Consider the following 55,563-nt stretch of genomic DNA (forward strand, 5'->3'; position numbering starts at 1 on the left):
CACCCGGCAAAATCAACCATCTTGCCGCCCAACTCAACGTGAAGCCCATACAACGGCGTGCGTCTAATCTCGGTCATCTTGGATACCTTTTCGTATCTTTCGGTTTCGAACGCATTCCCGTCAGTCTGCCTCAAGTAGTCAGTATTGCAACGATTCCGGTCAACTTGCGAACCGGCGCGCCACCTGTGGGGCAAGTCTGTATGCGGGCGTATGCATCCATCGCGTTCCTATAGGAAACTTTTTTCCGTTAGGCAACATTTGTCATTTGGCCTCTGCAAGGGTTTGCCGATCAAGGCTTCTAACGCAACGATAACACCAGGCAAGCCGACTGCAATGGCCTGAAAAAACGGTATTTTGCCTGCACCTTATCGCGCCTGTCCATCAAATGACTGCACTGCGAGATCCAGCACCCTCAGCCCGGCGACAAGATCGCTTTCGGCGGTATCTTCGGCAAAATCGTGGCTGACACCGTTGATTGAGGGCACGAACAGCATCGCAACGGGCATCAGGCGCGACACGTTTGTGGCATCGTGCAACGCGCCCGACGGCATCCTGCGCCATTTGCCGGGGGCCACCTGTTCGGCCCCATGTTCCAGCGCCGCGCGCAGCGTCTGATCCATCGTGACGGGTTCCAACCCGAGCAAAGGGCCGTAGGTCAGCACCATGTCCTGTTCGCTGGCTATTTCCTGCGCTGTGGTACGGATGATCTCCTCCATCCGCGACAGCCGATCCGGATCGCCATCGCGCCACTGCATCGAGAACCGCGCCCGACCCGGCACGATGGACGACGCATTGGGGTGAAGATCGACCCGCCCGATGGTCCAGACGGTTTGTGGTGTCACCACGTTGCGAACCCGTTCGTTGAGGCGCGTGTTGAACAGTGACAACGCCTGAAACGCATCCCGGCGCAAATGCATCGGTGTGGTGCCCGCGTGATTCTGCTGCCCTTCGAAAGTGACCGACATGTCCCGGATGCCGACGATATCGGTCACGACGCCGATCTGCTCGTTCGCTGCGTCCAGAGAGGGGCCCTGTTCGATATGCATCTCGACAAAGCCGCTGAACCGCGCGGGATCGACAAAACCCTGCGACAGATCCGCCATGGAAGATCGGGCCTCGCCAAAGCTGACGCCGGCACCGTCGGTCAACACATCGGCCTTGTCCAGAGGCAGACCGCCGGACCAGACCGCCGAGCCTGTGGTCACACCGAACCGGCCTTCTTCGTCCTGAAAACTGACGACCGAGATCGGCTGGTCGCTGGACCGCGCGATCTCGAGCGCGGCGATCACGCCGAGCGCGCCATCCAGCCAGCCGCCTTCGGGCTGGCTGTCGGAATGCGACCCCATGAGCAGAGAGCGGCCGGGCGCCAACCCGAACAGGTTGCCGACCGGGTCGAAATGCGGTGTCAGACCCGTGTCGGCCATACGGTCCGCCAGCCATTGGCGCGCCGCGATATCCGCTTTGGAATAGGCCGGGCGGATGACCCCTTTGCCCACACCTGAGGCACCGAATTCACGCAGCTTGTGCAGATCATCCAGAAAACGCGTGTGGTCGACGGCCATGAATCCCTCCGGGCGCAGTTGGTCAGGGCGACCATAGCCAGAAACCGGACAGCTGCGAATGTTTTTCCGGTGAGATCAAGAAACCCCTCTGGTCCCGGCAGGGAACCTGCCCTAAGACTTCGGCGCAAGAGGGAGCGACATGTCACATATCACATTGGTGCGGCACGGGCAGGCAAACACGACGGCGCGCGACGAAGCAAGCTATGACAAGCTGAGCGATCTGGGCCATCAACAGGCTCGCTGGCTGGGCGCGCATCTGCGTGACACCCGCAGCCACTATACACGCGTCTATTGTGGCACCCTGACCCGCCATACCGAGACGGTCACCAGCATGGGATTAACCGATCCTGTCTGCGACGCACGGCTGAACGAGATCGAGTATTTCACCCTTGCACAGCTGTTCGAAGAACAGCACGGCGTCGAAATCCCGACCGATCGCGAGGGATTTGTCGAACACCTGCCCAAAACCTTCGCGGCCTGGGCCAGCGGAAAGATCGAGAACGCGCCGGAATCCTTCGATGCGTTCGAAGCCCGCGTCCGCGATGCATTGCACGAGATCGGGACCGAGGGCGGACCGGCCATCGTCGTGACCTCGGGCGGGTTGATCTCGATGGTGGTGCGGCAGGCGATGGGGTTGGACATCCCGTCGATGGCGCGGGTGGCCCTTGCCATCATGAACACGTCGATGCATCGTCTGCACCCGATTGGCGCACAGCTGAGCCCGGTCCTGTTCAATGCGGTGCCGCATCTGGAAGCACCCGACCGGCAGTTCGCGCAAACCCACCTCTAACCAGATCGGAGATCCCTGATGCAGCTTTATTATGCACCCCGAACCATCTCGGTCGCTGTTGCGATTGCTCTGGAAGAGGCCGGGCTGGACTATGAAGCAATCAAGCTGGACTTTGCCGATGGGGAACAGACAAAACCGGCCTACAAGCAGATCAATCCCAAGGGGCGCGTTCCGGCGCTGGTAGTCGATGGCGGCATCCTGACCGAGACCGGCGCGTTGCTGGAATATATTGCGGCCAAGGCACCCGAGGCCGAATTGGTGCCAGCTGATCCGGTCATGGCCGCCCGCATGCGCGAGGTGATGTTCTATCTGGCCTCGACCATGCATGTGAACCACGCCCACAAGCTGCGCGGGCATCGCTGGGCCGACAAGAAGTCCAGCTGGAAAGACATGACGGACAAGGTCGCGCAAACGATGACGGCATCTTGCGACTATATCTCGTCAAACGGGTTGCGCGGGCCGTTTGTTCTGGGGGACGCGTTCTCTCTGGCCGATGCCTATCTTTATGTGGTTTGCAGCTGGCTGGAAGGCGACGGCGTCGATGTCTCGGCCTTCCCCAAAATTCTCGCCTTCCGCAAGGCGATGGAGGCACGGCCTTCGGTTCAGGCGGTGCGCGCTGCCGGGATGCTCTGACAAAAGGAAATAAGATGACACATCTCTGGGTCAGGGCGGAACAGCGCCCGAACGAGGAACGGGTGGGGCTGACACCCGAAGGGGCCGCGGCACTGATCGCAGCCGGCATCCGCGTGACGGTCGAGGAAAGCCATGTCCGCGCCATTCCGATTGATGGTTACAAGGACGCTGGCTGTGCAATCGCGGCTGAGAATTCGTGGCCCGAGGCCCCGCGGGATGCGATCATCTTTGGCCTCAAAGAATTGCCCGAAGATGGCACCCCACTGCCCCATCGCCACATCATGTTCGGCCACGCCTATAAGGGTCAGCATTCGGGTCGCGCGCTGCTGGAGCGGTTCAAGGCAGGGGGCGGTACGCTTTATGATCTGGAATACCTGGTGAGCGAAGACAGCCGCCGGGTTGCCGCCTTTGGCTATTGGGCTGGTTATGCAGGCGCTGCGGTAACGCTCAAGACATGGGCGGCGCAACAACGGGGCGAGGAATGCCCGCCGGTTGGGGTGTATGCAGGCAAAGACGTTCTGAACGCCGAATTGCTGGCCGAGTTGGACGCGACCAGAGCCCCACGCCCCCGCGCCATCGTCATCGGTGCACTGGGTCGCGTGGGTACGGGGGCCGCAGACCTGTGCGACGCGATGGGCGTCGACGTCACCAAATGGGACATGGCGGAAACCGCAAGCGGCGGGCCGTTTCCCGAAATTCTGGACCACGACCTGTTCCTGAACTGCATCTTCGCGCGCCCCGGAACCCCGGTCTTTGTTCCGCGTGAGGCGTTGACTGCCCCGCGCAACCTGACCGCCATCGGCGATGTCGCCTGCGACCCGGACAGTGATTACAACCCGGTGCCGGTCTATGACCGTGCAACCACATGGGACGCGCCTGCTTTGCGCGTGGCAACCGATCCGGTGATGGACGTGATGGCCATCGATAACCTGCCGTCGATGCTGCCGGTCGAAAGTTCGGAAGATTATGCGGCACAGCTTTTGCCGTCGCTTCTGACCCTGACCCATCTGGACAGCGGCGTCTGGGGTCGGGCAGAAGCGATTTACAAAACACATATCGAAGGGATCTGAGCGATGACGATTCACTGGTGTGGCACCGGCCTGTCGGCCATCCCCGGCCTGCGCCGTCTGATCGAAGGTGGCCACAAGGTCACCGTCTGGAACCGGACGATCGAAAAAGCCAAGGCCGAGGTCGGAGACCTAACCGACGACATACGGGCGTTCGACATCGACGCTCTGGGTGATGTGCTTGGAAAGGGCGACGTGATCGTGTCCATGTTGCCGGGCGACTGGCACGTACCACTGGCGGAACTGGCGATTGCCAAGCAGGCCAATTTCGTGTCGTCGTCTTACATCGCGCCCGAAATGCGCGCACTGGACGACAAGGCGCGCGAGGCCGGTGTGGCGCTGGTCAACGAAGTTGGTCTGGATCCGGGCATCGACCACCTGATGGCGCATGCGCTGGTCGATGACTATCGCGCCTCGGATGTGTTCGATCCGCAAAACCACCTGAGCTTTATTTCGTATTGCGGTGGCATTCCCAAAATCCCGAACCCGTTCCGCTACAAGTTCAGCTGGTCGCCGTTGGGTGTGCTCAAGGCGCTTCGGTCGCCTTCAAAGTCGATCCGAGACTATGCCCCGCTGGACGTTGCCCGCCCGTGGGATGCGATCAGCAGCTATATCGCGCCGCTGCCAACGCCGGAAAGTTTCGAGGTCTATCCCAACCGCGACTCGATCCCGTTCAAGGCGCAGTACCAGTTCGAGGATCACTGGCCCGTCAGGGAATTTGTCCGCGGCACCCTGCGCCTGAACGGCTGGGCGGATGCGTGGTCAGACGTGTTCCGTGAAATCGAAACCCTGTCGGGCCCGGAAGGGGATGCGCGTCTGAAAGAGATGTCCGACCAGTTCTGGAGCGAAAACGCCTATGATGAGGGTGAGCCCGACCGCGTTGTGCTGTGTGTTGGATTGAAAGCCGAGAAAGACGGCGTCCCTGTCTGGCACAAGACCTATGTCATGGACGCCTGGGGCGACGAGCGCGGTACAGCGATGGCGCGCCTGGTTTCGATCCCGGTTTCACTTGCCGTCGAGGCCGTTATGAACCGCGCCATCCCGGCAGGTGTTCACGCAGCCCCAAGCGACCCAAAACTGGTACAAGGCTGGATGGCCGAGGTCGACCGGCTGGCCCAGCACTTGCAGATCGTGGATCATACGGCCTGATCGCACCCAAAAAGCCATTCCAGAGTTTCTGGAATGGCTTTTTTGAACAACATGATCGAGTGGGATCACAGGTTTTTCAAACAGCGGGTGCGGAACAACCGATGTTGCCCTGCTCGCCACTTACTTGGGCCAGTTAACCGCGGGCAGGATTTGCCCGACGCAATCGCCAAAGCCGATCTGGAAGCCTTCGCCCTTGGCCGCACCGCGCAGGGTCAGGGTGTCTCCGTCTTCGATGAAAGTCCGGGTTTCGCCGGTATCGAGCGTGAAGGGCTCGCGACCAGCCCAGCTCATCTCCATCAGAGAACCGTATTCCGTCTTGGTTGGGCCTGAGATCGTGCCAGACCCCAGAAGGTCGCCCACATTCATCGCACAGCCGCCGATGGCGTGGTGGCAGAGCTGTTCGGCGGCCGAGTAATACATGCGGGAGTAGTTGGTTTCGCCAACGACGCTCGCCTTCTCGGCTCCATCAGGCTGCATCAGCACCTGAAGCTCAATGTCGTAAAGGCCGTCCTTTGAGCCGTCGAGGTAGGGCAGAAGCTTTTTTTCGCGTTCGGGCGTTGGCGCACGGAACGTTTCCAATGCGGCGGCGGTCACGATCCAGGGGCTGATCGAGGTGCCAAACGCCTTGCCCTGAAACGGTCCAAGCGGCTGGTATTCCCAGCCTTGGATGTCACGCGCGGACCAGTCGTTCAGCAGCACATAGCCGAAGATCATGTCGTCGGCTTCATCCACGGTGATCGGCTGGCCAAACTCGGACGGCTTGCCAACAATGGCGCCCATTTCCAGCTCGATATCCAGACGCATCGAGGGGCCAAAGCTGGGCATCTCGGCGTCGGGCGCTTTAAGCTGACCGTTCGGGCGGTGAATCGGCGTACCTGAGATCACAACCGAGGACGCGCGACCATTATAACCGATCGGAATGTGCAGCCAGTTGGCCGGCAGATCGGGCGAGCCGCGCAGGATCGCGCCCATGTTCGCGGCGTGCTGACGACCGGCATAAAAGTCGGTGTATTCGGACACAAGGAACGGCATGTGCAGCTCGGCATCGGCTTGGGCGACCAACAGAGGCTCAACAGTGTCACGTTCGGTCGAGGCCTCGCCCAGCAGCTGTTCCAGACGGGCGCGCAGGGCGGCCCATGCGTCCGATCCCTGCTCCATCAATTCATTCCAGAAGGGCACGTCGAAAACGGGTTCATCACCAATCTCGATCAGGCCAGCTTCTTCGGCTGCGTGCATATCGAGGATCATATCCCCGATGGCCACGCCACAGCGCGGTGCGCTGTCTGAGGTCGAAAACACACCATAAGGCAGGTTGTTCAGGGGAAAGGGGGTCTCGGCAGAGTTCGCGCTGTCCACCCATGACTTTTTCAGTTGGCTCATGTGATCCTCACTCGGCATCCGGCTGTACCTCGGGTCGCGCATCGGCGAAGGCGGACAGGGCCAGACAGGTTTCTTCGATTTCGGTCAGACGCGCAGAGGGCGTCATGTCCACACCCCAGCGATGCCCGTTGTAAAGCTGCGATACAAGGCAGATATCCGCAAGCGATGGCATGTCGCCAAAGGAAAAGCGGGTGCCTTGTGGCAGCATAGCCTGAAACGCGGTCAGACCTTCGTTCATCCAGTGGACCATCCAGTCCACACTTTCCGCTTTGCTGTGCCCCATCCCGTCCAAATGTTGAACAACGCGCAGGTTGTTCACCGGATGGATGTCCAGCGCAATCACATGCGCCGCCGCCATCACCTTGGCCCGCGCAATCGGGTCGTCCGGCAGAAGCGCCGGGTCGGGATAGGCGCGGTCAAGATAATCAAGGATAGCCAGAGATTGGGTCAACTTGGTGCCATCCTCAAGCTCTAACACAGGGACGCCCTTGCCGGGGTTCATCGCTTGATAGGCTGCGCTTCTTTGCTCGCCTTTCACCAGATTGACCGGGCAGCTTTCGAACGGCACACCCTTCAGGTTTAATGCGATACGCACCCGATAGGATGTGGTAGATCTCCAATAGGTATATAACTTAAGACCCATCATTTCTTACCTGGTGTCCCGTCGAACTTCTTCTCAAGGCTGTCCCAGCAGTCGATGTAATTGTCCTGCAGCGGGGCTTCGTTCGCGGCGAAGGCTGTCAGGTGCTGCGGGAAGCGGGTCTCGAACATGAAGGACATGGTGTTGTCCAGCTTTTCAGGCCCAAGGTTCGAGTTCGAGGCACCCTCGAACGCGTCGCGGTCTGGCCCGTGCGGCAAGATCATATTGTGCAGGCTGACGCCGCCGGGGATAAAGCCCTGCGGCTTGGCGTCATACTGGCCGTAAATGTTGCCCATTAGTTCGGACATGATGTTCTTGTGATACTACGGTGGGCGGAAGGTGTTCTCGGCCACTATCCAACGTTCACGGGACAGAACGAAGTCGATATTCACGGTGCCGGGCTGGCCCGAGGGCGCCGTCAGCACAGTGAAGATCGAGGGATCCGGATAGTCAAACAGGATCGCACCAACCGGACAATATGTCGTCAGACCGTACTTATACGGCGCGAAGTCCGCCTACATCGAGCCAGGGTCACCCTGGGAAAACGGATATTGCGAAAGCTTCAACGGGCGGATGCGGGATGAACTTCTCAACGGCGAGGTATTCTACAGCCTGCGCGAAGCGCAAATCCTGATCGAAGAGTGGAGGAAACACTACAACACAAAAAGGCCCCACAGTGCATTGGGCTACAAACCACCAGCTCCTGAAGCCATCATTCCGATGGATCAGAGGCCGATCATGCACTAACAATCAAAATGGACCAGTCAGATGAGGCTGCTCAAGAGGGTGAGCGCCCACCGGGGACTGTCGAAACATCTTTAGCTGCACTTACTCTTAGCAAATCCTGCGGTGGGTTGCCTCTCGTGGATGCTTTTACGGCTTTTCATTGGTTGCAAGGGAACAAAGGACGGCCGCGGATCGTAGAGGACCTTCCTCTCTATCGGTTTGCGGTCGTTGAACCAATTGGCATCAACGCTTCACAGATAGACAGGGATTTTCAAGATTGCCTGATCCAAGAGATCGAACGCGTTGTTTTGTGGACCAAACAACTCGGCTAAAATACAAGAGCGTTCATTGACGTTCAGACTTCTTCGGATACACCGGCATTGCGGGACTGTTGCATGCGTTGATGGGTCCCGCTTTTGCCGCAGACTAGGATATGCCTCTCGTCCACGCGCCAATCGACACTGGCGCGCCGCACGTGTTTCTGGGTCTGCGTTGTGTGCTCCGGCGCAAACTTGGGGCAACGAAGACCAAAATCCAAGGCACTTGCGCGCAGACAGAGGTTAAATCAAGCAAACACCCTCAAGTGTGAGAATGATTGGACACTCAAAAAGGCAGCACGCTTCTATGAGTGGGCAACCATTGTCCGAATGACTTCAAGCCAGTTGCGCCTCTTCACAAAACCACCGCGCGGACCGGATCACAACGCAATACCCAGCCCGCAACATGCGGATTGGCCGTTCAGCCTTCGATAAAGGAGGAGTCTTTCAACAAAATGGGCTCAAAGCAGCCCTTCTTCCCGCAACAATTCCAGCATATCCGCCTCGGGTCTTGGGCCGATATGGCTGATGACCTCGCGGGCGCAGACGTTGCCGATCCTGGCGCAGGTCTCGTAATCGCGCCCTGTGGCCATTCCATACAGGAACCCCGCGGCGAACTGGTCACCGGCACCGGTTGCGTCTACCGGCACGATCCTCTTGACCGGCACGTCGATGCGCGCGCCTCCGTTCAGGACGGTCACGCCATCACCCGAGCGCGTGCAAACCACCAGCGGGCAAATCTCGGCGGTCTTGATCAGCGCCTCTTCCAGATCGTCGGTTTCAAACAGCGATTTGATTTCGGCCTCGTTGCCGATGACGAAATCCAGCTCATTCTCGATCAGCAGCAGGAAATCGACCCGGTGCCGTTCCACGCAGAACGGGTCGGAAATGGCGATCCCGGTCTTGCCGCCGCCCTTGTGGCAGGCGCGCGCGGCCTCAAGAAACGCGGCCTTTCCCTTTTCCTTGTCGAACAGATAGCCCTCAAGGAACATGATCTGGCTGCTTCCGGCGACCTCATCGGGCACGTCATGCGACGACAGTTCCGAGGAGATGCCCAGATAGGTGTTCATCGACCGCTCGCCATCGGGCGAGACAAAGATCATCGAGCGCGAGGTCGGCAATTCCCCGCCCGGAACCGGCGGGTTGACGAAATCGACGCCATCTTCGTTCATCGCATCCGCATAGAACCGGCCCAGCGCATCGTCATGCACCCGCCCGATAAAGGCAGCATCCAGCCCCAGCGCACCTGCGCCCGCAATCGTGTTGGCAACAGACCCGCCCGGTGTCTGTACCCGACCCTCCATCGAGGCATACAGCAGCTCGCCACGCTCCTGCTCGATCAGCTGCATGATGCCTTTTTCAATGCCCATCAGTTCCAGGAAACTGTCATCGGCCTGCGAGATCACGTCCACAACGGCATTTCCGATACCGGTCAGCTGGTAGGTTTTCATAATGTCTTGTCCTCGAATTGACAGAGATCACGGATGATGCAGGTCGGGCATTGCGGCTTGCGCGCCCTGCAATGGTACCGGCCATGCAGGATCAGCCAGTGATGCGCATGGAGTTGAAAATCGGCGGGGATATTGTCTTCGATGGCGCGCTCGACCGCGTCCACGTCCTTGCCGGGGCAGATGCCGGTGCGATTGCCGACGCGAAAGATGTGCGTGTCCACAGCCTGCGCCGGCTGCCGCCACCACATGTTCAGCACAACGTTGGCGGTCTTGCGTCCGACACCCGGCAGCGATTGCAGCGCTGCGCGGGAATTTGGGACTTCACCGCCATAGTCTTCGACCAAAATACGGCTCAGCTTGATGACGTTCTTGGCCTTCTGGCGGAACAGGCCGATGGTCTTGATATGCTCGATCAGGCCCTCTTCGCCCAGATCCAGCATCTTTTGCGGCGTATCGGCGATCTTGAACAACTCGCGCGTGGCCTTGTTGACCCCCGCATCGGTTGCCTGCGCCGACAGCGCCACGGCCACGACCAGCGTGTAGACATTCACATGCTCAAGCTCGCCCTTGGGTTCGGGGTCGGCTTCCTGAAAGCGCGTAAAGATCTCGCGGATCGTATGATAGTCGAGTTGCTTTGCCATCCGGGCCTTAATGCCGCCCGAGGGGCCGCGACACAAGCCCAAAGCCAATGCGCAAGTTCCGGGTCGCGGCAGCGTGTCGCGCGCGCTATGGTTTGTGCCAGACAATGAGGTGCAACCATGAACGTCCAGACCCCCGAAAGCGGATACCACTACAACGTCATGCGCCGGGCAATCGAGCTGATCGATCAGGGCGGCGAGGGCCTGAGCCTTGATGAGTTGGCCCGCCAGATGGACATGAGCCAGGCCCATTTCCAGCGCCTGTTCTCGCGCTGGACCGGTGTGTCGCCAAAACGGTACCAGCAATACCTGACGCTGGGCCATGCCAAGGCGCTGCTGCGCGAACGGTTCACCACGCTTGAAACCGCCCATAATGTCGGCCTGTCCGGCAGCGGCCGCCTGCATGATCTGTTCCTGAAATGGGAATCCATGAGCCCTGGCGAATATGCCCGCAGGGGCGCGGGTCTGACGATCTATTGGGGCTGGTTCGAATGCCCCTTTGGCCCCGCGCTGGTCATGGGCACCGACAAGGGCATCTGCGGCATCGCCTTCGGGGCCGAAACCGGAGAGAAGGCGGCGATGGAGGATATGGTCTCGCGCTGGCCCAACGCGGATTATGTCGAAGATCCGATGCGCCTGCGCCCCTGGGTTCTCAGCGCATTCGGCACGGCCAGCGACCGGTCAGAGCCGACACCGCTCTACCTGATCGGCTCACCCTTGCAGATCAAGGTATGGGAAGCACTGATGCACATCCCGTCGGGGCAGGTGACGACCTATTCCGAGATCGCGCAGCGCGTGGGTTCGCCGCAGGCCGTGCGCGCGGTGGGCACGGCCGTCGGGCGCAACCCGGTCAGCTGGCTGATCCCGTGTCACCGCGCCCTGCGCAAATCCGGGGGGTTGGGCGGCTATCATTGGGGTCTGCCGGTCAAACGGGCCATGCTGGCCTATGAGGCGGCAAAGGCCGACGCCTGACCGGATTTTATAGGTACTCGCCCGTCGGGCAAAGTGTTAGACCTGCGCCGAGGCAGCAAGAATCCGGTTTGATGATCCAAAAGTTTGCTCTTTGGTCGATCCCAGTTTCCATCGCGGTGTTGGCACTGAAACTCCTGGCATGGTGGCTGACGGGGTCTGTCGCCCTTCTGTCCGATGCAATGGAGTCGGTGGTCAACGTGATCGCGGCGCTGTTAGCCTTCTTCGCGGTTTCAATTGCCCGAAAGCCGCCTGACGAAAAGCATCCGTTCGGTCACAAGAAGGTAGAGTATCTGTCGGCCGTTGTCGAAGGCACGCTGATCGTTCTGGCCGCATTGCTGATCATCCGCGAAGCTATTCTTGCCTTGCCATCCCCGCATCTGGAACAGGCGCCGATGCGCGGCGTTGCGGTCAATGTCTTGGCCACAGGGCTGAACGGTGTCTGGGCGTTGATCCTGCTGCGGGTCGGTCGGCGGCACGTATCACCGGCGTTGGTGGCCAGTGCGAAACACATCTTCACAGATGTTGTTACCTCCGTTGGGGTGTTGGCGGGTATTCTGCTTGCGCTGGCGACAGGCTGGCTGATCCTGGACCCGATCATGGCGATCCTGGTCGCGCTGAACATTCTGTGGGAAGGATGGAAGGTCATCCGAAACTCGGTCGATGGGTTGATGGACGTGACCCTTTCCGAGCCGGATTTGAACGTTATCCGCAGTACAATCGAAGCCCATCTTGGACCCGCGCTGGAATATCACGATCTTCGCGGTCGCAGATCGGCGAATATCGTCTTTGTCGAGTTCCATCTGGTGGTCGATGGTGCAATGTCAGTCTCAGCCGCGCATGAAATCTGTGATGATATCGAGGCAGCCCTGACCGCGAATTTCCCCGGCTCGGTTTTTGTAATTCACCTCGAGCCGGACACCGAAGTGGAAGGTAATCTCGCTGTAAAAGCATAAAGGGCGAGGCAACCGCGTTGCCCCGCCCTCTCATCTCGCATTGCGCTGGGTGTATTACTCAGCCGCCCAGCCGCCGACGGATTTGACTTCCAGAAAGTCCTCCAGCCCCCAAACGCCGCCTTCGCGCCCGTTGCCGGATTGCTTCATCCCACCAAACGGAGAGCCCGCGCTGCGCGACTGGCCGTTCATCTCGACCATGCCCGACCGCAGAACCCGTGCCATGCGGTTGGCGCGCGCCTTGTCCTGCGTCTGCACATAATTGGTCAGGCCATAAGGTGTGTCATTGGCGATCTCGACAGCCTCTTCCTCGGTGTCGAAGGGGATCATGGTCAGAACCGGGCCAAAGATTTCCTCGCGGGCGATGGTCATCTGGTTGTTGGCATCGGCAAAGACCGTCGGGCGGACATAATAGCCCTTGTTCAGCCCCTCGGGGCGTCCGGTGCCGCCCGCGACCAGCCGCGCCCCTTCGTCGATACCTTTCTGGATCAGGTCCTGAATCTTGGTCCACTGAACCTCATTCACGACGGGTCCGATATGGCGGCCCTCTTCTGCTGCACTGCCCACGGTGACCTTGCTGGCGACCTCGGCCGCGATCTCAACGGCCTGATCATAGATCGGGCGCTGCACCAGCATCCGGCTCGGCGCGTTACAGCTCTGGCCGGTGTTGTTCATCATATGCAGCACGCCGCGTTTGACAGCCTTTTCATCGGCATCGGCAAAGACCACATTGGCGCCTTTTCCGCCCAGTTCCAGATGCACTTTCTTGAGCGTTTCCGCCGCGTTCTTCGAAATCGCCGTACCCGCACGGGTCGAGCCGGTAAAGCTGACCATATCCACATCGGGATGACCCGACAGCTGCGAGCCAACGCCCGCGCCATCGCCGTTCACCAGATTGAACACACCGGGCGGGAACCCTGCCTCGTCCATCATCTCGGCAAAGATCATCGCATTCAGCGGGCTTTGCTCGGAGGGTTTCAGAACCATCGTGCAGCCCGCAATCGCTGCTGCACCGACCTTGAGCGTGACCTGATTCATCGGCCAGTTCCAGGGCGTGATCAATGCGGCCACGCCAACCGCCTCATAGATGATCCGGTCATTCGGGGCGTGATCCCCCAGAGGGCGTTCAAACTGAAACGCCTTGGCGGCGCGGATGAAGTTCTGCAAATGCCATGTGCCTGCACCAACTTGCTGGCTGCGCGACATGTCAATCGGCGCGCCCATTTCCAGCGACATGGCCTGCGCCAGATCTTCCGCGCGGGTCTGGTAGATGTCGATCAGCTTCTCGACCAGTGCGATGCGGGCCTCTACCGGCGTTGCCATCCAGCCCGGCAGGGCGGCCTTGGCGGCGGCAACTGCCGCATCCGTGTCGGCCTGCCCACCCAGTGAGATCACCGCGCACGGCTCCTCGGTCGAGGGGTTGATGACCTCGAAATCATTGGGTTGCGACGGCGCGACCCATTGACCATTGATATAGAAATTCCGCTTTTCGATCATCCTGAGCCCTCCTGTCGGTTCAGCTAGAATCCGGCTGTTCGCCGACACTCTGTCACCCAAGCGAACAGGGGGCAATAGATAATTTGATCAAATTATTTTTCCAGTGAAACCGGCGAATTCCTTGGCCGCAACCACGATGAAAGGTTTAACCTTTGCACAAAGTGATTAGGTTTCAGGCAATCGACTCGGATTTTCAACAGGAAAGGAAGTAGCCATGGGTTTGCGCATCAACGATACGGTCCCGAACTTCACCGCAGAAACAGATCAGGGCACCGTTCAGTTTCACGACTGGATTGGCGACAGCTGGGCCATTCTGTTCTCGCACCCCAAGGATTTCACGCCTGTCTGCACCACCGAATTCTCGGCCGTCGCGCAGCTGAACGACGAATGGGCCGCGCGCAACACCAAGGTGATCGGCGTGTCGGTTGACGGTGTCGAAGACCACAAGAAGTGGAAGAAGGATATCGAGGAATACGGCAAGGCCAATCCCGGTTTCCCGATCATCGCTGATGAGGGTCTGGCGGTGTCGAAAGCCTTCGACATGCTGCCAGCCGAAGCCTACCTGCCCGATGGCCGCACCCCGGCTGACAGCGCCACCGTGCGGTCGGTCTTTATCATCGGCCCGGACAAGCAGCTGAAGCTGTCGATGACCTATCCGATGACCGTGGGCCGCAACTTTGCGGAAATCCTGCGTGCGCTGGACGGGTTGCAGATGTCGTCGAAGGGTGTCGCAACGCCTGCCAACTGGGTGCCGGGTGAAGACGTGATCATCCCGCCCTCTGTGTCGAACGAAGACGCCAAAGCCAAATTCGGCGCGTTCGAGACGATCTTTCCCTATCTGCGCAAGACCAAAGCGCCGTCTTAAGCCGGTTGCCGGGTCAGGGGGGCTGTCTGCCCCCCATCGTGCCTGCCGGCACGATTTCCCCCCGAGGATATTTGGGGCCAGATGAAGCAGGCGGGGGCAGGGTAACCGAAGGGAGACCTGCCCCTGGACCTCAGAACTTGTACCGAAGCCCGAAATTGACACTGAACGTATCCAGATCGTCTTCGACGGTCCCGGTCAACGCGCCGTTCGGGGCCAGTCGCCGCGACGAGACGTCAAAGGCGCGGGCATAGCGGGCGTCGACGGTAAAGGCGGTTGACGGGTTGATCTGGTAAGCCACACCGGCGATCAGCTGCGCGGCAAAGGCGGTGTCGCTGTCATCCAGCGCCACACCGGGCCCATAGGCAAAATCCAGATCCGAATAGGTGGCCCCCAGACCAAACCCGGCATAGGGCGTCAGCGCACCCGCCTGTTTGAAATCGAACAGCACATTGGCAAACAATGAGGTCTGAGTGACATCGCCCGAAATATTGCCCTCGGCACCCGGCCCGTTGCCCGAGAAGTTCACACCATCCACGTCGCTGTCGCGGTAAGACAGCTCCAGCTCAATCCGTGTGCCGAACCTGTCATTGGACCATTGCGGGATTTCCTTGCCGATGGCCACGCCCAGGCCGAATCCCGCGTCGAACTCTGTGTCGACGGATTGGTGCGCGCCGCCGATCGTGCCTGCGAAATCGCTGTCCTGCAGCTGGCTGTACCCGACAAAACCCTGAACATAGGTGCCGTCGCCAAGGCTCTGCGCGGCAAGCGCCGTCGCGCTGGCGGCGAGGGCCGTTGAGGTAAGTAAAATGTGCTTGAACATGATTGTCTCCGTTGCTCCAAACTCTGCTTGGCCTCGATGTGGGCGGGTTTGACGGAAAGGAAAGGCGCGAGGTTATCACTTCGCCTCACAGGGTTTTGGACGCGCGTGAATGAATAGATCCGGGGCTGGGGCAGCGCTGTTCATCGGCTTCTTCGGGCCCCTCAGGTTCTGGTTCGCGCCGAATTGTGATAGGGTGCTTAGGGGCAAAACTCAGGCATGCGACCAATCACCTCGGGCTTTCGGACTGTTCAAAGCAGGAGAAGACCATGGCTTTTACAGATTGGTATGTTGAAGGAGAGAGTTTTGGGAACTGCAACTGCGGCTATGCCTGCCCCTGCCAGTTCGAAGAGTTGCCGACCCATGGCGATTGCCGAGGCTTCGAAGTGCTGGAGGTGACCAAAGGGCATTTCGGCGACACCGACCTCAGCGGGACCAAAGCCGCGCTGATCTATGCCTGGCCGGGGCCGATCTTTGAAGGCGGCGGCGAGATGCAGGTGATCGTTGATCCCGCAGCAACCCCGGCACAGCGCGACGCGCTGGAAAAGGTCTTTCACGGTGAAGAAACCGAAGAGATGGCGACGCATTGGTATGTGTTCAGGGCGATGTGCGAGACGGTTCATGACACGCTCTACCTGCCGATCGAGTTCGAGATGGACCTCGAAGAGCGTACGGCCAGCGTTACCGTTGGTGATGTTCTGAAATCCACCGGACAGCCGATTCAGGCCCCGCATGGTGGCGGCGCGCATCGGGTCCGCATCGATATCCCGGGCGGGATCGAGTTTTCCATTGCCGAGATTGGCAGCGCCTCGACCCGCTCTGATGCCGCGATAAAGCTGGACCTGAAGGACAGCTATGGCCAGTGGCATCTTCTGAAACATGGGCCCGGCGGGGTTACCCACTGATCGGCACCCCTGTCAGGCGGCGTGCGCAGATGTGTTCGGGACCGATGACCAGCAGGGCAGCGTCAGATCCGCCTTCAGCACCCGAACCTCAAAGGGTTTCAGCACCGGCAACGCGGTTGACCCATAGCCACCGGCACCGCAGGCCAGATCCGGGAACAGGGTGAACAGCTCGCGCCTTGTGGCGGGAGCCATCGCGCCCAGTGTCGTGTCGCCGGGATAGAAGGATTCGGACCAGACCCCTTCGACATTCACCAACTCATGCCGGTCAAAAAGGATATGGACATACTCGACCCCTTGCGCGGGCAGTTCCTGAACGATTGTCCGCCCGTTGATCAATCCCTTGGCCGGGGCCAGCATTGCGGTCTCGCAATGCATCAGCTCCATCATCGCCGAGGTGACGGCGATCCGGTGTTGTGGCGAGACGACCAGATCACGGCTGGGGCTGTTTGGCCCGAAACATCCCGCCATGATCCGAACCGGACAGAGATGAGGGTCCTGTTGCAACTCCTGCGCTGACAAGCGACGCCTGCCGATCCAGCGCACCGGGCGGATATGGCCCTTGGCAGTGACAACCGGGTCGCCGGGGTTCAGGGTTTCGACCCGGCGCAGCCCGGCGGGTGTCCGGATCAGGGACCCGGCGGTAAAACACACGAAAGACGGCAGGGTCTGATAAGTAGTTGGCGCTGCCGTCCCGCCAAAGCTGGTCCCCGTGATCGTATCGTTCAGCTGCGCCTGACCCGAGGTGACGATGATGTAGCGCGGGTTCGAGAACTGAACCAGAATGAAGGTGACAGGCGCCCCGTTCACCGTTCCCGAATAGCTTTCGAAGGTGCTGAAATTTTGGCTTGTCCCGGAAATACCGGGCAGGGCCGACAGATCAAGCTGCGCGCTGTCAGGGTCGGGATCCTGCAACAGGGCGTCATTGTCGGTGATATCAACGGAATAAGCGGCAGTAATATCGACGCTTTTATTGCTGTAGGGGTCTGCGCTGATTTCGAAAACGGTTATCGAGGCCACGGTCGAAAAGCATCCCTGAATGCAACATGATCATCCTTATGGTTGAGTAAATACACGCATTAAGTGTTAATAATTGATTTACCAAGCCACGGGACGCCCGACACTCCTGACCGCGCCGACAAAAAAAGCCCCGGTCGAAACCGGGGCCTTTCGCATTCAATCAGAGGGTGGGCAGATTACTCTGCGCTTTCCTCTTTCTTTTCTTTCTTCTCGGGAACGATCTCTTCGCCGGTTTCCTGGTCGACCACTTTCATCGACAGGCGAACCTTGCCGCGATCGTCAAAGCCCAGCAGCTTGACCTTCACTTCCTGACCTTCCTTCAGAACATCCGACGGATGGTTCAGGCGGCGGTTTTCGATCTGGGACACGTGGACCAGACCGTCGCGCTTGCCAAAGAAGTTCACGAAGGCACCGAAATCGACGATCTTGACCACCTTGCCGGTATAGACCTGACCTTCTTCCGGCTCGGCCACGATCGACCAGATCATGTCATAGGCTTTCTTGATCGATTCCCCATCGGGCGATGCGATCTTGATGACGCCATCGTCGTTGATGTCGACCTTGGCGCCCGAAACCTCGACGATCTCGCGGATGACCTTGCCGCCCGAACCGATCACTTCACGGATCTTGTCGGTCGGGATGTTCATGGTCTCGATGCGCGGCGCGTGGACCGAGAACTCGTTGGTCTCGGACAGGGCTTTGCCCATCTCGCCCAGGATGTGCATCCGGCCGTCCTTGGCCTGTGCCAGGGCGGTTTCCATGATCTGAGGCGTGATGCCCGCGACTTTGATGTCCATCTGAAGCGAGGTGATGCCGTTTGCAGTACCCGCAACCTTGAAGTCCATGTCGCCCAGGTGGTCTTCGTCACCCAGAATGTCGGTCAGAACTGCGTAAGACCCGTCATCTTCCAGGATCAGACCCATGGCCACACCGGCAACCGGAGCTTTCAGCGGAACACCCGCATCCATCATCGACAGCGATCCGCCGCAGACAGACGCCATCGAGCTGGAGCCGTTGGATTCAGTGATCTCGGACACCACGCGGATGGTATAGGGGAAGTCGGTCGGCGCAGGCAGAACCGCCTGCAGCGCGCGCCATGCCAGCTTACCATGACCGATCTCGCGACGGCCGGGCGAACCCACGCGGCCCACTTCACCAACCGAATAGGGGGGGAAGTTGTAATGCAGCAGGAAGTTCGATTTGAAGTTGCCGTGCAGCGCGTCGATGAACTGCTCATCGTCGCCGGTGCCCAGCGTGGTCACGGCCAGCGCCTGGGTTTCACCGCGGGTGAACAGGGCAGAGCCGTGTGTGCGCGGCAGCAGCGAGGTTTCGGCTTCGATGGCACGCACATCGGTGGTCGAACGACCGTCGATGCGCTTGCCGCCCTTGACGACGTCACCGCGAAGAATACCGGCTTCCAGCTTCTTCATCGCCGAACCAAGGTTGGCGTCTTCCAGCTGTTCCTCGGTCAGCGCTTCCTTGATCGCTTCACGGGCAGCGGCAACAGCGGCGGTGCGCTCCTGCTTGTCGGTGATCGCGAACGCGGCGCGCATCTGCTCTTCACCGGCAGCCGAAACAGCGGCGTAAAGCTCCGAGTAATCGGGTGCGACGAATTCAAACGGCTCTTTCGCGGCGTCTTCGGCCAGCGAAATGATCAGGTCGATGACCGGCTGGATCTGTGCATGCGCAAAGGTCACGGCACCCAGCATTTCGGCCTCGGACAGCTCATAGGCTTCCGATTCCACCATCATCACGGCGTCTTTGGTACCGGCAACAACCAGATCCAGACGCTGTTCAGGGTTCAGGCGCAGGTCCTGCATGTCATCCACGGTCGGGTTCAGGACGTATTCGCCATCCACGAAACCAACGCGGGCACCGGCGATCGGGCCCATGAACGGCGCGCCGGAAATGGTCAGCGCAGCCGACGCGGCGATCATCGCGACGATGTCGGGATCATTGACCAGATCGTGGCTCAGCACGGTGCACATCACCAGAACTTCGTTTTTGAAACCGTCAACGAACAGCGGGCGGATCGGACGGTCGATCAGACGCGCGGTCAGCGTTTCTTTCTCGGTCGGGCGCGCTTCGCGCTTGAAGAAGCCACCCGGAACCTTACCGGCGGCATAATATTTCTCTTGGTAATGTACGGTCAGCGGGAAAAAGTCCTGACCGGGTTTTTGGCTCTTGGCAAAGGTCACGTTGGCCATGACGCTGGTTTCGCCCAGCGTGGCAATCACGGTGCCGTCGGCCTGACGGGCAACCTTGCCGGTTTCCAGTGTCAGCGTCTCCTCGCCCCACTGCATCGATTTCTTCGTTACATCAAACATATGCGTATCCTAGAACGGAGCACTCCCGCCCCTGCGGGTCTCCGGTTTTGCATGGCGGCCCCATTGCCGCCGACCCCATTTATCTTCCGTTCGAGTGCCGGGGTCAGGGCACAACGTCTCAGATACCGCGCGCATACATGAGAATGCGTTGGAAGGAAAGCGAAACCGAAAAAGCTGGCCGGATCATGCTGAGGCAGGCCCTGACCCCTCGCAGCGCGACACAAGGCACAAGGGCCGCATGATGGTTTGCGGCGTGCCATTGCCGCCGTCCGGGAAATGGCCTGACAGAACCGGATCACTGCGCTAACCTAACTTTCATCGGGGGGTGCGAATGGAAAGACGGCTTACGACAGTGCTGGCGGCTGACGTTGTCGGGTACTCGGCGCTTATGGATCAGGACCGGCAGGGTACACTTGCAGCGCTGAAATCGTTCCGTGACGACACGCTCACTGCCCTGCTGAAATCCCACAACGGCACATTGATCAAAAGCATGGGGGATGGCTGGATCGCCGAATTCCAGTCAACGTCCGACGCGTCGGATTTTGCGATTGCCCTACAATCCTGCGACAAGCCCGAAGGGCTGCGGCTGCGCATCGGTATTCACACGGGTGAGGTCATTACAGAAGGCGAGGACATCTTCGGTGATGGCATCAATGTCGCTGCCCGGCTCGAAGCTCTGGCCAAACCCGATCAGATCCTGATTTCGGACACGGCGCATCACAGTCTCGACCGGGGCGATGCAGCCCTGTTCGACGGCGGCGGGCAGGCCGAGTTGAAGAACATCACGCGCCGCGTTGGTCTCTGGTGCTGGCCAAAGGGCTCAACCGCCAATCTTGCAAAACCCGCCGACACCCGCCCGGGGATCGCCGTTCTGCCCTTCGACAACATGTCCGGCGACCCCGAGCAAGAGTTCTTTGCCGACGGCATAACCGAAGACATCATCACGGAACTGTCGCGCTTTCGCTGGCTGATGGTCGTGGCCCGCAACTCGTCCTTCATCTTCAAGGGAAAAACGACAGATATCCGCCAGGTCGGCCTGACGCTCGGGGTTCGGTATGTGCTGGAAGGGTCCGTCCGCCGCGCCGGACAGCGTGTCCGGATCACCGGTCAGTTGATCGATGCGGAAAATGGCAGCCACCTGTGGGCCGATCGCTTTGACGGGGTGCTGGACGATATCTTCGAGCTTCAGGACAAGGTCACGCAAGAGGTCGTCACGGCGATCGAACCTTCGCTGCGCCACGCCGAAACGAACCGGTCCCGCGCCAAGCCGACCGAAAACCTCGAAGCCTATGAACTCTATCTTCAGGCGCAGTCGCATTTTCATCTGCTGACAGATGACGCCAATCGCGAAGCCATCCAGCTGACGACGCTGGCGCTGGACCGCGACCCGGATTACGCCGCAGCCGCAGGGCTGCTGGCCTGGCTGCATATTCAGCGCCTTGTGCAGGGGCTCGACCCCATCGGCGAAGGGCCCAGGGCCGCCATCAGCGCGGCAGAACGCGTTCTCATGAGCGACCGCGCCGACGGCATTGCCATGGCTTATGCAGCGCATTCAATCTCGATGCTGGCCCGCGACCTGCCGCGCGCGCGGGCGGCGTTCAAACAGGCACTGGCCGAAAACCCCAATGCTGCAAGTGTTCACATGCTCGCCTCCATCAACCTGTGCATGTTGAACCGGTCGGACGAGGCATTGGAACACGCAACACATGCCATTGAACTCAGCCCGAAAGACCCGATGCGCCATGCGGCGCATATCGCCCGGGCAAGTGCGCTTTTTCAGCTGTGCCGGTATGACGAGGCCGCCGCCGCCGCGCGTGACGCTCTGGCCGTTCGGTCCGGATTTGTCATGAGCCACCTGATGCTTATTGCCGCCTTGGGCCAGATGTCGGATGCCGCAGCGGCGCAGGCGGCGATAAGCGACCTGCAAGCGCTGCGCCCCGATATCACCGCTTCCTCGGATCAGACCAGACTGCCGGTCTTTACCGTTCCGGCCTGTGCGGAAAGCTGGCGCGAAGGGTGGAAAAAGGCCGGTCTTCCCGAATAACGGCTGATCTACAGATACGCGTTCAGCTGCTGTCACGAAACTCCGCGCGCGCGCCGGCTGGCGGCGTCCGGATGTTCAAGTGTGATGTTCACCACAGAGAGAATTCAAAACTCGTCTATTGTGCAGGCTTATTGTGTCAAAGTTAATGAAAGTAGGTTTACCCATGAAGCTCCATTCCGCCTCTGGCATTTCATTCAACCCTGATGTGTTCGACGAGTCATTCATCGAAATGCTCGACAAGCTCCCCGAGGACGCGGTCGAGGACGTCGACCTTGGTGCAGGCCCGAAGATGCCGCTGATGACAGCCCCCGCCGCCGAACCAAGTGCGGCGGACGTGGCCGCGATCATGGAAAGCGCATGGCAAGAGCTTTATGCCTCAGACGAAGGGGCCGATATCCGGGCGCTACCGGCGGACCAGCAGGCGCAGATCAAGGCACGGTTCCTGTCCCCCGACCCGATACCCGAGGCCGAAGCCGCCACGGTTCCCGTCGATGCCGCGCCGTTTTCGGTGCGGGAAACCGCGGACAGCCTGATCCTGATGCAGGGGGACACACCGCTTTTGGGGGCACCGCTGGGCACCAGCAGGAAAAAGCGCAAGAAGGCCGCGCTGAACACCTTTATTGGGGCCGCCGCCAAGGCCTTTGCCGATATCATCACGATGGCCATGGCGGCACTGGGGGTTTATCAGGCGCTCGGAACCAAGACGGTCACGCGGGCCGGGGCCGGGATTGCCGTCAAATGCAGCGGACCGATCAGCCGCCACGCCGGTGCAATCGCCAAGGCCGGAACGGCGGGCAGCGATCTGGCCATGATGAAGGCCATGCTGGGCGTCGCCAAGGCGTCTGTCGGGTTCACCAAACTTGCGGGCATCGTTCTGACCGACATGAGCGGCCTGGAAAAAGCCGCCGCGATTGCCACCTGCGTCGGCGGCATGACACTGGCCGTCGCCTCGGCAAGCGGGTCGTTCTGGGTGTCGATGCTGGCGATGGTAACCGCAGTTGCGATGTTCGTGATCGACACCGCCTTGGCGGTCGATACCTACAAAAAGTGGCAGGCGATCTGACCAGAGACATCAAAAGCCATACCGAGCGACGTCGCGGATGGGCACCGCGGTGCCGTCGCGGCTGTTTGCCTAAGTGCTCATGCTTCTGAGAACTCGTTGATAGAAGGCGCCGTCCGCATCCTTATCTGCACGACTTGCGACCCATTCCAAATCCAAATTCAGTGCCCCTACGGGAACGATCTTCCGCGCGATTTCAGGTGGCGTGGTTTTGTCTGTCGTTCCATTCTTCCAATCGTGAAAGGCTGATGAGTATCGAACAACCGCTCCGCTGGTCGGCAATTCGAGCAACCCGCCCTCGGCAAAGAACATCAACCCGTCACCCATTTCTTCCCCGATGAGTTTGAGCTTGTTTCCCAAACGATGTTTGAGGATGGTCACAAACACTATCGCCGCGGAAAACGTGAATTTATCGACAAGCACAACAACCTGCTTACTTGCGCTTTGCGAGATCGCGTCTATCAACGGCATCGTCAAAAGAAAATCGCCGCCGGTGTTTCCGCGAACGTCAAGCAATAGCGTTCTGTCCGGACAGGCGCGCACGCGTTCCGCTGCGGCTGAGACGGCTTTAAGCAGCGTTGTCTCGTTCGGAGTAAAAAAACTCGGCAACGCTATTGATAGCCCAAGATCCTGCCAATCCTTTATCTCCACAAAAGTCTCGGGCACCCAAGTTGGATCATCCTTGCCGTGCTCGTTTCTCGGGTAGAGCATCGATCCGGGAACAGTGTTTCCATTTGCCACTTTCAGATTGGTTATCTGCCCATTTTCGTCCTGAACACGGTACTCGGTCGTTCCGCCGTTTGACGAAATACCCAAACGTGCCAAGGCGTACGGCCAAGCCAAAAGAATCGGTCCGATGACTCGCTTCCTTTGGCGCGTTCCCGCAAGAAACTGTTCCGCCTTGGCTTCAATCTGGCTCAAAGCTGTGCCGTTGACCGCAATCAGTTCTCCTCGCGGTGCATTTATCTCTGGAAACGCGCCGAAGAGTTGCACAGAACGCCCTACGCTCACGAACCTCAGCGGAAGCACTGCGATCGCATCGTTCGGGATTAGCCGTGTGTGCCCATTGTCGGGAAGTGCCAATAGACGCATCGCGGACATCAAGAAGGCTTCGGTGGAGCCCTGCAAGGCGTATCGCCGGGTTTCACTAATACAATTGTCTATCACCGCATTTTCGATCTGCTGAAAGCTGGGATCGGTCCGCAGGACAGTTTCTAAAATTTTGTTTAGGTCTTCCGTGAGCGACATGTCTCACGATGAGCATGGCCGCTCGTCAATGTCCAGATTGTGCTCACCCTGCCAACAGAGAATGAGTTAACCACCCGCAGCATTGGTCGGTCGGTATACTTGACATTCGTCCACATAAGAAAACGCCCGCCATTTGGGCGGGCGTACAAATCTTACAGACCGGGATTCAGAACCGGTACAAAACGTAACAAATATGTTTAGCGGCGGATGCCCAGCTTTTTGATCAGGTCCTGGTAACGCGCCTCTTCCTTGCCCTTCAGGTAGTCCAGCAGCTTACGGCGCTGAGCAACCATTTTCAGCAGACCACGACGACCGTGGTTGTCTTTCTTGTGGGTCTTGAAGTGCTCGGTCAGGGTGTTGATGCGCGAGGTCAGGATAGCAACCTGTACTTCAGGCGAACCGGTGTCGCCTTCTTTGGTTGCGAATTCTTGCATGACGCGTGCTTTTTCAGCGGCAGTGATCGACATCGGGGTCTCCTTTAAAAGGTTAGAGTTGATGGCGCAGGCCGGGATGTCGTCCAGCACAGGCCCATGGAGAAAACCGCACCGATTCCGATGCGGATGGGCGCGTATAAGCGCATTTGACCCAAATGGCAAAGGGTTTCTGCGGGCTCAGACCATCTGGCCGTATTGTGCCAGCTGGGCTTCGGTGATCAGCTGAATATCGGCCGCAGTCATCCCTTCGGCACCATATACCTGCGCAACTTCCTGACCATCGATGAAAACCCTTGTCAGGTTGGCGTTTTCGGCGTCGGCCTCAACCTCGATTGCCGGGTCGGTCTCATCCTCCCACGTCACCAGCAGCTTGTCTTCGCCGGGTTGAAACCCCATCACGGTCACCTTATCGTCGCCTGGGTTCAACACGATGTCATCGGCCCCGTCTCCGCCCGTTACCACGTCTTTGCCGCCTGCCAGAATGGTATCGTCACCCGCACCGCCGTTCAGGAAATCCCTTTCGGCGGCCCCCTCTTCGATCCCGAAAACAAAGTCGTCTCCATCCCCGCCAAAGACGGTATCCTTACCTTCGTTACCGTTCAGAACATCGTCCCCGAACCCGCCCTGCAACGCATCATCCCCTGCGCCGCCGTCCAGCCTGTCGTCGCCCTGACCGCCAAACAGTTCGTCCTCACCCGCACCGCCATCCAGTGTGTCGTTACCAAAGTGACCGTAAAGGGCGTCATCCCCGTCATCTCCGAACAAGAGGTCGTCATCCGCCTCACCGTGCAGGATGTCATTTCCCTGCCCGCCCGATATCTCATCCGCGCCGTCGCCCCCGTGCAGAACGTCGTTGCCCTTGGCACCGTTTATCGTGTCGTCCCCGCCATAGCCGTTGATCTGATCGACACCGTCCTGCCTGGTAATCACGTCCGAACCATCGCCTCCGGCAATCACGAGATCGCCTTCAAACTCCGAGATCACAGTCCCGGTGGGGGGCGCCTCGTCACTGTCCTGCGAAGGTTCGGTGTCGGTGTTTTCCGGATCTTCGACACCCTCGCCGATAACCAGAAACTCACCGGTATCAACCTCGGCTGATGGTTCACCTTCGGGGTTTTCATCCGGCGTGTCGTCCTCTTCGATCAGAAAATCGCTCATCGCGTAAGCAGCGCCGCCAATGGCGGCCAGTCCAAGCAATCCGGCCAGAAACATGGAACCCCTCCGAAAGCACGATGCTCCGAGGGTGGAATATCCCATATCGCCCGTCACAGGGTCAAAGGTAAACCTTTGAAATGGTTAACCCTTTGTCACCAGAGCTCAGGCTGCTGCGTATAGGCGATATAAAGCGGATGTTTGGGGTGACCGTCCTTGGTCAGGCCCAGATGGAACAGCGATTGGCCAGTGCCGCGCAACAGGGTTTCCACCGCAGGGCCGCGCCCCAGATGCGCGCCATGCGTGCCCCAGGCCGCGATGACCTGATCGGCCCATTGCACACCGTCCAGAATGGCCGCGTCATTCTCGGGCCCGACCGGATCGGCGGCAGCCCGCATCTTGCGCGGGTCGGTGTCGCGCCACGCAAAAATGTTCGTGACCTGAAACGCGCCGAACCCAAGCGCGCGTGCGCGCCGTTCACAGCGTTCCACCGTCGGGTCGTTCTGCACCTCGGTCGCGGTTGATGGGTTCAGCATCACAAACAGCGCCTTGCGACCTTCAGGGTCCCAGATGCGGGTCAGGCTATATCGGTATTTCTCGCAATCGGAATAGATGGCGGTCGAGGGCGCGTCGCCCTTGGTATGGGAACGGGTGATCATGCCATTCGCCTAACACGGCTCTCAGTCGACGAACACCCGGCTGGGGTGCAATTCACCGGATTTATAGATGCCAACGGCCACGGCCTTGCCTTCGAACGATGCCCAGGCCTCGTCGCCGTATTCAATGTCTGAGGCCAGCACCATGCCCGGATTGCCATTGCGCAGACGGGTTGCCCCCTCGGCGGTGCATTTCAGCTCGGGCAGGTCGGACAGGCCGGTTTCCAGCGGGTGCAGATATTCGTCCAACGCGGTTGTTTTCGCCATTTCGTCGATCTGTTCGATGCTCAACCCGTCCTCGGCCTCGAACGGGCCGGACCAGATGCGGCGCAGTTCCTTGACGTGGCCGTGGCACCCCAGCGCCTCGCCCAGATCGCGGGCAATCGAACGGACATAGCCGCCTTTGCCGCAGGTCATCTCCAGCACCACATGGTCTTCGTCGGGGCGGTCGACAAGGATCAGTTCCTCGACCCAGAGGGGGCGGGCGGTCATCTCCACATCTTCCCCATCGCGGGCCAGTTTATAGGCGCGTTGGCCGTCGATCTTAACCGCCGAGAATTTGGGCGGCACCTGCATGATGTCACCCAGAAACGGGGTCAGCGCCTGTTTGATATCGTCATCCGAGGGCCGCGCATCGCTTTGCGCGATCACTTCGCCCTCGGCATCGTCCGTGTTGGTGGCCTGTCCCAGGCGCACGGTAAAGGTATAGGCTTTCAATGCACCGGTGATGTAGGCAACGGTCTTGGTCGCCTCGCCCAAGGCAATTGCCAGAACGCCGGTCGCCTCGGGATCCAGCGTGCCTGCATGGCCCGCCTTTTTGGCATCCATCGCCCAACGCACCTTGTTGACCACGGCGGTCGAGGTCATGCCCGCGGGCTTGTCCACCACCAGCCAGCCGGAAATGTCGCGACCCTTGCGTTTGCGTCCCATCATGCACCTTGAATCTTGCTAAGGCGCGCGAGTTAACGGATCACTCTGCCGCTGTCAATTTGCGGGCGTTTCTTCGACGACGCCGACAATCGGCCCCAGCGAGAACCCCAGATCCGAGCGGTTGCTGGCCCGCTCATACATCCGCGAGATATTGCCGTCGAAAAACAGCGCGTTTGGTGTGCCAAGCACATCGCGGAACAGACGCCCGAACTCGTGGAAGGTGACATAATCTTCCGAGATCGCAAACACCGCCCGTGTACCATCGGAACTGGTGCCGACCCCATTGCGAACATAAAGCGAGGTCGAATCGGGCAGGAAACGCGGGTGCAGTTCTCCGTCGATCACCAGCATGGGGCCGGATTGGGTGGCAAAGCGGCAGGTGAGGGCCTGATCCACGTAATCAAGCGTTTCAAACACATCCGCCCGGTCCTCGCGGATGCAGAACACGCCATTGGGCAGCAAACCGAAATTGCCGGGGCCGGGGTTGGTGATCACACGCATCTGCTCCTGGCCGTCCTCGACATAATGGCCAACGGGTGAACGGTCGTCGTGATACATGCCCGCGTTCATAGCAAAGGTCAGCCGTTCGCCTTCCGGGGCCAGCACTTCGTTGACCGCCGAAAAATGCCCCAATACCTGACCGTCTTCACCGTTCAGAAAAAGCCTCAGGTCTTCATTGGCGGCATCGACGTTGCAAACCGTATAACGTTTGTCCTCGTGGGTCAGCTTTTCACAAGTGACCGCGCCTGCTTGCGCGGCCCAAAGAAGCGTCGCCAATGTGACAAGCGTGCGGATCACTCGTCCAGATCGCGGCGCACCGCGTCCTGTTCGAACATGCGGCGGGTGTCGTCCAGACGGTCAAACGTGTCATCCAGCCGAAAGCGCAAATCGGGCGCGAATTTCAGGCCGACTTTCTTGCCGACCATGCGCCGCAGCTCACCCTTGTTGCGGGCCAGAAGTTCAATCACGTCCTCCTGCCCTCTGCCGCCAAGGGGTAGCACATAGGCGGTGGCGATCTTCAGATCGGGCGAGGTGCGCACCTCACCCACGGTGATCGACATGCGATTCAGGTCGGGGTCGTGGACATCTCCGCGCGCCAGAACTTCGGACAGGGTGCGGCGGATCAGTTCGCCGACACGCAGCTGCCGTTGGGACGGGCCGGGGCCATCGTGGAATTTGTTCTTTGCCATAATCCCGATCTAAGCGCAAAGCGGGGCTTTGCCAAGCGGGCGCGAACCGGGTAGGAGGCTTTGAGCCGACTTAACGAAAAGGACCAGCGCAATGACCCATATTCCGGGGATCGTCATCACAGGGGCTTCGGGCCGTATGGGACAGATGCTGATCAAGACCGTGACGGACAGCGATCAGGCGCGTCTGGTCGGCGTGGTCGAACGCAAGGACCATGACTGGATCGGTCAGGATGTGGGCACGGTCATGGGCGGGCAGGCACTGGGCGTCACCGTCACCGACGATCCGCTGGAAGCCTTTGCGCAGGCGCAGGCAGTGATCGACTTCACCGCGCCCGAGGCGACACTGGACTTCGCCGCGCTGGCGGCGCAGGCGCGCTGCGTGCATGTGATCGGCACCACCGGCATGTCCGACGAACAGATCGCAGCACTGGAACCCGCGTCGCGCCATGCGGTGATCGTACGAGCCGGAAACATGAGCCTTGGCGTCAACCTTCTGGTGCAATTGACCAAAAAGGTCGCAGCTGCGCTGGATGAGGATTTCGATATCGAGATCATCGAAGGTCACCACCATCACAAGGTAGATGCACCTTCGGGCACCGCCTTGATGCTGGGAGAGGCCGCAGCCGAAGGGCGTGGCGTTGAGTTGTCGGACGTGTCCGACCGGGGTCGGGACGGCATCACCGGTGCGCGCAAGCGTGGAGATATCGGTTTTCACGCTATTCGCGGCGGCGACATCGTGGGGGAACATGATGTCCTGTTCGCCGCCCCTGGAGAACGCATCGTCCTGCGCCATCTGGCCACCGACCGCGCCATCTTTGCCCGCGGCGCGTTGAAAGCGGCGCTGTGGGGGCAGGGCAAATCCCCCGGTCAATATGACATGGTGGATGTGCTTGGGCTGTAAGCCATAGACGGGCCGCTCGACGGCGTTACACTCGGGCGTATGCGGAACCTGACATCACGTGTGATGACCGGATTGGTGCTGGTCCTGTTCTATCTGACCCTGCTGCCCTTCGTCGCGCAGGGGTTTGACATGATCGGCGTCGGGCTGTCTGAGAGCGCGGCACAGAAAAGCTACTTGTTTGCCTATGACCAGAGTGTCGCTAATGCGGCGATGATGTTGCATATCCTTGCCGGAACGGTGTTGGTGGCTCTTGTGCCGCTGCAACTGCTGAAAGGGCTTCGGCTGAAATACAATCGGTTTCACCGCGGCTTGGGTGTGGCTCTGATTGCGTCGGCTTTGATCACCGGACTGGCAGGAATGACCTATATCCCCCTGCGGGGAACGATCGGTGGACCGATGATGTCTGCAGCGTTTTTCTTGTATGGGCTCTGCCTGTTCACTGCAGCTCTGATGGTGGCGCGCATGGCTATATTCGCGGATCGTGCTGGCCATTGGGCATGGGGTCTGCGGCTGTTCTGGCTGGCGCTGGGGTCGTGGCTCTACCGTGTGCATTATACGGTTTGGTATCTGTTGACCGGCGGGTTGGGGTCAGAGCCTGATTTCTCGGGCCCTTTCGATTTGGTTCAGAACTTCGCATTCTTCGTACCGTACCTGCTGGCTACGCAGATTTGGATCGCGCGTAGCCGATCTGCTCATCGGGGGGCTCTGATCACAAATCCCTGATCTTGTCGGCGCGCAGCGGGCAGGCGAGGTAGACGCCAAATTCCTGACCGATATCAGCGCTGACGCGGGCGTGCACCGCACCCTGCCGATCGAGGAACCGCTGGTTGTCTTCAACCGGGAATATCCCCTCGTGCCAGATACCGGGATGGATATACAGCCCGCGCGAACCGTCGCACCAGAACGCCACCACCTTTTCTGGTGTCAGGTTGTCGCCGGGCAACGCGGCAGGAATGATGAAGGGCTTATTGTCGAGCGGCCAGAACATCTGCCCGCCATCCGGGTGGTAGTTCATGTGCCACAGCAGCACCTGATCGCGGGGCGCTGTTTGGCGGCTTGTCTGTGCCTGCTGCGGATCGGTGGACCAGCCGAGGACATAGTGACCATTGACCGCTTCGTTCTCGCCGTAAAGCACGTCGCCCTTCCACTCACCACGAAAGGTACCTTCGACCCAGCCGCCTTCGTCGCCGGTGCCTTCGTCGATCGGCCGCCACCCCTGTTGTGGCCAGCGGGTGATCTCGATCTCGAACCCTTCGGGATCATCGACCAGACACCCATAGCCTTTGACCGAGGCGTCCGTCGCGCGGATCAGGGGAACCTCGTGCCAGGGCAGCGAGGGTTTGGTGCTGGCTTCAAAGATGTATTCCGGGGCGTTCATGCGGCCTCCATGTGCTTGTCGACCATACGCTGCACCATCGGCGCAAAATGTGCAAAGTCCGGGGTTTCCATATCCGCGCGTTTGCCGGCCTCATCCAGATAGCGGACCTGAATGATCTCTTTCAGGTTCGGGTTGGCTTCGAACGCGGCAACTTCTTCGGCGCTCATCGGACCACCTTGCAGTTCCAACGTGTGAACCGACGCCGCGGACAGGCGATTGAAATACTCGGGTTTGGTGGCACAAAGATACCGCTTGGCTGCCACGTGATAGCGGCAGCAATCGGTGATGACCGAGGGGAAGAACTGCTCCAGCACCTCGGCGCCCGCGTCCTCATGATGACGGTCTTCGGTGTCGTCGGGGTGGTAGGTGCCGAACTCGGATGTGAAATGGCCGATGTCGTGCAGCAAAGCGCCCACGATAATTTCCTCGGGCAACCCGTTCTGCTCGGCAATGGTTGCACCTTGCAGCATGTGCTGGGCCATGGTGACAGGCTCGCCCAGATATTCTTCACCGCCGCGGCGCGCAAAGATGTCGCCGATGAAGGCGACGATATTGTCCCGGTTCAGGGTCGAGAAATCAGGTTTCATTCCGCCGCCTCCGGTTGCGCCATCTCCATCGCCGCCAGTGTGGACAGCAACCCGTCCTTGTCGGCGTAACATCCCTGCAACCAGCGCGATCCGGCCCCGGAATAGCCAAGCCGCGCGTGCAGGACGCGGGTGTTGTCGACGATAAAGCTTTCCCCCGGTTCCAGTTTGAACGACACGCCCATCGCCGGATCGTCGATGATATCTCCCAGTTGGCGATAGGCGGCGTAATAAGCCTCCATCTTGTCAAACGGCACATCCACAAAGGGGGCGGAAGAGCGGTTGTTGAAGCGGATGCCGATCAACTCACCATCCGGCGACAACTCGATCATCGGGCGGCGCGACCGCAGGCAGACCCCGTCCGAGCCCTTGTACTCGAACCGCGCCGGATATCCAGCCAGCAGGGCAAAGCCTTCGCGGTTTGCGTCACGCAGTTTTTCGATGGCGCGGAAGCCGTCAACAACGATGGACTCCCCGCCTTCAGCCGAGTTTTCCAGACAATAGAGGATTTGCAAGGTCGGCACCGGGTCGCGATAGGGGTTGTCGGTATGCGCCTGAAGGCCAAGCCCGGTATAGGCAAGGTTTGTCGGGTTCACTTCGGTCCGCACCTCGAAATAGGGGCCATAATTGGTTTCGCGGACATAGCCGAACAGGTCAGCGACCTTCAGCAATGATTCAGGCTCGGTCGGGCCGCCGGTCAGCTTGGCAAAGCCGAACTCGGCCACAGCGGCCAGCCAATTGCGCTTGGCCGCCGGGCTGGCATGGACCTCGTTCCAATCGCCGCTGGGCGCGGCGATGCCACTTTCCCAGGTCGTGATGCCGGGGGCGATGCGACCCAGCGCAATGTCATGATCGCGGTCGTAGCTGTTTTCGGCCAACCAGTCCGCCGGGAAGGTGACGGTTTTGCCCTCAGGCTGGAACGTGACTTGCAGGTCGCCCGCGACCACTTCGGCTGAACTGACCGAGATGTCGGCAGGAATATCGCCGATGGTGATCAGGCGCTGACCGTTGCCCGGCGCTCGGGTATCAGCGTCCAGCGCGTTGTCGCGCAGCCAGATGGCGTGGAAACGGGCCTTGGCCCCGGTGTCGAACGCGACTGTAACAATCGAGGTGTCGTGGGTGGCGGTGCGCAGCATTGGGGGTCTCCTGTTCGGCGCGAGCTTTGGTTGAGCAGATACGACGTTCGTGGCATTACGACAATTAATCCTTATTTCGGCTGAGGCTTGGAAAAACTAATGGCTAAAAATAAGACCGGATTACCGCCGCTGGATTGGTTGCGCGTGTTCGAAGCCGCTGGGCGGCTTGGCGGGTTTTCGGCGGCTGCGAAAGAGTTCGGGTTGACGCAGGCCGCCGTCAGCCAAAGGATCGGCAATCTTGAAGCGTGGCTGGGCCGGTCCCTGTTTGTGCGCGAGGCGCGCGGCGTGTCACTGACGGTCGAAGGTGAAAGCTATCTGCCGCTGGTGCAGGACAGCCTGCTGGCGTTGGAACGCAACACTGAGGATCTGTTTGGAAAATCGCCACGCGAACTCAGGGTCGCCGGGTTGTCATCAAACATCCACGCCCTTGTTGTACCAGCCCTGCCTGTGTTCCGAAATCTGCGCCCCGAGGTGCGGGTGATGACCGACTCGGTTGCGCGCCGGTCGTCGCTGGATGAGGAACGCACCTGGCTGCAAATCCGCTATGGTCGCGGCGTGTGGGCCGGGCGCGACGCGGCGTTGATCGCGCATGAGGTGCTGGTGCCGATGGCCGCGCCGGGCGTTGAATGGGGTTCCCCCCTGATCGATCTGCGCGGCGAGCGTCCGGGCTGGCGCGAGTGGAACCGGAAATACGGGCACGGGGACGTCGCGCCATCACATGTCAGTTTCGATTCGATGGAACATGCTGTTTCGGCGGCACGGCGCGGAATGGGGATTGTGCTGGGCTCGGTTCCGCTGGCGTCCGGTGATCTAAAGGATGGCCGGTTGCGCAGGTTAGAGCTGCCAGAGCTGCAGACCAAGGACGGATATTGGCTGACATGGCCCGAAGATCGGGTGCAGTCCAGGAAACAGCGCGCCCTGATCGATGATTTTCTGAAGGCGCTGCGCGGCTGAGGGCCTAGAAATCGATGGCGATGCCTTTCTTTTCCCAATCACCGTAACGGGCGGGGTCCAGCCCATCGCGCCCGCCCAGTTCCTTGGGCATTTCCCTGGCCTCGGCCCGGGCTTTTTGGCGGCGTTCTTCCGCTTCGGCCAGTGCGCGTTGGGCGGCGGGGGGCAGGTCTTTGCGGTCGTCACTCATGACATCGGGTTCCTTTCCGTGCATAGCCTTGATATACGCCCGCGTCCGCCAATGGCAATGCGGGCACAGGTCACATGAAGGCGGTACCATGACAAACAGCGCGACAGCAGCACGGCGCAGCGCAATCTATCTGTTGGATCAGGTTCTGGGCGAAGGCCGCCTGTTGTCTGAATGCCTCGCTGCGGGCGCTTTGGATCGGTTGGGGCCAGAGGATCGCGCGCGTGCCCAGCGGCTGGCCTCGGAAACCCTGCGCGGGCTGGAGCGCGCCGACCGTCTGCTGGACAACCACCTGAACCGAACACCCGCCCTGACCGTACACAACGCGCTGCGGCTGGGCGCGGTCGAGCTGTGCAGCGGGGAAGCCGCGCATGGGGTGGTGAACTCCATGGTTGAAATCATCAGCCGCTCGCGCAAGCACGGGCGTCTGAAAGGCTTGGTGAATGCCGTTTTACGCAAGGTCGCGTCCGAGGGGCCTGAAGCGTGGCCGAAAATGCGTGTCCCGCGCCTGCGGGAGTGGTTGCGAGACCCGCTGATCGCGGCGTGGGGTGCCGAAGCAGTTGCCGGAATGGAACAGGCGCATTTCGCGGGCGCACCACTGGACCTTACCCTGAAGCCGGGGGCGGAAAGCCCCCCGGGCGAAAAGCTGCCTACCGGGTCTGTGCGTATTCTGGATGCGGGTCAGGTCTCGGCCTTGCCGGGATACAAGGCTGGGGATTGGTGGGTGCAGGACGCGGCAGCCGCGCTGCCGGTGCGTGTTCTGGCACCGAAGGCGGGCGAGAAGGTGTTGGACCTTTGCGCGGCACCGGGCGGTAAAACCATGCAACTGGCTGCGGCGGGCGCGGATGTGACGGCGCTGGATGTATCCGCGGCGCGCACAGAACGCGTGCGCGAAAACCTAGCGCGAACCGGATTGGCGGCAGAAGTCATCGTGGGTGACGCGCTGGACCATCAGGGTCAGTACGACGCGATTTTGCTGGACGCGCCCTGCTCGGCCACGGGTACGATCCGCAGGCATCCTGACTTGCCCTTTGCCAAGGATGGCTCGGAATTTGGCGGATTGATCGAATTGCAGGCGCAGATGCTGGCCCACGCATGGACGCTGCTGAAACCCGGTGGGCGGCTGGTCTATTGCACCTGTTCGCTTTTGCCAGATGAGGGCGAGGTTCAGATCGAAGACGCGCTGGGCATGTATCCGGACATGCGTGTTGATCGCGAGGCACTGAAGCTCTCCGGCATCGAAGACAACTGGATCACCGAGGAAGGCGGCCTGCGTCTACGGCCCGACTACTGGCCCGATCGCGGGGGTATGGACGGGTTCTATGTCGCCTGCCTGAACAAATCCGCCTGAGTGCACGCTTTTCGATGACTTGACGATCGGCGCGGTCTATCGTTGGGTCTCAAGCGCCAGCAGAGCGCAAGGGGCAGAGTAACACGCGCATGTCAAATTCGGACACCATGGCCAGTCGGTGGATGCGGTTGCAGAACCGTTTCTACGCGCGTCTCAGCCAACGGCAAAAGGCAGCTACGGGGTTTGTTGCGCAGCCCCAGCCGCGCACCGTTGGTTCGTTTGCGCGCGGGCGGCAGCTGGTTGCGGGGAATCTCTTGTTCGCCGGCTATTTGGTCGAGGCAGACGATACAGCGTTGTGGGATGTCATTGCCCCCAGCGCCGGCTTTGACGAGGAACGCCATGGTTTTGCATGGCTGGATGATCTGGCCGCCGTCGGTGATATGCGCGCACGGGAAAAAGCGCAGCGCTGGGTCTGGGGCTGGATTGAGGCGCATGGCCGCGGGCAGGGCCCCGGCTGGGTGCCTGACTTGACCGGGCGGAGGGTGATGCGCTGGATCAACCATGCACTCTTTCTGCTGCGCGGGGCAGATGAGAAGCAAAGCAAACTGTTCTTTCGGTCTTTGGCGCAGCAAACATGGTTCCTGTCCAAGCGCTGGCAGGCCGCGACGCCCGGGTTGCCGCGTTTCGAGGCGCTGGCCGGTCTTGTACAAGCCGGGTTGGCGCTGGAGGGGTTGGAGCAGATGGCCGATCCGGCCCTGCGGGCTTTGGCTGGTGAATGTGACCGGCAGGTGGATGCACAGGGCGGTATTCCAACACGCAACCCGGAAGAGCTGCTTGAAGTGTTCATGCTGCTCAGCTGGACGTCGGCGGCGCTCAGCGACCTTGGACGCGGCACACCCGTTGCGCAGGCCAATGCGATCAAGCGGATCGCACCGACCTTGCGCAGTCTGCGCCATGCGGATGGCGCGCTGGCGCGGTTTCACGGTGGCGGGCGCGGGGTCGAAGGGCGGCTGGAACAGGCGCTTGCGCAAAGTGGCGTCAAGCACAAGGCGGCGACCGAACTGCCAATGGGCTATGCCCGCCTGTCCGCAGCGCGCACCACAGTGATCGTGGATGCCAGCGCGCCGCCGTCCGGAGCGGCTTCATTCAACGCGCACGCATCCACGCTGGCGTTCGAGCTGACCTCGGGGCGCCGCCCTTTGATCGTGAATTGTGGATCGGGGGCCAGTTTTGGGCTGGATTGGCGCCGTGCCGGGCGTGCGACGCCTTCTCACTCAACCCTGTGTCTGGACGGGTTCTCGAGCGCGCGGTTGGCCAACCCGTTGCCGGGCCGCGAAAGTCAGGCGCTGGTCGACGCGCCGCGGGACGTTCCGGTCGATTTTGAAGATGCGTTCGAAGGCATCCGTTTCATGGCCGGGCATGATGGGTATGTCAAAGTCTTCGGGCTGACCCACGCGCGCACATTCGAATTGCGTTTTGACGGGCGTGAGCTGACGGTCGAGGATATTCTGCTGACCGCAACCGACAAGGCCAAGCGTCAGTTCGACAGGGCGATGGACGCCTCGGGCCTCAAGGGCATTGGCTATGACATCCGTTTTCATCTGCATCCTGACGTTGATGCTGCGCTGGATCTGGGCGGGGCGGCAGTGTCGATGGCGCTCAAAAGCGGCGAGATCTGGGTTTTCCGCCATGATGGTGTGGGAAAATTATCTGTCGAACCAAGTGTTTACCTTGAAAAAGGCCGTTTAAAGCCACGCGCGACAAAACAGATCGTTCTATCTGGCCGCGCAATGGAGTATGCGACGCGCATCCGGTGGACGCTGAGCAAGGCGCAGGATACAGCCTATGCCGTGCGCGATACGCACCGGGACGAGCCCAAGTTTGACTGACGCCAAAAGGACCTTTGGACCCATGACCGACCTTCACCCCGTGCGCCGCGCGTTGCTTTCCGTTTCCGACAAGACCGGGCTGATCGAGCTGGGCAAGGCGCTGTCCGAGCGCGGGATCGAATTGCTGTCGACTGGCGGCACTGCCAAGGCGCTGCGCGATGCAGGGCTTGAGGTGCGCGATGTCAGCGAAATTACCGGGTTCCCCGAGATGATGGATGGCCGGGTCAAGACGCTGCACCCGATGGTGCATGGCGGGTTGCTTGCGCTGCGCGACAATGACACCCACGTCGCGGCGATGAAGGAACATGGCATCGGTGCCATCGACCTGCTGGTCGTAAATCTCTATCCGTTCGAGGCAACCGTCGCCAAGGGCGCGGGTTATGACGAATGTATCGAGAATATCGACATCGGCGGCCCGGCGATGATCCGCGCGGCCTCCAAAAACCATGCCTTCGTGAACGTGGTGGTGGATGTCGAGGATTATTCCTCCCTGCTGGATCAGCTGGAAGAAAACTACGGCAAGACATCCTATGGCTTCCGCCAGTGGCTGGCGCAAAAGGCCTATGCCCGAACAGCGGCTTATGACGCCGCCGTGTCGAACTGGATGGCCGATGCGCTGCAACTGGACGCCCCCAAGCGCCGCGCATTTGCCGGTGAGTTGAAGCAGACCCTGCGGTATGGCGAAAACAGCCACCAGCAGGCAGCGTTCTATACGGACGGCACCAACCGCCCCGGCGTCGCCACCGCCGTTCAACATCAGGGCAAGGAACTGAGCTATAACAACATCAACGACACGGACGCGGCCTTTGAGCTGGTGGCCGAGTTTGATCCGGCGAAAGGCGCGGCTTGCGCCATCATCAAGCACGCCAACCCTTGCGGTGTAGCCACAGGTGCAACCCTTCTCGAGGCGTACAAGGCGGCATTTGACTGCGACCGCAACTCGGCCTTTGGCGGCATTGTTGCGCTGAACCAGCCGCTGGATGAAGAAACAGCGCAAGAGATTACCGGCATCTTCACCGAGGTTGTGATCGCCCCCGGTGCCTCGGACGAGGCCAAGGCGATTTTTGCTGCCAAGAAAAACCTGCGCCTGCTGACGACCGAGGCGCTGCCGGATGTAACCGAAGGTGGCAAAACCGTCCGTCAGGTGGCTGGTGGGCTGTTGGTGCAGGATAAGGACAACGGGTTTATCGGCATGGACGACCTCAAGGTCGTGACCAAGAAAGCCCCGACCGACGCTCAGATGCGTGACCTGTTGTTCGCGTGGAAAGTGGCCAAGCACGTCAAATCCAACGCCATCGTCTACGTCAAGGATGGCGCAACCGTGGGTGTTGGCGCGGGGCAGATGAGCCGCGTGGATTCGGCCCTGATCGCGGCCAAGAAAGCCGAACGTATGGCCGAAACGCTGGGCTTGCCGCAACCGCTGACCATCGGTTCCGCCGTGGCATCGGATGCGTTTTTCCCCTTCCCCGACGGGTTGATGGAAGCCGCCGAAGCGGGCGCGACCTGCGTCATTCAGCCGGGAGGGTCCATGCGCGACGATGAAGTGATCGCCGCAGCCGATGAGGCCGGTCTGGCGATGGTCTTCACCGGTATGCGTCATTTCCGTCACTGATGCGGTCACGCCTGCTTCTCTGGGCGGCCTTGGTCGCCTTCGCGATCGACCAGATCAGCAAATATCTGGTCGTTCACGTCCTGAGCGTGGCTGAACGGCCCGACGGTATCGATGTTCTGCCACCGCTGCTGGTGTTCAAATACGGCGAGAATCGGGGCATCAATTTCGGCCTGTTTCAGGGCGACTCTGAGGCTGCGCGCTGGTTTTTGATCGGTGTGTCCGTGGTGATCTGCATCGGTGTTCTTGTCTGGCTTGGTCGTTCGACGCGTTCGAAATTCATGTTATTCTGTGGCGGCCTGCTGATCGGCGGAGCGCTTGGGAATGTGGTCGACCGGCTTCTTTATGGGTTTGTTCTGGATTTCCTGAACATGTCCTGCTGTGGCATCAACAACCCGTTTGTGTTCAACTTGGCGGATGTGTTCATATTCGCCGGAGCGCTGGGGCTGGTTTTGTTTGACGGCAAAAAGCCCTCGTGACGCGCGGAATGATATGCGATAAAAGCGCCTGAAACAGGCTGGAGACACCAATGCGGATGCCGCGCGCCATATTTGTTCTGACAGTTGCCGCTGCGGTTGCGGCATGTTCGAATCCCGGACTGCGGGATCTGGCGCCTCCGGGACAGGGTCCGGATGAGTTTTCGGTATTGCCGGTCAAGCCGCTGACCCAGCCTCAGGATTACGCGTTCCTGCCGGCACCGACGCCGGGTGGTGGAAATCTGACAGACCCGACCCCCCAGGCCGATGCGGTGATCGCGCTGGGCGGTAATGCCGCCGCCCTGAACCCCAATGCCGGTGTGCCGTCGTCGGATGCAGCGCTTGTAACGGCGTCCAGCCGTTATGGCGTGCCAGCCGATGCAAGGCAAGTGGTCGAAGCCGAGGATGCCGCGTTCCGCAAACGCCGGGGCCGCTGGACCGGTCTGCGCCTGTTCCCCGTCGACCGCTATAATCAGGTCTACGAACGCCAGTCGATCGATCCGTATTCGGAAACCGATGCCGCCCGCCGGGCCGGGGTCGAAACCCCGACCTCGCCCCCGAATGAATAATTCTTAACTTTCCGTCATCGGGCTTGAACCCGGGCCGCACCACCGTAGTTTGAATACTATAAAACGAAACGGAGGATGCCCCATGGTTCGGGCCCTGGCCTTGTCGGCTGCCCTGATCGCCACCACCCCGGCTTTTGCCGGGGGCGGGAAAGAAGCGGTCACCACATTCACTTTGGACAACGGCATGGATGTCGTCGTGGTCGAAGACCATCGCGCACCTGTCGTGCAGCACATGGTCTGGTACCGCGCCGGATCTGCGGATGAGCCGATCGGATCGTCGGGTGTCGCGCATTTTCTTGAACACCTGCTGTTCAAGGGCACAGATACTTTGGCGCCAGGTGAATTCTCGGCCACCGTCGCGGCCAATGGCGGCAACGACAACGCGTTCACCTCGTATGATTACACTGCCTATTTCCAGCGCGTCGCCGCCGACCGGCTTGAGTTGATGATGCGCATGGAATCGGATCGGATGCGGAACATTCGCCTGAGCGAAGAAGATATCGTGACCGAGCGCGATGTGATCCTTGAGGAACGCAACCAGCGCACCGAAAACAACCCGCGCGCTCTGTTCGGCGAACAGATGGGCGCGGCACAATACCTCAATCACCGTTATGGCGTGCCGATCATCGGCTGGAAGCACGAGATGGAAGAACTGGAACTGGAAGACGCGTTGTCTTTCTACCAGACCCACTATGCGCCCAATAACGCTATTCTGGTTGTCACCGGAGACGTTGAACCCACTGAGGTCCGCACTCTGGCCGATCAGTATTACGGTGTGATCCCGGCCAATGCGGATTTGCCGGAACGGGTCCGGTCGCAGGAGCCCCCGCAAACCGCCGAACGCCGTCTGACTTTCAAGGACCCTCGCGTGGCGCAGCCCTATGTCCAGCGCAGTTACCTTGCGCCCGAACGCGATCCGGGCGATCAGGAAAAGGCGGCAGCCCTGTTTCTGTTGGCGGAACTGCTGGGGGGCAGCACGACCTCTTACCTGAACGAAAAGCTGCAATTCGATCAGAAAATGGCTGTTTATACCGGGGCGTTCTATCGTGACGTCTCGCTGGATGACACAACATTCGACCTGTTGGTGGTTCCCGCCGAAGGGGTTTCCCTGCAAGAGGCCGAAGATGCCATGGACCAGGCCGTGGCCGATTTCATTGCCGAAGGTGTCGACGAGGACGATCTGAACCGCATCAAGATGCAGTTGCGGGCCGCGCAGACCTATGAGCGCGACAATGTGGACGGGATCGGCAACCGCTATGGGCGCGCCCTGACCAGCGGCCTGACAATACAGGACGTGCAGGCATGGCCTGATATTCTTCAGGCTGTGACCGGCGACGAAATCATCGCCGCCGCCCGTGACGTTCTGCAACCCGAGGCCTCGGTCACCGGCTGGCTGATGCGCGATGATGAGGTGACGCAATGAAACGGTTTCTTGCAACGCTGATTGCCTGTCTGGTTGCTCTGCCTGCCTTGGCCGAGATCGAGATTGAAGAAGTGACCTCGCCCGGCGGGATCACCGCATGGCTGGTCGAGGATCACTCGATCCCTTTCACCGCGCTCGAGCTGCGCTTTCGTGGCGGTACGTCGCTGGACGAACCGGACAAGCGCGGCGCCGTCTATCTGATGAGCGGGCTGATCGAGGAAGGGTCCGGCGAAATGGACGCGCGGACCTATGCGCGCGAGCTTGAGGCGCTGGCCGCATCGTTCCGCTATAACGCCGGTGACGACACGGTTTCGATTTCCGCACGTTTTCTGACCGAAAACCGGGATGAGGTTGCCGACCTGCTGCGTGAGACGATTCACGAACCGCGCTTTGATCAGGACGCGGTTGACCGTGTGCGCGCGCAAATCCTGTCCGGGCTGCGATCAGATCAAACCGACCCGAACGAGATTGCAGGCCGCAGCTTTGCCCAGATGGCCTATGGCGATCACCCTTATGGTTCCGAAGGCAAGGGCACGATCGAAAGCGTCTCGGCGCTGACACGGGATGATGTGGTAGCGGCGTATGAAAGCGTTTTTGCCAAGGATCGACTTTATGTGGGGGCCGTCGGCGATATCACGGCCGAAGAACTGGGCGCATTGCTTGACACATTGCTCGCCGACCTGCCGGAAACGGGCAAGCCCATCCCGGGCAAGGCCAACGTGACCATCCCCGGCGGGATCAGTGTTGTCGAGTTTGACACCCCGCAATCCGTGGCGCTGTTTGGCCATGCCGGAATAGATCGGGACGATCCTGATTTCTTTGCCGCCTATATCCTGAACCACATCCTTGGCGGTGGCGGGTTCGAAAGCCGTCTAATGCAGGAGGTGCGTGAAAAGCGTGGCCTGACCTATGGGGTTGGAACCTATCTTGTGCCCAAGGATCTGGCCTCGGTTTACCTGGGGTCGGTGTCATCGGCCAATGACCGCATTGCCGAGGCGATAGAGGTTATTCGCAACGAATGGGCGCATGCTGCCACCGAAGGGGTGACGCAGAAGGAACTGGACGATGCCAAGACCTATCTGACTGGCGCTTATCCGCTGCGCTTTGATGGTAACGGGCAGATTGCCGGGATCATGGTGGGGATGCAGATGGAAGGATTGCCCATCGATTATATCGCCACCCGCAATGACAAGGTGAACGCGGTCACACTGGAAGACGTGAACCGCGTTGCATCCGAACTGTTGGACCCGGACGGCCTGCATTTCACTGTCGTTGGAAAGCCGGTTGGGCTGGAAACTACCAACTGAACTGCAAGGGGTGAGTTGCGGCTCACCCCTTTTTCATACTCCGCAGCATATCGCCCATCATCTGGCCGAACTTGCCCGATCCGCGCTGATAAAGTGCCCCATCCACGGCCAGAACCGTGCCGCTGATATAGCTGGCCAGATCCGAGCTGAGGAACAGGCAGGCATTGGCCACGTCCTGCGGCTGGCCCCAGCGGCCCAACGGCACGTCGCGGCGCAGTTCTTCGTGGGCGTTTTTGGTGGGCGCAAGGCGTTTCGCACCCTCGGTGCCTTCGATGAACCCCGGCACAACCGAATTCACCCTGATCCCTTCGACACCCCATTCCATCGACAGCGTGCGGGTGATCTGATCCACCCCCGCCTTGGCGGCGCAAACATGCGACTGGCCTTCGTACGGCAGGTAGGACTGCGGGGCCGAGATATTGATGATGCTGGCACCGGGGCGTTTGAGGAACGGATACGCCCCCTTCATCACGTGGATCGTGCCCATCAGGTCGATATCGATCACGGTCTTGAACGCGTTGACCGACATCTCGGACGCCAGCGCCGGGAAGTTGCCCGCCGCGCCCGAGATCAGCACATCGAAATCCCCAAAGGCGTCATGGAATTGCTTCAGTCCCGCCGCCACAGCGTCGGCATCACGCACATCAAACGCAGCCCCAATCGCATCCTGTGCGCCTGCGGCTTTCAGCGCGGCGATGGTGTCATCGACCTTTTCCCGCGACCGGCTGGCCACGGCCAGTTTGGCGCCCGAGGCTGCAAAAGCCTCGGCAATGCCGCGATTGATACCGCTGGTTCCGCCAATGATGATGACGGTTTTTCCTGAAAAATCGCCGGTTAAATCCATGTAGGCCTCCCTTGGCAGGGAGCCCTACTCGCCGTAGGGCACCCAGATGTTTTTCACTTCGGTTGCAGCCTGAAGGAAGCGGCGGGAATGGTCCATGCTCCAATCAAATGCCGTCGCGTTATTGACCCAGGTCCGTTTCAGGTTCCCGGCTGAAACGACCTCGATCTCTTTCGACAGGTCGGTGGACGAGAACGACCAGACCGCGTCGACGTTCAGATGCGAGGCCAGCGGTTTCGCCAGTTCAGCATGGCTGCCGGTCAGGATGTTGACCACACCGGCAGGGACGTCCGAAGTCTCAAGGATCTGGTAGAAATCCGTCGCCGCCAGCGGGTAGGGTTCAGAAGCCACCAGAACCGTCCGGTTACCCATCGCAATCGCAGGCGCCATGGCCGAGACCAGACCCAGCAGCGGTGCCTCATCCGCGCAAAGCGCACCGATCACGCCAACGGGTTCCTTCATGGCGATGGCCACGCCCCGGATCGGAACACCATGGACCTGGCCGTCATACTTGTCGGCCCAGGCGGCGGCGGTGAACAGGCGTTGGATCGAAGCCTCAACTTCTTTCGCGCCGTCTTTCCTACCGGTCATGGCGTCGATCCGCGCTGCGAATTCACCGGCGCGGGCCGATAGGTTTTCGCCGATGTAATACAGGATCTGGGCCCGCAGATGGCCGGTGGTTCTGGACCAGCTTTTGGCACCTGCCGCAGCCTCGACCGCGTTGCGCACGTCCTTGCGGTTGGCAAGACCCACATGGCCCAGCAGGCCGGACTTGCCCCAAACCGGTTTCGAATAACCACCATCGGGTCGCGCCTGCTTGCCGCCGACATACAACTTGGCAGTGCGGTCAATCGGGTCGACCGGTGCCCCTTCGCCCATGGCTGCCTCGACCTTTGCCAGCGGCTTGGCCTTACCCTTGGGTCTGGTATAGGCGGTCAGCCCTTCCCAACCACCTTCGCGGCCAAAGCCGCTTTCGCGGACCCCACCGAACCCGGCAGCAGCGTCAAACAGATTGGTGGCATTCACCCAGACGACGCCCGCAACCAGCTTGGGCGCGATATCCAGCGCAAGGTTCACATTCTCGGTCCAGACGGTCGCCGCCAGACCATACCGGGTGTTGTTGGCCAACTCGACGGCCTCTTCCGGTGTGCGGAAAGTCGAAGACACCAGCACCGGACCAAAGATCTCTTCCTGCATCAACGGGTCCGAGGTCTCGAGCCCCGAGATCAGTGTCGGCGGGTAGTAGCAGCCGTTTGCGGGAAGATCGCAGGCAGCTTGATGCACATGGCCCGCTGTGTTGCTTTCGACCATTCCTTTGATGGTCTGCAACTGAACCGGGTCCACAACCGCGCCCACGTCGATACATTTGTCCAGCGGATTGCCGACACGCAGCGTGTCCATCCGGGCGCGCAGCTTGTCGTGGAAACGGTCGGCGATGCCTTCCTGCACCAGCAGGCGCGAACCTGCACAGCAGACCTGACCCTGATTGAACCAGATCGCATCCACCAGCCCTTCGATGGCCGAGTCGATATCGGCGTCATCAAAGACGATGTACGCGGATTTGCCGCCCAACTCCAATGTCAGTTCCTTGCCAGATCCGGCAGTGGCCTCACGGATGCGGCGGCCCACAACAGTCGAGCCGGTAAAGGCAATCTTGTCCACGTCCGAGGCCACGATCATCTCGCCCACGGCACCGTCTCCGGTCACGATGTTGACGACACCTTTCGGCAGACCGGCCTGTGTGCAGATATCGGCAAATAACAGCGCCGTCAGCGAGGTATATTCAGCGGGTTTCATAACCACCGTATTTCCCATTGCCAGCGCAGGCGCGATCTTCCACGCCAACATCAGCAGGGGGAAGTTCCACGGAATGATCTGACCGCACACACCCAACGCTTCAGCGTCGGGCAGCTCGCTTTCCATCAGCTGCGCCATACCGGCGTGGTAATAGAAATGCCGCTGCGCCAGCGGAATATCGATGTCACGCGATTCCCGGATCGGTTTGCCGTTGTCGAGGCTTTCCAGCACCGCAAACAGACGCGAATGCTTTTGCAGCAGTCGCGCAATTGCATAGAGATACCGCGCACGGCCCGCGCCGCCCAGTTTCTCCCATTTCGGCTGAGCCTTGCGCGCGGCGGCAACAGCGGCGCTCACGTCGGCCTGCTTGGCCTGCGTCAGCTTGGCCAGAACCTCCCCGGTCGCCGGGTTGCGGCTGTCAAACCCTTTGCCCGGCTTGGTGAAAGCACCGTCGATATAGTGTCCGAACTTGTCGCCCTGATCGACCAGCCAGGCCAGTGCCTCGGCGGCGCTTTCGGGGGCGGGGCCGTATTCCATGGTCTCAAAAATCTCTTTGACTGTCATGACTTCATCTTTTCCCAAATACTCACTGTCCAGACATATCCGCGGGCTCAGCCCATCGAGTGTCTGTAACCAGCCGAGTAAGCCCCGGTGACATAGTGTTCCAACTGCCGCTCGATATCGCCCAGCAACGATGAGGCGCCAAAGCGGAACAGATCCGGTTCCAGCCAGCGGTCACCCAGCTCGTCCTTGATCAGCGACAGATAAACCAGCGCGTCCTTGGCTTTCGAAATACCACCTGCAGGCTTGTAGCCGACCCGATATCCGGTGCGGTCATAGTAATCGCGGATCGCGCGGATCATCACCAGCGACACGGGCAGGGTGGCGTTGACGCTTTCCTTGCCGGTCGAGGTCTTGATGAAATCCGCCCCGGCCATCATGCACACCAGCGAGGCGCGCGCGACATTGCGCAGGCTACCCAATTCTCCGGTCGCAAGAATGGCTTTGACATGGGCATCGCCACAAGCCACGCGGAACGCCTTCATCTCATCATACAGGGCCTGCCAGTCCCCCGACAGCACGTGACGGCGCGAGATTACGATGTCGATTTCCTCGGCCCCGCCCTTCACGCTTTCCTCGATCTCGGCCACGCGCAGATGGAACGGGGACAGGCCTGCGGGAAAGCCGGTGGACACGGCAGCGACCGGAATGCCAGTGCCTTTCAGGGCGTCCACGGCGGTTTCGATCATGTCGTGATAGACACAAACCGCCCCGGTCGTGATCGGCGGCATGTCCAGCGCCTGAAGGACCGAAGGCGCAACCGGCTGACGGGCCTTTGCACACAGGCGGCGCACACGGCCCACCGTATCATCGCCCGACAGCGTGGTCAGGTCGATCATCGTGATGGCTTTCAGCAGCCACGCAGCCTGATATTCCTTCTTGACCGAACGGCGGCCCGGCAATGTGGCCGCACGGCGTTCAATCGCGGAAGTATTGGCCTGAACGGCGCGCACCCAGTCCAGATCCAGTTCCATTCCGGGGTTCCGGGGTTCGGTCACTTGCGGCAGATGCGCGGTGCGCACGGGGCTTTCTGAGCTCTGCGTATCCATGGTTACGTCCTTTGGGAGGTTTGCGACAAAATCGCACGGGTGGCCCGGGAATGGAAGGTGTTCCGGCGCAATGATCGAATATTTTTGACCATTTGGACAAATAATTGAGGTTTTCTTGCGAATAATTCTCATTAGCGTTGACTTAGTTGCGAATGGTTCTCATATTTGATCCAACACGTATCCAAATCGAGGTTGGAAATGATTCGTCGGCATTGCCTTGCATTTTTGGCTCTGGCCCTTTCGGTGCCAGCCATGGCTTTTGCCGGGGCACCGCTGAAAGTGGTGGCCACGACGGGCATGATTGCAGATGCGGCCCGTCAGGTCGGTGGTGATCTGGTTGAGGTCAGAGGGCTTATGGGCCCCGGCGTTGATCCCCACGCCTATCGCCAGACGCGCAGCGATATTGTTGCGATGACACGGGCAGACCTGGTTCTGTGGCACGGCCTGTATCTCGAAGCGCAAATGGAAGACTTTTTTCATGACCTCGTGCGGAAACGGACCGTCATTGCGGTTGCAGAAGGCGTAGATCAGTCCATGCTGCGTGCGCATGATGATTATGCCGACAAGTATGATCCGCATGTCTGGATGACACCCGCTTTGTGGCGCGAGGTTGTTCTGGAAGTGCAGCGCGCTTTGATCGAGGTGCGCCCCGAAGCAGCCGAGGTTTTTGCCGCGAATGCACAAGCCCATCTGGCCGACATAGACCGTCTGACGGCCTATGCCGAGAAAACCCTGTCTTCGGTACCGGACCACAACAAGGTTCTGGTCACAGCCCACGACGCCTTCGGCTATTTCGGTGAAAGTTTCGGGTTCGAGGTTCTGGGCATTCAGGGCATCTCGACCCAATCCGAGGCTGGCCTGAACCGGATCGGAGAGCTGGTTGACCTGTTGGTTGATCGCCGGATCACGGCGGTCTTCGTCGAAAGCTCGGTTTCTGACCGGTCGATCCGCGCGCTGATCGAAGGGGCCGCAGCCAAAGGGCACGAGGTGAAGGTCGGGGGCGAGTTGTTCTCGGACGCCATGGGCGAGGATGGCACCTATGAAGGCACTTATATCGGGATGCTGGATCACAATATCACCGTCATCGCAGGCGCATTGAGCGGGGATGTTCCCGATCGCGGCATGGACGGCAAACTGTCAGCGGGGTTCTGAAAGATGCTGGGGCTGATCAGCAACGAAGGTGTGACGATCCAGGAACAAAATCTGGATGACAGCCCTCTGGCTGTGCGGGGCCTGACGGTTTCCTACGGGCAGAAGCCAGCGGTCTTTTCGGTTGATATGACGGTTGAGCCCGGCGCGATGACCGCCATTATCGGGCCAAACGGCGCTGGAAAGTCAACGCTGCTCAAGGCGGCGCTTGGCATCGTTACGCCTTTGTCGGGGCAGGTGACCGTGTTTGGTCAGCCGCTGAATTCGCAGCGCGCACGTGTTGCCTATGTTCCCCAGCGTGCCAGTGTGGACTGGGATTTCCCGACACGGGTGATCGACGTGGTTCTGATGGGTCTGTCGCGTGAACTGGGCCTGTTGGGCCGCTTGCACGCGCGCCACAAGGCCCGTGCGATGGATTGCCTGAACCGTGTCGGAATGCGCGATTTCGCGGATCGCCAGATTGGCCAGCTGTCCGGTGGCCAGCAACAGCGTGTGTTTCTGGCGCGTGCTCTGGCTCAGGATGCTGATCTGTACCTGCTGGACGAGCCGTTTGCCGGTGTCGACGCCGCCACCGAAAAAGCCATCATCGCGGTGCTGAAATCCCTGAAAGAGGCCGGTAAGACAGTTGTTGTCGTGCATCACGATCTGGCCACCGTGACCGACTATTTCGACCACGTTTTCCTGATCAATACCCGCAAGGTGGCCGAGGGGCCGGTGGCCGAGGCGTTCACGGCGGATTCGCTGCAATCGGCCTATGGTGGCAGGTTGGCGACGGCACAGATCGATCAGATTTCACGCGCGCTGGGATAGTTCATGCTTTGGGATGCTCTGACCCTTCAGCTTGGCTATAACGCCACGCTGGTTGCCATCGGTGCGACATTGCTGGGCGTGTCGGCGGGCGTGACGGGGACATTCCTATTTCTGCGCAAGCGTGCTCTGGTCAGCGACGCCATCAGCCATGCAACCCTGCCGGGCGTCTGTATCGCTTTCATGGTGCTGGTCGCGCTGGGCGGGGACGGGCGCAACCTGCCGGGCCTTTTAGTGGGGTCCGCTATTTCCGCCTGGGTTGGTCTGTTGTGCATGAATTGGCTGACACGACGCACCCGCCTGGCCGAGGACGCAGCGATCGGTGCGGTTCTGTCCGTGTTCTTCGGCTTTGGGATCGTGCTGCTGACGGTCATCCAAACCATGGGGGTTGGCCGCCAGGCCGGGCTGGAAGGTTTCCTGTTGGGTTCGACCGCCGGAATGCTGTGGGCCGATGCGGTGATCATCGCACTTGGTGGCGCTTTGACCTTGGCTCTGGTGCTGATCATCCGCCGTCCGATGACCCTTGTCGCATTCGATCCCGAATACGCAGCGGCGCGCGGGTTGCCAGTGCATCGTATCGACCTGGCCATGATGGGGTTGGTCATGGCCGTGACCGTGGTCGGTCTGAAAATCGTCGGCCTGATCCTGATCGTGGCGTTGCTGATCATTCCGGCGGTGACCGCCCGGTTCTGGTCTGACCGCTCGGAACGCGTTGTTCTGCTGGCCGGGTTGGCAGGTGGTCTGGCCGGATATATCGGCGCTGCCATATCCGCATCTGCGCCCAATCTTCCAACCGGCCCGATCATCGTACTGGTCAGCTTTGCCTTTTTCCTTGCATCCCTCTTCTTCGCCCCGATGCGCGGCGTTCTGGCGGCGGTGCTGCGGCATCTGCGGTTTCAGCGCCGGGTGCATATTCGTCAGGGACTTCTGGCGCTGGCACAAGGGCAGAAGATCTATGAACCCCTGACCCTGCGTTTGCTGCGGCGTGCCGGGCTGGTCCGGGCGGATGGCGTGGCGACGGACACCGGCAAGGCCCGCGCGGCCAAGGCCCTGCGGGATGAAAAGCGATGGGAAATCGTGCGCGCCGATCAGGCGCACGAGGCGACAGCTGCGCTCTACGACGGATTGCGCGATATCGAGACCGTTCTGACACGGGACCAGATTGATGAGATCGACCGCCAGATTGGCGGACCGCAGGGGCTACCAGCATGAGTGGTGAAGAATTCGTTCCGCTGTCTCTGACGCCGCTGCTGATCGGAACATTCGCAGCCATCGCCTGTGCCTTGCCCGGCAACTTTCTTGTGTTGCGAAAACAGGCTCTGATCGGCGATGCGATCAGCCATGTGGTTCTGCCGGGTATCGTTGTTGCGTTTCTGTTGACCGGGGCCATATCCACCTGGCCGATGATGTTGGGTGCGGCAGGGGCCGCGGTTCTGGCCGTGGTCCTGATCGAGGCCATTCGCCGGCTGGGGCAGATCGAACCCGGGGCTGCCATGGGCGTGGTCTTTACCACCATGTTCGCGGCAGGCGTCCTGCTGCTTGAGCAGACGGATACGTCAACCGTGCATCTGGATGTGGAACATGCGCTTTACGGCAATCTCGAAAGCCTGATCTGGCTGGACGCGACCGGGTGGTCTTCGTTGCTGGACGCTCAGGCCCTTGCCGGATTGCCCCCGGAACTGCCCCGTATTGCGCTGACACTGGTGGGTGTGATGCTGTTTACATGGCTGTTCTGGCGGCCGCTGAAAATATCCACCTTTGACGAAGGTTTCGCTCGCACGATTGGTATTCGTACGGGACTTCTGGGTATGGCGCTCGTCATCACTGCGGCCATCGCGGCGGTCGCCGCCTTCGACGCGGTAGGCTCGATCATCGTGATCGCGATGTTTATCTGCCCTCCGGCAGCTGCGCGGATGCTGACCAACCGGCTTGAGGCACAGATTGGCTGGAGTGTCGTGATAGCCGTAACCTCTGCCGTGACGGGGTATGTGCTGGCAGGCTACGGGCCCCTGTGGCTGGGCGCAGCGGATGCGGTCAGTGCGGCAGGGATGATCGCAACGATGTCCGGGCTGATCCTGGCGCTGGCGGCCATGTTTGGCCCATGCCGCACACGCGTTGGTGTTCAGACGTCAGCCTGAGACGGCATTTTCCTGCCGCAGATGCCTATGCGTCATCGGCCAAACTCTGCCCAGATGCCGTTAAGGTTAATCTTAAGCAGATTTTTGGGAAGTCTCGTGCTAAAGGGCTGCCCATTGATTAGCTGAACACACCACTCACTTTGGTACGCCCGGATAGTACGGAATGGGGATTCATTCACGGCCATCCGGGCGCCCCTTTCCGATCAGAAGACATGCTCAAACCGGTGGCAGAATCGTGCGCGGTTGTGCTAGGTCTAGGGGTATGGCGCAGACAAACCCCAATATCAGCGAAAATCGCCCCGTGATCAGACAGCTTGACGATGCTGCGATCAACCGTATTGCGGCGGGTGAAGTTGTGGAACGCCCGGCCTCGGCGGTCAAGGAACTGGTCGAGAATGCACTGGATGCCGGGGCTACGCGTATAGCCGTCGAAATCGCCGACGGGGGAAAGACACTGATCCGCGTGACCGACGATGGGTGCGGCATCCCGGCCGAAGATTTGCCGCTTGCCCTGTCGCGCCACGCCACGTCAAAGATTGATGGATCGGATCTGCTGAATATCCACACCTTCGGATTTCGAGGCGAAGCCCTGCCCTCGTTGGGGGCTGTCGGTCGCTTGACCATAACCAGCCGAGCGCCGGGTCTGGATGCGGCGCAGATCCATGTTGCAGGTGGCAAGACGGGGTCGGTCAAGCCTGCCGCCCTGCGCGCGGGCACGGTGGTCGAGCTGCGCGATCTGTTCTTCGCCACCCCCGCCCGGCTGAAATTCATGCGCACCGACCGGGCCGAGGCACAGGCGATCACGGACATGGTGAAACGGCTGGCGATGGCCGAACCATCCGTCACATTTACCCTGCGCGATGTCTCGGGCGGTGGCGAAGGCCGCGTGATCTTCCGCGCGGATCGCGAGAATGGCGACCTGTTTGACGCCCTGCACGCCCGTCTTGCCCGTGTGCTCGGGCGCGAGTTTGCCGAGAATGCGCTGCGGATCGATGCCACGCGCGACGGTCTTAGGCTTTTTGGCTATGCGGCCCTGCCGACCTATTCCCGTGGCGCTGCGGTGGCGCAGTACCTTTTTGTCAACGGGCGTCCCGTGCGGGACAAGATGCTGACCGGTGCTTTGCGGGCGGCTTATTTCGATTTCCTCAGCCGGGACCGTCACCCGGCGGCGGCATTGTTCATCGACTGCGACCCGACATTGGTTGACGTGAACGTTCACCCTGCCAAGTCCGAGGTCCGGTTCCGCGATCCCGGCGTTGCACGTGGGCTTATCGTGTCCAGCCTGCGCCACGCTTTGGCCGAGGCCGGGCATCGTGCGTCCTCGACCGTGGCCAATGCGACCCTGGGTGCAATGAGACCGGAGCCCGCGCAGTCTGCACCAGCGCGGGTCTATCAGATGGATCGCCTGTCGCCCGCAGCGCGCCAGGCCGCGTACCGGGCGCAGGCTCCGGGTTTTGCGGAACTGGCGCATGATTACAGCGGCAGCATTGTCGACCCGATCCCGGTTGCACCCGTATCACAGGGTCAGGAGCCTGATGCGCAAAACCTTCCGCTGGGCGCTGCGCGCGGGCAGGTGCATGAAAACTACATCATCGCCCAGACTGCCGATGGAATGGTGATCGTTGATCAGCACGCCGCGCATGAACGGCTGGTCTATGAAAAGCTGAAAACGCAGATGGCCGAGACGGGCGTCGCGGCGCAGGCGCTTTTGATCCCCGAGATTGTTGAGTTGTCCGAAGGCGACTGCGCCCGTCTGATGGCGGTCTGTGATGATCTGTCCCGTTTGGGACTGACCATCGAACCCTTTGGCGGAGGCGCCATTGCCGTGCGCGAAACCCCGGCCGTTCTGGGCGAGGTCGATGCGCGCGCGATGATCCTGGATATCCTCGACGAACTGGCCGATCAGGGCGAAACCCAGATGGTGCAGGCAAGGATCGAGGCGATCCTCAGCCGGGTTGCCTGCCACGGCTCGGTCCGGTCCGGCCGCCGGATGCGGGCCGAGGAAATGAACGCCCTGCTGCGCGAGATGGAGGCGACGCCGCATTCCGGGCAGTGCAATCACGGGCGACCAACATATGTGGAACTGAAGCTGAGCGATATCGAACGCCTGTTCGGGCGCAGTTGATCCATTGGCCACTGCAGGTTAGTAAGAATAAAACAAGAACATCCGAGGCGACATGATCAAGATTGCAGGAACAGAATATGCACTGGATGACCCGGTTGTTCTTATCGTGGGCGGAACAGTCGCGCTGATCCTGCTGCTGCTGTTCCTGTCGTTGCGCGCTGCCAATCGCTCGGCCCGGATGGCGGAACCGCTGGCGCGGCAGATGGCGCTTCTGGGTCAGCATGTGCAGCAGCTGGGGCAGGGGCAGGAACAGCTGCGCGGCGGCTTGCAGCATGTCTCGGACACGCAGGCCAACACGCAGGTACAGGTGATCCAGACGGTCGAGGCGCGCTTGTCCTCGGTCCAGCAGCAGATGAATGACCGGCTGGCGGACAACGCGATGAAATCGGCGCGCGCGCTGGCCGAAATGCAGGAGAGGATGAAGGAAACCCTGCACGGTTCGTCAAAGCAGACGGCGACATCACTGACGCAGTTGCAGGAGCGTCTGGCCGCCATCGACAAGGCGCAGGACAACATCACAAAACTTTCGGGCGATGTTCTCAGCCTTCAGGATATCCTGTCAAACAAGCAGCGGCGCGGGATGTTTGGTGAGATTCAGCTGAACGATATCGTGTCCAAGGCACTGCCCGCAGACAGCTATTCGCTGCAAGCCACCTTGTCGAACGGCAGGCGTGCAGATTGCCTCGTGCATCTGCCGAACCCGCCCGGCCCGATCGTGATTGACGCGAAATTCCCGCTTGAGGATTTCGAAGCACTTGCCGCCGCGCAGAGCAAGGCAGACGTTGAAAGATGCCTGCGGGCTTTTGGCGCCGCCGTGAAAGTGCATATCAAGGCGATTTCCGAGAAATACATCCTCGACGGGGAAACCGCTGACGGTGCCCTGATGTTCGTCCCGTCCGAAGCGATCTATGCCGAGCTGCACGCCCGCCTGCCCGATGTGGTGCGCGAAGGGTTCGCTGCCCGGGTCTGGATCGTCTCGCCCACCACCTGTATGGCCACGCTGAACACGATGCGGGCGATCCTGAAAGATGCGCGCATGCGTGAACAGGCCGGTGCGATCCGAAAAGAACTGGGATTGCTGCACAAGGACGTGGACCGTCTGGGCGACCGCGTATCAAACCTCGATCGTCACTTCGGTCAGGCGGCCAAGGATATCTCGGAAATCAAGATCAGTGCCGAAAAGGCCGGCCGCCGGGCGCAGCGGCTGGATAATTTCGACTTCGAAGAAATCGCGCCCGATACTGAAACAGAGGTTGTGCCGCTGGCACGTCACGAAGGCTGAGATCTACTGAATCGACAAATCAAGATTGTACCCCACGGTTTTACCGGTATCTCTGTCATTTCCCATCAGATAGACGCGAATCGTGTACTCTCCGTCTTCCAGAAGTTTGATCCGGGCCGTGTTACCGTCGATCGACCCGTTATAAATTGCGACCCCGGTGCTGCCCGGCGGCAGGATGTTGAAGTAGATCACGCCGTTTCCATTGGTATCGCTGACCTGAAGGTCGGCGAACATCTCCTGCCCGGCTTTTGCACCCAGCCTATAGTCGAAATATTCATCTCCTGAGACGTTCCCGCTGACCATGGTGCCATAATTGCCGGCCTGAAACTGAACCTCGGCAGTCTTCTGGGCAGATGCGACGGGTGGAACTGAAAGCAGAAGGGTAGTCAAAAGCAATCTTCCCAGCATGATCTTTCCTTTCAAAACAAGTGTAACGCTGCAGTCGCCAAACGTTCAGATACGCAGAAAGGGCTGGAAAAGGCGCGGCATCAGCTTGTTGAATTTCAGCGGCGCATCCGTAACCGCCAGGCATATGCAGTCTTCCGAGATATCCGCGACGGGTGTGTGTTCCAGATCCTCGTCAGCGATTTCAACATCGCCACGGGCAAAACGGTCAACCTCGTCCGAGAAAGCCCCTTGAAGAACCATTGTCAGCTCCATGCCGTTGTGGCCATGATCCGGCACGGCAGCACCGGCCGGAATGAACAGCAAGCGGGCGGTGGCGTCTTTGGTGGTCGGCAGGATCACCTGTTTGACACCCATACCTATCGACCTCCAGCGGATGTCCTTGACTGTTCCGCCCACGTAATCCTGCAACGGGGTTGGCAGAACTGCACATCCCGGGCGAACGGGCTTGGGCGCTGGTGCGCCCTGGGCGATCAAAGCCATCGTGGCCGCCAGTGAAGTCTCACTCATGCTGACACCCTCACTCTGCTCGTCCAGAACTTGCCCGCCAACGGCGTCATAGCTTTCTGCGCGCGCGCGGCAGTGGTCACACAGGGACAAATGCGTGGCGACCATCAGGTTGAAGGCTTCGGGCAGGCTGCCTGCGGCATAAGCCATCAGCAGGTCATCTGTCAGGTGATGTTTGATCAACTTGCTCATTTTACTCATCTCAGTTCATCGCGTGGCGCAAGCGGTCCAGCGCCAGCCGTATCCGTGATTTGATCGTTCCCAGCGGTAACCCGGTTTGTGACGCAATTTCCCGGTGACTCAGGTCGCCGAAATATGCCTTCTCAATCAGGTCCCGCTGTGCATCCGGCAACGCTTTCAAGGCGGTGCGCAGTTGCGCGGTTTCCTGTTGCAGCGCGATGACGTCATCCTGATCGGGCTCAGCCTCGGGCCCCCAACCAAGATCTTCGGGTTCAGGGCGGCGTTGCTTGCGCAGCACGTCAATGCGCTTGTTCCGAGCGATGGTGAACACCCATGTGGCCACGGTGGCACGCGTCGGGTCGAAAAGGTGCGCCTTGTGCCACAAGGTCGCCATCACCTCTTGCGCGCATTCTTCTGCCATGGCGGCATCAGCCCCTGACTTCATCAGGAATGCCTTGATACGCGGCGCGAAGTGCTGGAACAGCTCGGCAAATGCCGCTTGATCCTGCGCATCCCGGATGCGTCTGACGTGGTTCACCCATTCGGCCCTGGTCTCGCGCTTGCTGTTGATTTCGTTCACCCGCCTACCCTTGATGCGTTTGTG

The 55,563-nt window shown here is 60.3% G+C and carries 53 protein-coding genes and 2 pseudogenes (1 of these 55 only partly in view); 28 read left to right on the top strand and 27 right to left on the bottom strand.

Features of this window, described 5'->3' with window-relative positions:
* On the top strand, window positions 1-233 hold a 233-nt coding region (locus tag AC2FLO_RS02185; protein ID WP_496806698.1), incomplete at its 5' end, for a hypothetical protein.
* A gap of 132 nt (window positions 234-365) precedes the next feature.
* Here the strand turns inward: AC2FLO_RS02185 and AC2FLO_RS02190 are convergent.
* Window positions 366-1,562: a Zn-dependent hydrolase gene (locus AC2FLO_RS02190; protein WP_496811617.1), complete on the bottom strand. Its 1,197-nt coding sequence runs from the start codon at window positions 1,560-1,562 to the stop codon at window positions 366-368.
* A gap of 139 nt (window positions 1,563-1,701) precedes the next feature.
* Here AC2FLO_RS02190 and AC2FLO_RS02195 point away from each other — a divergent pair, with 139 nt between their 5' ends.
* The 4 genes from AC2FLO_RS02195 to AC2FLO_RS02210 are packed head-to-tail and all read left to right on the top strand — an operon-like array spanning window position 1,702 to window position 5,201.
* Window positions 1,702-2,352, top strand: coding sequence for a histidine phosphatase family protein (locus AC2FLO_RS02195; protein WP_209505059.1), 651 nt, complete (start codon window positions 1,702-1,704; stop codon window positions 2,350-2,352).
* A gap of 18 nt (window positions 2,353-2,370) precedes the next feature.
* On the top strand, window positions 2,371-2,985 hold the full coding sequence (locus AC2FLO_RS02200) for a glutathione S-transferase family protein (protein WP_496755223.1): 615 nt from the start codon (window positions 2,371-2,373) through the stop codon (window positions 2,983-2,985).
* A gap of 14 nt (window positions 2,986-2,999) precedes the next feature.
* Complete coding sequence (locus tag AC2FLO_RS02205; RefSeq protein ID WP_496755221.1) at window positions 3,000-4,055, top strand: saccharopine dehydrogenase; 1,056 nt, start codon at window positions 3,000-3,002, stop codon at window positions 4,053-4,055.
* A 3-nt stretch (window positions 4,056-4,058) separates the two neighbouring features.
* Window positions 4,059-5,201 carry a saccharopine dehydrogenase family protein gene (locus tag AC2FLO_RS02210; protein WP_496755219.1) on the top strand — a complete coding sequence of 381 codons (1,143 nt, stop codon included), beginning with the start codon at window positions 4,059-4,061 and terminating at the stop codon, window positions 5,199-5,201.
* Between the two features lie 120 nt (window positions 5,202-5,321).
* On the opposite strand, the gene fahA is transcribed toward AC2FLO_RS02210, so the two are convergent.
* The 3 genes and pseudogenes from fahA to AC2FLO_RS02225 form a co-directional block, all read right to left on the bottom strand.
* Window positions 5,322-6,581, bottom strand: coding sequence for a fumarylacetoacetase (fahA, locus tag AC2FLO_RS02215; protein WP_496755217.1), 1,260 nt, complete (start codon window positions 6,579-6,581; stop codon window positions 5,322-5,324).
* Window positions 6,582-6,588: 7 nt separating this feature from the next.
* Window positions 6,589-7,224 carry a maleylacetoacetate isomerase gene (gene maiA, locus AC2FLO_RS02220; RefSeq protein WP_496755215.1) on the bottom strand — a complete coding sequence of 212 codons (636 nt, stop codon included), beginning with the start codon at window positions 7,222-7,224 and terminating at the stop codon, window positions 6,589-6,591.
* Window positions 7,224-7,733, bottom strand: a pseudogene (locus tag AC2FLO_RS02225) (homogentisate 1,2-dioxygenase domain-containing protein); the annotation flags it as partial. The gene maiA and the pseudogene AC2FLO_RS02225, both read right to left, overlap by 1 nt.
* Here AC2FLO_RS02225 and AC2FLO_RS02230 point away from each other — a divergent pair.
* Window positions 7,723-7,968 (top strand): annotated as a pseudogene (locus AC2FLO_RS02230) (integrase core domain-containing protein); the annotation flags it as partial. The pseudogenes AC2FLO_RS02225 and AC2FLO_RS02230 sit on opposite strands and share 11 nt — an antisense overlap.
* A gap of 757 nt (window positions 7,969-8,725) precedes the next feature.
* On the opposite strand, the gene AC2FLO_RS02235 reads toward AC2FLO_RS02230, so the two are convergent.
* Both AC2FLO_RS02235 and nth read right to left on the bottom strand, forming a co-directional pair.
* Complete coding sequence (locus AC2FLO_RS02235; RefSeq protein ID WP_480482801.1) at window positions 8,726-9,715, bottom strand: adenosine kinase; 990 nt, start codon at window positions 9,713-9,715, stop codon at window positions 8,726-8,728.
* Entirely contained in the window at window positions 9,712-10,356 is a 645-nt protein-coding gene (gene nth / locus AC2FLO_RS02240; protein WP_496754630.1) for an endonuclease III, read from the bottom strand. Before nth ends, AC2FLO_RS02235 begins: the two co-directional genes overlap by 4 nt.
* A 117-nt stretch (window positions 10,357-10,473) precedes the next feature.
* Between nth and AC2FLO_RS02245 the strand changes: the two genes are divergently transcribed.
* Complete coding sequence (locus tag AC2FLO_RS02245; protein WP_496754586.1) at window positions 10,474-11,325, top strand: bifunctional helix-turn-helix domain-containing protein/methylated-DNA--[protein]-cysteine S-methyltransferase; 852 nt, start codon at window positions 10,474-10,476, stop codon at window positions 11,323-11,325.
* Window positions 11,326-11,396: 71 nt separating this feature from the next.
* Entirely contained in the window at window positions 11,397-12,278 is an 882-nt protein-coding gene (locus AC2FLO_RS02250; protein WP_496754588.1) for a cation diffusion facilitator family transporter, read from the top strand.
* 54 nt (window positions 12,279-12,332) lie between these two features.
* On the opposite strand, the gene AC2FLO_RS02255 is transcribed toward AC2FLO_RS02250, so the two are convergent.
* Window positions 12,333-13,772, bottom strand: a complete 1,440-nt coding sequence (locus tag AC2FLO_RS02255; RefSeq protein ID WP_209505102.1) for an aldehyde dehydrogenase family protein — start codon at window positions 13,770-13,772, stop codon at window positions 12,333-12,335.
* Window positions 13,773-13,986: 214 nt separating this feature from the next.
* Here AC2FLO_RS02255 and AC2FLO_RS02260 point away from each other — a divergent pair, with 214 nt between their 5' ends.
* Window positions 13,987-14,637, top strand: a complete 651-nt coding sequence (locus AC2FLO_RS02260) for a peroxiredoxin (protein ID WP_209598426.1) — start codon at window positions 13,987-13,989, stop codon at window positions 14,635-14,637.
* A 130-nt stretch (window positions 14,638-14,767) separates the two neighbouring features.
* Here AC2FLO_RS02260 and AC2FLO_RS02265 read toward each other — a convergent pair whose 3' ends face one another.
* Window positions 14,768-15,457, bottom strand: coding sequence for an outer membrane protein (locus AC2FLO_RS02265; protein WP_496754589.1), 690 nt, complete (start codon window positions 15,455-15,457; stop codon window positions 14,768-14,770).
* 266 nt (window positions 15,458-15,723) lie between these two features.
* Here AC2FLO_RS02265 and AC2FLO_RS02270 point away from each other — a divergent pair, with 266 nt between their 5' ends.
* On the top strand, window positions 15,724-16,359 hold the full coding sequence (locus AC2FLO_RS02270) for a DUF1326 domain-containing protein (protein WP_480506515.1): 636 nt from the start codon (window positions 15,724-15,726) through the stop codon (window positions 16,357-16,359).
* Between the two features lie 12 nt (window positions 16,360-16,371).
* Here the strand turns inward: AC2FLO_RS02270 and AC2FLO_RS02275 are convergent, their stop codons facing one another.
* Together AC2FLO_RS02275 and pnp are read right to left on the bottom strand one after the other, a co-directional pair.
* Window positions 16,372-17,376 carry a Hint domain-containing protein gene (locus AC2FLO_RS02275; protein ID WP_496754590.1) on the bottom strand — a complete coding sequence of 335 codons (1,005 nt, stop codon included), beginning with the start codon at window positions 17,374-17,376 and terminating at the stop codon, window positions 16,372-16,374.
* Window positions 17,377-17,552: 176 nt separating this feature from the next.
* On the bottom strand, window positions 17,553-19,703 hold the full coding sequence (gene pnp / locus AC2FLO_RS02280) for a polyribonucleotide nucleotidyltransferase (protein ID WP_209505097.1): 2,151 nt from the start codon (window positions 19,701-19,703) through the stop codon (window positions 17,553-17,555).
* A gap of 331 nt (window positions 19,704-20,034) precedes the next feature.
* Between pnp and AC2FLO_RS02285 the strand changes: the two genes are divergently transcribed.
* Window positions 20,035-21,747: an adenylate/guanylate cyclase domain-containing protein gene (locus AC2FLO_RS02285; RefSeq protein ID WP_496754591.1), complete on the top strand. Its 1,713-nt coding sequence runs from the start codon at window positions 20,035-20,037 to the stop codon at window positions 21,745-21,747.
* 163 nt (window positions 21,748-21,910) lie between these two features.
* On the top strand, window positions 21,911-22,810 hold the full coding sequence (locus AC2FLO_RS02290) for a hypothetical protein (RefSeq protein ID WP_496754592.1): 900 nt from the start codon (window positions 21,911-21,913) through the stop codon (window positions 22,808-22,810).
* 69 nt (window positions 22,811-22,879) lie between these two features.
* Here AC2FLO_RS02290 and AC2FLO_RS02295 read toward each other — a convergent pair whose 3' ends face one another.
* From AC2FLO_RS02295 to rbfA, 7 genes are all read right to left on the bottom strand, one after another.
* Complete coding sequence (locus tag AC2FLO_RS02295; RefSeq protein WP_496754593.1) at window positions 22,880-24,055, bottom strand: S41 family peptidase; 1,176 nt, start codon at window positions 24,053-24,055, stop codon at window positions 22,880-22,882.
* Between the two features lie 197 nt (window positions 24,056-24,252).
* Window positions 24,253-24,522, bottom strand: a complete 270-nt coding sequence (rpsO, locus tag AC2FLO_RS02300; RefSeq protein WP_170329634.1) for a 30S ribosomal protein S15 — start codon at window positions 24,520-24,522, stop codon at window positions 24,253-24,255.
* Between the two features lie 144 nt (window positions 24,523-24,666).
* Window positions 24,667-25,701, bottom strand: a complete 1,035-nt coding sequence (locus AC2FLO_RS02305) for a calcium-binding protein (RefSeq protein ID WP_496754594.1) — start codon at window positions 25,699-25,701, stop codon at window positions 24,667-24,669.
* A gap of 95 nt (window positions 25,702-25,796) precedes the next feature.
* Window positions 25,797-26,300 carry a DUF1643 domain-containing protein gene (locus AC2FLO_RS02310; RefSeq protein WP_480833335.1) on the bottom strand — a complete coding sequence of 168 codons (504 nt, stop codon included), beginning with the start codon at window positions 26,298-26,300 and terminating at the stop codon, window positions 25,797-25,799.
* 21 nt (window positions 26,301-26,321) lie between these two features.
* Window positions 26,322-27,227, bottom strand: a complete 906-nt coding sequence (gene truB / locus AC2FLO_RS02315; RefSeq protein ID WP_496811618.1) for a tRNA pseudouridine(55) synthase TruB — start codon at window positions 27,225-27,227, stop codon at window positions 26,322-26,324.
* 54 nt (window positions 27,228-27,281) lie between these two features.
* A complete protein-coding gene (locus AC2FLO_RS02320) occupies window positions 27,282-28,025 on the bottom strand; it encodes a phosphodiester glycosidase family protein (protein WP_496754595.1) in 744 nt (247 codons plus the stop codon).
* Window positions 28,022-28,417: a 30S ribosome-binding factor RbfA gene (gene rbfA / locus AC2FLO_RS02325; protein WP_209505090.1), complete on the bottom strand. Its 396-nt coding sequence runs from the start codon at window positions 28,415-28,417 to the stop codon at window positions 28,022-28,024. Before rbfA ends, AC2FLO_RS02320 begins: the two co-directional genes overlap by 4 nt.
* Before the next feature lie 91 nt (window positions 28,418-28,508).
* Here rbfA and dapB point away from each other — a divergent pair, with 91 nt between their 5' ends.
* The gene (gene dapB, locus AC2FLO_RS02330) at window positions 28,509-29,318 is read left to right on the top strand and encodes a 4-hydroxy-tetrahydrodipicolinate reductase (RefSeq protein WP_480554405.1); all 810 of its coding nucleotides are present in this window, start codon (window positions 28,509-28,511) and stop codon (window positions 29,316-29,318) included.
* A 39-nt stretch (window positions 29,319-29,357) separates the two neighbouring features.
* Window positions 29,358-30,041, top strand: coding sequence for a DUF2306 domain-containing protein (locus AC2FLO_RS02335; protein WP_480554406.1), 684 nt, complete (start codon window positions 29,358-29,360; stop codon window positions 30,039-30,041).
* Here the strand turns inward: AC2FLO_RS02335 and AC2FLO_RS02340 are convergent.
* Genes AC2FLO_RS02340 through tmpA form a run of 3 tightly spaced genes read right to left on the bottom strand, consistent with a single transcriptional unit; the run spans window position 30,028 to window position 32,416 of the window.
* On the bottom strand, window positions 30,028-30,696 hold the full coding sequence (locus AC2FLO_RS02340; RefSeq protein WP_267363508.1) for an ureidoglycolate lyase: 669 nt from the start codon (window positions 30,694-30,696) through the stop codon (window positions 30,028-30,030). The genes AC2FLO_RS02335 and AC2FLO_RS02340 overlap by 14 nt on opposite strands.
* Window positions 30,693-31,283, bottom strand: coding sequence for a (R)-1-hydroxy-2-trimethylaminoethylphosphonate oxygenase (gene tmpB / locus AC2FLO_RS02345; protein ID WP_480560513.1), 591 nt, complete (start codon window positions 31,281-31,283; stop codon window positions 30,693-30,695). Before tmpB ends, AC2FLO_RS02340 begins: the two co-directional genes overlap by 4 nt.
* The gene (tmpA, locus tag AC2FLO_RS02350) at window positions 31,280-32,416 is read right to left on the bottom strand and encodes a 2-trimethylaminoethylphosphonate dioxygenase (RefSeq protein ID WP_496754598.1); all 1,137 of its coding nucleotides are present in this window, start codon (window positions 32,414-32,416) and stop codon (window positions 31,280-31,282) included. Before tmpA ends, tmpB begins: the two co-directional genes overlap by 4 nt.
* Before the next feature lie 99 nt (window positions 32,417-32,515).
* On the opposite strand from tmpA, the gene AC2FLO_RS02355 reads away from it, so the two are divergent.
* Complete coding sequence (locus AC2FLO_RS02355) at window positions 32,516-33,370, top strand: LysR family transcriptional regulator (RefSeq protein ID WP_496754599.1); 855 nt, start codon at window positions 32,516-32,518, stop codon at window positions 33,368-33,370.
* A 4-nt stretch (window positions 33,371-33,374) separates the two neighbouring features.
* On the opposite strand, the gene AC2FLO_RS02360 is transcribed toward AC2FLO_RS02355, so the two are convergent.
* Window positions 33,375-33,557 carry a DUF1674 domain-containing protein gene (locus tag AC2FLO_RS02360; RefSeq protein WP_480474237.1) on the bottom strand — a complete coding sequence of 61 codons (183 nt, stop codon included), beginning with the start codon at window positions 33,555-33,557 and terminating at the stop codon, window positions 33,375-33,377.
* An 88-nt stretch (window positions 33,558-33,645) separates the two neighbouring features.
* On the opposite strand from AC2FLO_RS02360, the gene AC2FLO_RS02365 reads away from it, so the two are divergent.
* From AC2FLO_RS02365 to AC2FLO_RS02395, 7 genes are all read left to right on the top strand, one after another.
* Entirely contained in the window at window positions 33,646-34,905 is a 1,260-nt protein-coding gene (locus tag AC2FLO_RS02365) for an RsmB/NOP family class I SAM-dependent RNA methyltransferase (protein WP_496754600.1), read from the top strand.
* Window positions 34,906-34,994: 89 nt separating this feature from the next.
* Window positions 34,995-36,734, top strand: coding sequence for a heparinase II/III family protein (locus tag AC2FLO_RS02370; protein WP_496754601.1), 1,740 nt, complete (start codon window positions 34,995-34,997; stop codon window positions 36,732-36,734).
* Window positions 36,735-36,756: 22 nt separating this feature from the next.
* Entirely contained in the window at window positions 36,757-38,346 is a 1,590-nt protein-coding gene (gene purH / locus AC2FLO_RS02375; protein WP_496754602.1) for a bifunctional phosphoribosylaminoimidazolecarboxamide formyltransferase/IMP cyclohydrolase, read from the top strand.
* Window positions 38,346-38,822, top strand: coding sequence for a signal peptidase II (lspA, locus tag AC2FLO_RS02380; protein ID WP_496754603.1), 477 nt, complete (start codon window positions 38,346-38,348; stop codon window positions 38,820-38,822). Before purH ends, lspA begins: the two co-directional genes overlap by 1 nt.
* 50 nt (window positions 38,823-38,872) lie before the next feature.
* Window positions 38,873-39,388 carry a DUF3035 domain-containing protein gene (locus tag AC2FLO_RS02385; protein ID WP_480482853.1) on the top strand — a complete coding sequence of 172 codons (516 nt, stop codon included), beginning with the start codon at window positions 38,873-38,875 and terminating at the stop codon, window positions 39,386-39,388.
* Between the two features lie 82 nt (window positions 39,389-39,470).
* The gene (locus tag AC2FLO_RS02390; RefSeq protein ID WP_496754604.1) at window positions 39,471-40,811 is read left to right on the top strand and encodes a M16 family metallopeptidase; all 1,341 of its coding nucleotides are present in this window, start codon (window positions 39,471-39,473) and stop codon (window positions 40,809-40,811) included.
* Window positions 40,808-42,118, top strand: coding sequence for a M16 family metallopeptidase (locus AC2FLO_RS02395; protein ID WP_496754605.1), 1,311 nt, complete (start codon window positions 40,808-40,810; stop codon window positions 42,116-42,118). Before AC2FLO_RS02390 ends, AC2FLO_RS02395 begins: the two co-directional genes overlap by 4 nt.
* A 22-nt stretch (window positions 42,119-42,140) precedes the next feature.
* On the opposite strand, the gene AC2FLO_RS02400 is transcribed toward AC2FLO_RS02395, so the two are convergent.
* The 3 genes from AC2FLO_RS02400 to deoC are packed head-to-tail and all read right to left on the bottom strand — an operon-like array spanning window position 42,141 to window position 46,366.
* The gene (locus tag AC2FLO_RS02400) at window positions 42,141-42,962 is read right to left on the bottom strand and encodes an SDR family oxidoreductase (RefSeq protein ID WP_496754607.1); all 822 of its coding nucleotides are present in this window, start codon (window positions 42,960-42,962) and stop codon (window positions 42,141-42,143) included.
* A gap of 24 nt (window positions 42,963-42,986) precedes the next feature.
* On the bottom strand, window positions 42,987-45,320 hold the full coding sequence (locus AC2FLO_RS02405; protein WP_496754608.1) for an aldehyde dehydrogenase family protein: 2,334 nt from the start codon (window positions 45,318-45,320) through the stop codon (window positions 42,987-42,989).
* A gap of 47 nt (window positions 45,321-45,367) precedes the next feature.
* Window positions 45,368-46,366, bottom strand: a complete 999-nt coding sequence (deoC, locus tag AC2FLO_RS02410) for a deoxyribose-phosphate aldolase (RefSeq protein ID WP_496754609.1) — start codon at window positions 46,364-46,366, stop codon at window positions 45,368-45,370.
* Between the two features lie 198 nt (window positions 46,367-46,564).
* On the opposite strand from deoC, the gene AC2FLO_RS02415 reads away from it, so the two are divergent.
* The 6 genes from AC2FLO_RS02415 to AC2FLO_RS02440 all read left to right on the top strand — a co-directional run bounded on the left by AC2FLO_RS02415 (window position 46,565) and on the right by AC2FLO_RS02440 (window position 53,867).
* On the top strand, window positions 46,565-47,518 hold the full coding sequence (locus AC2FLO_RS02415) for a metal ABC transporter solute-binding protein, Zn/Mn family (protein WP_496754610.1): 954 nt from the start codon (window positions 46,565-46,567) through the stop codon (window positions 47,516-47,518).
* 3 nt (window positions 47,519-47,521) lie between these two features.
* The gene (locus tag AC2FLO_RS02420; protein WP_480587694.1) at window positions 47,522-48,325 is read left to right on the top strand and encodes a metal ABC transporter ATP-binding protein; all 804 of its coding nucleotides are present in this window, start codon (window positions 47,522-47,524) and stop codon (window positions 48,323-48,325) included.
* A 3-nt stretch (window positions 48,326-48,328) separates the two neighbouring features.
* Window positions 48,329-49,534: a metal ABC transporter permease gene (locus AC2FLO_RS02425; protein ID WP_496754611.1), complete on the top strand. Its 1,206-nt coding sequence runs from the start codon at window positions 48,329-48,331 to the stop codon at window positions 49,532-49,534.
* Complete coding sequence (locus AC2FLO_RS02430) at window positions 49,531-50,460, top strand: metal ABC transporter permease (protein WP_496754612.1); 930 nt, start codon at window positions 49,531-49,533, stop codon at window positions 50,458-50,460. The genes AC2FLO_RS02425 and AC2FLO_RS02430 overlap by 4 nt, the downstream gene beginning before the upstream one ends.
* A gap of 262 nt (window positions 50,461-50,722) precedes the next feature.
* Window positions 50,723-52,585: a DNA mismatch repair endonuclease MutL gene (gene mutL, locus AC2FLO_RS02435; protein WP_496754614.1), complete on the top strand. Its 1,863-nt coding sequence runs from the start codon at window positions 50,723-50,725 to the stop codon at window positions 52,583-52,585.
* Between the two features lie 52 nt (window positions 52,586-52,637).
* Window positions 52,638-53,867, top strand: a complete 1,230-nt coding sequence (locus AC2FLO_RS02440) for a DNA recombination protein RmuC (protein WP_480587703.1) — start codon at window positions 52,638-52,640, stop codon at window positions 53,865-53,867.
* Between the two features lie 3 nt (window positions 53,868-53,870).
* Here the strand turns inward: AC2FLO_RS02440 and AC2FLO_RS02445 are convergent, their stop codons facing one another.
* The 3 genes in view from AC2FLO_RS02445 to AC2FLO_RS02455 are tightly spaced (at most 45 nt apart) and all read right to left on the bottom strand, a layout consistent with a single transcriptional unit that may run on beyond the window.
* Window positions 53,871-54,275 carry a hypothetical protein gene (locus AC2FLO_RS02445; protein WP_480587706.1) on the bottom strand — a complete coding sequence of 135 codons (405 nt, stop codon included), beginning with the start codon at window positions 54,273-54,275 and terminating at the stop codon, window positions 53,871-53,873.
* A 45-nt stretch (window positions 54,276-54,320) separates the two neighbouring features.
* Window positions 54,321-54,971: a ChrR family anti-sigma-E factor gene (locus AC2FLO_RS02450; RefSeq protein ID WP_496754616.1), complete on the bottom strand. Its 651-nt coding sequence runs from the start codon at window positions 54,969-54,971 to the stop codon at window positions 54,321-54,323.
* 10 nt (window positions 54,972-54,981) lie between these two features.
* Window positions 54,982-55,563, bottom strand: the 3' portion of a protein-coding gene (locus AC2FLO_RS02455) for a sigma-70 family RNA polymerase sigma factor (protein WP_480538572.1). The gene runs 75 nt beyond the window's last position; the window shows 582 of its 657 coding nt (coding positions 76-657); the start codon falls outside the window, past its right edge; the stop codon is at window positions 54,982-54,984.

Source organism: Ruegeria sp. TASC047 (genome assembly GCF_059612445.1).

Excerpts from the sequence above, each read along its gene's own strand:
- AC2FLO_RS02190 (WP_496811617.1), bottom strand. The coding sequence starts at position 1,562 with ATGGCCGTCGACCACACGCGTTTTCTGGATGATCTGCACAAGCTGCGT.
- AC2FLO_RS02195 (WP_209505059.1), top strand. The coding sequence starts at position 1,702 with ATGTCACATATCACATTGGTGCGGCACGGGCAGGCAAACACGACGGCG.
- AC2FLO_RS02200 (WP_496755223.1), top strand. The coding sequence starts at position 2,371 with ATGCAGCTTTATTATGCACCCCGAACCATCTCGGTCGCTGTTGCGATT.
- AC2FLO_RS02205 (WP_496755221.1), top strand. The coding sequence starts at position 3,000 with ATGACACATCTCTGGGTCAGGGCGGAACAGCGCCCGAACGAGGAACGG.
- AC2FLO_RS02210 (WP_496755219.1), top strand. The coding sequence starts at position 4,059 with ATGACGATTCACTGGTGTGGCACCGGCCTGTCGGCCATCCCCGGCCTG.
- fahA (WP_496755217.1), bottom strand. The coding sequence starts at position 6,581 with ATGAGCCAACTGAAAAAGTCATGGGTGGACAGCGCGAACTCTGCCGAG.
- maiA (WP_496755215.1), bottom strand. The coding sequence starts at position 7,224 with ATGGGTCTTAAGTTATATACCTATTGGAGATCTACCACATCCTATCGG.
- AC2FLO_RS02235 (WP_480482801.1), bottom strand. The coding sequence starts at position 9,715 with ATGAAAACCTACCAGCTGACCGGTATCGGAAATGCCGTTGTGGACGTG.
- nth (WP_496754630.1), bottom strand. The coding sequence starts at position 10,356 with ATGGCAAAGCAACTCGACTATCATACGATCCGCGAGATCTTTACGCGC.
- AC2FLO_RS02245 (WP_496754586.1), top strand. The coding sequence starts at position 10,474 with ATGAACGTCCAGACCCCCGAAAGCGGATACCACTACAACGTCATGCGC.
- AC2FLO_RS02250 (WP_496754588.1), top strand. The coding sequence starts at position 11,397 with ATGATCCAAAAGTTTGCTCTTTGGTCGATCCCAGTTTCCATCGCGGTG.
- AC2FLO_RS02255 (WP_209505102.1), bottom strand. The coding sequence starts at position 13,772 with ATGATCGAAAAGCGGAATTTCTATATCAATGGTCAATGGGTCGCGCCG.
- AC2FLO_RS02260 (WP_209598426.1), top strand. The coding sequence starts at position 13,987 with ATGGGTTTGCGCATCAACGATACGGTCCCGAACTTCACCGCAGAAACA.
- AC2FLO_RS02265 (WP_496754589.1), bottom strand. The coding sequence starts at position 15,457 with ATGTTCAAGCACATTTTACTTACCTCAACGGCCCTCGCCGCCAGCGCG.
- AC2FLO_RS02270 (WP_480506515.1), top strand. The coding sequence starts at position 15,724 with ATGGCTTTTACAGATTGGTATGTTGAAGGAGAGAGTTTTGGGAACTGC.
- pnp (WP_209505097.1), bottom strand. The coding sequence starts at position 19,703 with ATGTTTGATGTAACGAAGAAATCGATGCAGTGGGGCGAGGAGACGCTG.
- AC2FLO_RS02285 (WP_496754591.1), top strand. The coding sequence starts at position 20,035 with ATGGAAAGACGGCTTACGACAGTGCTGGCGGCTGACGTTGTCGGGTAC.
- AC2FLO_RS02290 (WP_496754592.1), top strand. The coding sequence starts at position 21,911 with ATGAAGCTCCATTCCGCCTCTGGCATTTCATTCAACCCTGATGTGTTC.
- AC2FLO_RS02295 (WP_496754593.1), bottom strand. The coding sequence starts at position 24,055 with ATGTCGCTCACGGAAGACCTAAACAAAATTTTAGAAACTGTCCTGCGG.
- rpsO (WP_170329634.1), bottom strand. The coding sequence starts at position 24,522 with ATGTCGATCACTGCCGCTGAAAAAGCACGCGTCATGCAAGAATTCGCA.
- AC2FLO_RS02305 (WP_496754594.1), bottom strand. The coding sequence starts at position 25,701 with ATGTTTCTGGCCGGATTGCTTGGACTGGCCGCCATTGGCGGCGCTGCT.
- AC2FLO_RS02310 (WP_480833335.1), bottom strand. The coding sequence starts at position 26,300 with ATGATCACCCGTTCCCATACCAAGGGCGACGCGCCCTCGACCGCCATC.
- truB (WP_496811618.1), bottom strand. The coding sequence starts at position 27,227 with ATGGGACGCAAACGCAAGGGTCGCGACATTTCCGGCTGGCTGGTGGTG.
- rbfA (WP_209505090.1), bottom strand. The coding sequence starts at position 28,417 with ATGGCAAAGAACAAATTCCACGATGGCCCCGGCCCGTCCCAACGGCAG.
- dapB (WP_480554405.1), top strand. The coding sequence starts at position 28,509 with ATGACCCATATTCCGGGGATCGTCATCACAGGGGCTTCGGGCCGTATG.
- AC2FLO_RS02335 (WP_480554406.1), top strand. The coding sequence starts at position 29,358 with ATGCGGAACCTGACATCACGTGTGATGACCGGATTGGTGCTGGTCCTG.
- AC2FLO_RS02340 (WP_267363508.1), bottom strand. The coding sequence starts at position 30,696 with ATGAACGCCCCGGAATACATCTTTGAAGCCAGCACCAAACCCTCGCTG.
- tmpB (WP_480560513.1), bottom strand. The coding sequence starts at position 31,283 with ATGAAACCTGATTTCTCGACCCTGAACCGGGACAATATCGTCGCCTTC.
- tmpA (WP_496754598.1), bottom strand. The coding sequence starts at position 32,416 with ATGCTGCGCACCGCCACCCACGACACCTCGATTGTTACAGTCGCGTTC.
- AC2FLO_RS02355 (WP_496754599.1), top strand. The coding sequence starts at position 32,516 with ATGGCTAAAAATAAGACCGGATTACCGCCGCTGGATTGGTTGCGCGTG.
- AC2FLO_RS02360 (WP_480474237.1), bottom strand. The coding sequence starts at position 33,557 with ATGAGTGACGACCGCAAAGACCTGCCCCCCGCCGCCCAACGCGCACTG.
- AC2FLO_RS02365 (WP_496754600.1), top strand. The coding sequence starts at position 33,646 with ATGACAAACAGCGCGACAGCAGCACGGCGCAGCGCAATCTATCTGTTG.
- AC2FLO_RS02370 (WP_496754601.1), top strand. The coding sequence starts at position 34,995 with ATGTCAAATTCGGACACCATGGCCAGTCGGTGGATGCGGTTGCAGAAC.
- purH (WP_496754602.1), top strand. The coding sequence starts at position 36,757 with ATGACCGACCTTCACCCCGTGCGCCGCGCGTTGCTTTCCGTTTCCGAC.
- lspA (WP_496754603.1), top strand. The coding sequence starts at position 38,346 with ATGCGGTCACGCCTGCTTCTCTGGGCGGCCTTGGTCGCCTTCGCGATC.
- AC2FLO_RS02385 (WP_480482853.1), top strand. The coding sequence starts at position 38,873 with ATGCGGATGCCGCGCGCCATATTTGTTCTGACAGTTGCCGCTGCGGTT.
- AC2FLO_RS02390 (WP_496754604.1), top strand. The coding sequence starts at position 39,471 with ATGGTTCGGGCCCTGGCCTTGTCGGCTGCCCTGATCGCCACCACCCCG.
- AC2FLO_RS02395 (WP_496754605.1), top strand. The coding sequence starts at position 40,808 with ATGAAACGGTTTCTTGCAACGCTGATTGCCTGTCTGGTTGCTCTGCCT.
- AC2FLO_RS02400 (WP_496754607.1), bottom strand. The coding sequence starts at position 42,962 with ATGGATTTAACCGGCGATTTTTCAGGAAAAACCGTCATCATCATTGGC.
- AC2FLO_RS02405 (WP_496754608.1), bottom strand. The coding sequence starts at position 45,320 with ATGACAGTCAAAGAGATTTTTGAGACCATGGAATACGGCCCCGCCCCC.
- deoC (WP_496754609.1), bottom strand. The coding sequence starts at position 46,366 with ATGGATACGCAGAGCTCAGAAAGCCCCGTGCGCACCGCGCATCTGCCG.
- AC2FLO_RS02415 (WP_496754610.1), top strand. The coding sequence starts at position 46,565 with ATGATTCGTCGGCATTGCCTTGCATTTTTGGCTCTGGCCCTTTCGGTG.
- AC2FLO_RS02420 (WP_480587694.1), top strand. The coding sequence starts at position 47,522 with ATGCTGGGGCTGATCAGCAACGAAGGTGTGACGATCCAGGAACAAAAT.
- AC2FLO_RS02425 (WP_496754611.1), top strand. The coding sequence starts at position 48,329 with ATGCTTTGGGATGCTCTGACCCTTCAGCTTGGCTATAACGCCACGCTG.
- AC2FLO_RS02430 (WP_496754612.1), top strand. The coding sequence starts at position 49,531 with ATGAGTGGTGAAGAATTCGTTCCGCTGTCTCTGACGCCGCTGCTGATC.
- mutL (WP_496754614.1), top strand. The coding sequence starts at position 50,723 with ATGGCGCAGACAAACCCCAATATCAGCGAAAATCGCCCCGTGATCAGA.
- AC2FLO_RS02440 (WP_480587703.1), top strand. The coding sequence starts at position 52,638 with ATGATCAAGATTGCAGGAACAGAATATGCACTGGATGACCCGGTTGTT.
- AC2FLO_RS02445 (WP_480587706.1), bottom strand. The coding sequence starts at position 54,275 with ATGCTGGGAAGATTGCTTTTGACTACCCTTCTGCTTTCAGTTCCACCC.
- AC2FLO_RS02450 (WP_496754616.1), bottom strand. The coding sequence starts at position 54,971 with ATGAGCAAGTTGATCAAACATCACCTGACAGATGACCTGCTGATGGCT.